Annotated in this window: 55 protein-coding genes and 1 pseudogene (2 of these 56 running past the window's edge); 26 read left to right on the top strand and 30 right to left on the bottom strand. The window is 69.8% G+C overall.

From position 1 onward, the window contains the following. From KUG38_RS12640 to KUG38_RS12620, 5 genes are all read right to left on the bottom strand, one after another. Positions 1–503, bottom strand: the 5' portion of a protein-coding gene (locus KUG38_RS12640; protein ID WP_216922226.1) for a hypothetical protein. It extends 421 nt beyond the left edge of the window; only the first 503 of its 924 coding nucleotides appear in the window; it begins with the start codon at positions 501–503; its stop codon lies off the left edge, out of view. A gap of 76 nt (positions 504–579) precedes the next feature. Then, positions 580–1,425, bottom strand: coding sequence for a hypothetical protein (locus tag KUG38_RS12635; RefSeq protein WP_502988700.1), 846 nt, complete (start codon positions 1,423–1,425; stop codon positions 580–582). Between the two features lie 93 nt (positions 1,426–1,518). Next, entirely contained in the window at positions 1,519–2,412 is an 894-nt protein-coding gene (locus tag KUG38_RS12630; protein ID WP_216922222.1) for a hypothetical protein, read from the bottom strand. 215 nt (positions 2,413–2,627) lie between these two features. Then, a complete protein-coding gene (locus KUG38_RS12625) occupies positions 2,628–3,524 on the bottom strand; it encodes a hypothetical protein (RefSeq protein ID WP_216922221.1) in 897 nt (298 codons plus the stop codon). Then, positions 3,521–4,390: a hypothetical protein gene (locus tag KUG38_RS12620; protein WP_216922219.1), complete on the bottom strand. Its 870-nt coding sequence runs from the start codon at positions 4,388–4,390 to the stop codon at positions 3,521–3,523. The genes KUG38_RS12625 and KUG38_RS12620 overlap by 4 nt, the downstream gene beginning before the upstream one ends. A 375-nt stretch (positions 4,391–4,765) precedes the next feature. Between KUG38_RS12620 and argS the strand changes: the two genes are divergently transcribed. The 6 genes from argS to KUG38_RS12590 all read left to right on the top strand — a co-directional run bounded on the left by argS (position 4,766) and on the right by KUG38_RS12590 (position 12,744). Next, positions 4,766–6,562, top strand: coding sequence for an arginine--tRNA ligase (gene argS, locus KUG38_RS12615; protein WP_216922218.1), 1,797 nt, complete (start codon positions 4,766–4,768; stop codon positions 6,560–6,562). 53 nt (positions 6,563–6,615) lie between these two features. Next, positions 6,616–8,775, top strand: coding sequence for an NAD(P)-binding protein (locus KUG38_RS12610; RefSeq protein WP_216922216.1), 2,160 nt, complete (start codon positions 6,616–6,618; stop codon positions 8,773–8,775). Between the two features lie 230 nt (positions 8,776–9,005). Then, positions 9,006–9,305, top strand: a complete 300-nt coding sequence (locus tag KUG38_RS12605) for a hypothetical protein (RefSeq protein WP_216922214.1) — start codon at positions 9,006–9,008, stop codon at positions 9,303–9,305. A gap of 33 nt (positions 9,306–9,338) precedes the next feature. Next, positions 9,339–10,361 carry a polyprenyl synthetase family protein gene (locus KUG38_RS12600; RefSeq protein ID WP_216922212.1) on the top strand — a complete coding sequence of 341 codons (1,023 nt, stop codon included), beginning with the start codon at positions 9,339–9,341 and terminating at the stop codon, positions 10,359–10,361. After that, positions 10,361–11,443 (top strand): saccharopine dehydrogenase family protein, encoded by a 1,083-nt coding sequence (locus KUG38_RS12595; protein ID WP_216922210.1) that lies wholly within the window; start codon positions 10,361–10,363, stop codon positions 11,441–11,443. Before KUG38_RS12600 ends, KUG38_RS12595 begins: the two co-directional genes overlap by 1 nt. Before the next feature lie 35 nt (positions 11,444–11,478). After that, a complete protein-coding gene (locus tag KUG38_RS12590) occupies positions 11,479–12,744 on the top strand; it encodes a hypothetical protein (protein ID WP_216922208.1) in 1,266 nt (421 codons plus the stop codon). A 14-nt stretch (positions 12,745–12,758) separates the two neighbouring features. Here KUG38_RS12590 and KUG38_RS12585 read toward each other — a convergent pair whose 3' ends face one another. The 3 genes and pseudogenes from KUG38_RS12585 to KUG38_RS17160 form a co-directional block, all read right to left on the bottom strand. After that, entirely contained in the window at positions 12,759–15,818 is a 3,060-nt protein-coding gene (locus tag KUG38_RS12585; RefSeq protein WP_286195988.1) for an adenylate/guanylate cyclase domain-containing protein, read from the bottom strand. A 163-nt stretch (positions 15,819–15,981) separates the two neighbouring features. Continuing rightward, the gene (locus KUG38_RS16975) at positions 15,982–16,233 is read right to left on the bottom strand and encodes a helix-turn-helix domain-containing protein (RefSeq protein ID WP_286195987.1); all 252 of its coding nucleotides are present in this window, start codon (positions 16,231–16,233) and stop codon (positions 15,982–15,984) included. A 145-nt stretch (positions 16,234–16,378) separates the two neighbouring features. Beyond that, positions 16,379–16,678, bottom strand: a pseudogene (locus tag KUG38_RS17160) (cyclic nucleotide-binding domain-containing protein); the annotation flags it as partial. 252 nt (positions 16,679–16,930) lie between these two features. On the opposite strand from KUG38_RS17160, the gene KUG38_RS12575 reads away from it, so the two are divergent. After that, entirely contained in the window at positions 16,931–20,470 is a 3,540-nt protein-coding gene (locus KUG38_RS12575) for a hypothetical protein (protein WP_216922197.1), read from the top strand. 277 nt (positions 20,471–20,747) lie between these two features. Then, positions 20,748–22,115, top strand: coding sequence for a vanadium-dependent haloperoxidase (locus tag KUG38_RS12570; protein WP_216922195.1), 1,368 nt, complete (start codon positions 20,748–20,750; stop codon positions 22,113–22,115). Between the two features lie 100 nt (positions 22,116–22,215). Here KUG38_RS12570 and speG read toward each other — a convergent pair whose 3' ends face one another. Next, on the bottom strand, positions 22,216–22,761 hold the full coding sequence (gene speG / locus KUG38_RS12565; RefSeq protein ID WP_216922193.1) for a spermidine N1-acetyltransferase: 546 nt from the start codon (positions 22,759–22,761) through the stop codon (positions 22,216–22,218). A gap of 77 nt (positions 22,762–22,838) precedes the next feature. On the opposite strand from speG, the gene KUG38_RS12560 reads away from it, so the two are divergent. Next, complete coding sequence (locus KUG38_RS12560; RefSeq protein ID WP_216922191.1) at positions 22,839–23,972, top strand: pyridoxal phosphate-dependent aminotransferase; 1,134 nt, start codon at positions 22,839–22,841, stop codon at positions 23,970–23,972. A 31-nt stretch (positions 23,973–24,003) separates the two neighbouring features. On the opposite strand, the gene KUG38_RS12555 is transcribed toward KUG38_RS12560, so the two are convergent. From KUG38_RS12555 to KUG38_RS12520, 8 genes are all read right to left on the bottom strand, one after another. Further along, positions 24,004–24,672, bottom strand: coding sequence for an MBL fold metallo-hydrolase (locus KUG38_RS12555; protein WP_286196000.1), 669 nt, complete (start codon positions 24,670–24,672; stop codon positions 24,004–24,006). Between the two features lie 169 nt (positions 24,673–24,841). Continuing rightward, complete coding sequence (locus KUG38_RS12550) at positions 24,842–25,438, bottom strand: anthranilate synthase component II (protein WP_190610441.1); 597 nt, start codon at positions 25,436–25,438, stop codon at positions 24,842–24,844. A gap of 9 nt (positions 25,439–25,447) precedes the next feature. Further along, on the bottom strand, positions 25,448–25,921 hold the full coding sequence (locus tag KUG38_RS12545) for a diacylglycerol kinase family protein (protein ID WP_216922242.1): 474 nt from the start codon (positions 25,919–25,921) through the stop codon (positions 25,448–25,450). Between the two features lie 68 nt (positions 25,922–25,989). Then, the gene (gene ybeY, locus KUG38_RS12540) at positions 25,990–26,526 is read right to left on the bottom strand and encodes an rRNA maturation RNase YbeY (RefSeq protein WP_216922174.1); all 537 of its coding nucleotides are present in this window, start codon (positions 26,524–26,526) and stop codon (positions 25,990–25,992) included. After that, positions 26,523–26,726, bottom strand: a complete 204-nt coding sequence (locus KUG38_RS12535; protein ID WP_216922167.1) for a DUF3285 domain-containing protein — start codon at positions 26,724–26,726, stop codon at positions 26,523–26,525. Before KUG38_RS12535 ends, ybeY begins: the two co-directional genes overlap by 4 nt. Positions 26,727–26,746: 20 nt before the next feature. Continuing rightward, positions 26,747–27,872, bottom strand: a protein-coding gene (gene prfB, locus KUG38_RS12530) for a peptide chain release factor 2 (protein ID WP_216922165.1) whose coding sequence is annotated in 2 segments (ribosomal slippage) — positions 26,747–27,796 and positions 27,798–27,872 — 1,125 coding nt in all. Because the reading frame shifts where the segments join, the coding sequence is not laid out codon by codon here. Positions 27,873–27,904: 32 nt separating this feature from the next. Beyond that, positions 27,905–28,900 carry an FUSC family protein gene (locus tag KUG38_RS12525; protein WP_216922163.1) on the bottom strand — a complete coding sequence of 332 codons (996 nt, stop codon included), beginning with the start codon at positions 28,898–28,900 and terminating at the stop codon, positions 27,905–27,907. Then, positions 28,897–29,691: an FUSC family protein gene (locus tag KUG38_RS12520; protein WP_216922160.1), complete on the bottom strand. Its 795-nt coding sequence runs from the start codon at positions 29,689–29,691 to the stop codon at positions 28,897–28,899. The genes KUG38_RS12525 and KUG38_RS12520 overlap by 4 nt, the downstream gene beginning before the upstream one ends. Before the next feature lie 132 nt (positions 29,692–29,823). Here KUG38_RS12520 and KUG38_RS12515 point away from each other — a divergent pair, with 132 nt between their 5' ends. Together KUG38_RS12515 and gshB are read left to right on the top strand one after the other, a co-directional pair. After that, entirely contained in the window at positions 29,824–30,147 is a 324-nt protein-coding gene (locus tag KUG38_RS12515) for a glutaredoxin domain-containing protein (protein ID WP_216922157.1), read from the top strand. Further along, the gene (gene gshB, locus KUG38_RS12510; RefSeq protein ID WP_216922154.1) at positions 30,144–31,133 is read left to right on the top strand and encodes a glutathione synthase; all 990 of its coding nucleotides are present in this window, start codon (positions 30,144–30,146) and stop codon (positions 31,131–31,133) included. Before KUG38_RS12515 ends, gshB begins: the two co-directional genes overlap by 4 nt. Positions 31,134–31,145: 12 nt before the next feature. On the opposite strand, the gene KUG38_RS12505 is transcribed toward gshB, so the two are convergent. After that, positions 31,146–32,534, bottom strand: a complete 1,389-nt coding sequence (locus KUG38_RS12505; protein WP_502988701.1) for an isochorismate synthase — start codon at positions 32,532–32,534, stop codon at positions 31,146–31,148. 74 nt (positions 32,535–32,608) lie between these two features. Between KUG38_RS12505 and menA the strand changes: the two genes are divergently transcribed. From menA to KUG38_RS12480, 5 genes are all read left to right on the top strand, one after another. Next, positions 32,609–33,598 carry a 2-carboxy-1,4-naphthoquinone phytyltransferase gene (gene menA, locus KUG38_RS12500; protein WP_216922146.1) on the top strand — a complete coding sequence of 330 codons (990 nt, stop codon included), beginning with the start codon at positions 32,609–32,611 and terminating at the stop codon, positions 33,596–33,598. 8 nt (positions 33,599–33,606) lie between these two features. Further along, positions 33,607–34,584: an o-succinylbenzoate synthase gene (locus KUG38_RS12495; protein WP_353617803.1), complete on the top strand. Its 978-nt coding sequence runs from the start codon at positions 33,607–33,609 to the stop codon at positions 34,582–34,584. Between the two features lie 84 nt (positions 34,585–34,668). Next, entirely contained in the window at positions 34,669–35,922 is a 1,254-nt protein-coding gene (locus KUG38_RS12490; RefSeq protein ID WP_216922144.1) for an AMP-binding protein, read from the top strand. Positions 35,923–35,937: 15 nt separating this feature from the next. Beyond that, complete coding sequence (locus KUG38_RS12485) at positions 35,938–36,204, top strand: TM2 domain-containing protein (protein ID WP_094587399.1); 267 nt, start codon at positions 35,938–35,940, stop codon at positions 36,202–36,204. Beyond that, the gene (locus tag KUG38_RS12480) at positions 36,204–36,395 is read left to right on the top strand and encodes a hypothetical protein (RefSeq protein ID WP_190610457.1); all 192 of its coding nucleotides are present in this window, start codon (positions 36,204–36,206) and stop codon (positions 36,393–36,395) included. Before KUG38_RS12485 ends, KUG38_RS12480 begins: the two co-directional genes overlap by 1 nt. On the opposite strand, the gene KUG38_RS12475 is transcribed toward KUG38_RS12480, so the two are convergent. After that, positions 36,392–36,886 (bottom strand): acyl-CoA thioesterase, encoded by a 495-nt coding sequence (locus KUG38_RS12475; protein WP_216922141.1) that lies wholly within the window; start codon positions 36,884–36,886, stop codon positions 36,392–36,394. The genes KUG38_RS12480 and KUG38_RS12475 overlap by 4 nt on opposite strands. Positions 36,887–37,013: 127 nt before the next feature. On the opposite strand from KUG38_RS12475, the gene KUG38_RS12470 reads away from it, so the two are divergent. Next, positions 37,014–37,745 (top strand): hypothetical protein, encoded by a 732-nt coding sequence (locus tag KUG38_RS12470; protein ID WP_216922138.1) that lies wholly within the window; start codon positions 37,014–37,016, stop codon positions 37,743–37,745. Between the two features lie 181 nt (positions 37,746–37,926). After that, on the top strand, positions 37,927–38,613 hold the full coding sequence (locus KUG38_RS12465) for a hypothetical protein (RefSeq protein WP_216922135.1): 687 nt from the start codon (positions 37,927–37,929) through the stop codon (positions 38,611–38,613). Here KUG38_RS12465 and KUG38_RS12460 read toward each other — a convergent pair. From KUG38_RS12460 to KUG38_RS12450, 3 genes are all read right to left on the bottom strand, one after another. Continuing rightward, a complete protein-coding gene (locus KUG38_RS12460; RefSeq protein ID WP_216922133.1) occupies positions 38,606–39,709 on the bottom strand; it encodes a fatty acid desaturase family protein in 1,104 nt (367 codons plus the stop codon). The two genes, KUG38_RS12465 and KUG38_RS12460, sit on opposite strands and share 8 nt — an antisense overlap. Before the next feature lie 118 nt (positions 39,710–39,827). Continuing rightward, positions 39,828–40,241: a DUF2752 domain-containing protein gene (locus tag KUG38_RS12455; protein ID WP_216922131.1), complete on the bottom strand. Its 414-nt coding sequence runs from the start codon at positions 40,239–40,241 to the stop codon at positions 39,828–39,830. Next, positions 40,238–41,422, bottom strand: coding sequence for an NAD(P)H-quinone oxidoreductase subunit H (locus KUG38_RS12450; protein WP_190610465.1), 1,185 nt, complete (start codon positions 41,420–41,422; stop codon positions 40,238–40,240). The genes KUG38_RS12455 and KUG38_RS12450 overlap by 4 nt, the downstream gene beginning before the upstream one ends. Before the next feature lie 43 nt (positions 41,423–41,465). On the opposite strand from KUG38_RS12450, the gene rsmH reads away from it, so the two are divergent. Next, the gene (rsmH, locus tag KUG38_RS12445) at positions 41,466–42,392 is read left to right on the top strand and encodes a 16S rRNA (cytosine(1402)-N(4))-methyltransferase RsmH (protein WP_216922128.1); all 927 of its coding nucleotides are present in this window, start codon (positions 41,466–41,468) and stop codon (positions 42,390–42,392) included. Positions 42,393–42,402: 10 nt separating this feature from the next. Next, positions 42,403–42,987 (top strand): DUF456 family protein, encoded by a 585-nt coding sequence (locus tag KUG38_RS12440; RefSeq protein WP_216922125.1) that lies wholly within the window; start codon positions 42,403–42,405, stop codon positions 42,985–42,987. Between the two features lie 6 nt (positions 42,988–42,993). On the opposite strand, the gene KUG38_RS12435 is transcribed toward KUG38_RS12440, so the two are convergent. Then, the gene (locus KUG38_RS12435; RefSeq protein ID WP_216922122.1) at positions 42,994–43,827 is read right to left on the bottom strand and encodes a hypothetical protein; all 834 of its coding nucleotides are present in this window, start codon (positions 43,825–43,827) and stop codon (positions 42,994–42,996) included. A 25-nt stretch (positions 43,828–43,852) separates the two neighbouring features. Continuing rightward, entirely contained in the window at positions 43,853–44,995 is a 1,143-nt protein-coding gene (locus KUG38_RS12430; protein WP_216922119.1) for a cysteine desulfurase family protein, read from the bottom strand. Positions 44,996–45,001: 6 nt separating this feature from the next. On the opposite strand from KUG38_RS12430, the gene KUG38_RS12425 reads away from it, so the two are divergent. Genes KUG38_RS12425 through KUG38_RS12415 form a run of 3 tightly spaced genes read left to right on the top strand, consistent with a single transcriptional unit; the run spans position 45,002 to position 47,480 of the window. Continuing rightward, positions 45,002–45,580, top strand: a complete 579-nt coding sequence (locus tag KUG38_RS12425) for a hypothetical protein (protein ID WP_216922118.1) — start codon at positions 45,002–45,004, stop codon at positions 45,578–45,580. Between the two features lie 9 nt (positions 45,581–45,589). Further along, positions 45,590–46,387, top strand: coding sequence for a response regulator transcription factor (locus KUG38_RS12420; protein WP_216922115.1), 798 nt, complete (start codon positions 45,590–45,592; stop codon positions 46,385–46,387). A 25-nt stretch (positions 46,388–46,412) separates the two neighbouring features. Further along, complete coding sequence (locus KUG38_RS12415) at positions 46,413–47,480, top strand: pseudouridine synthase (protein WP_216922112.1); 1,068 nt, start codon at positions 46,413–46,415, stop codon at positions 47,478–47,480. A 221-nt stretch (positions 47,481–47,701) separates the two neighbouring features. Here the strand turns inward: KUG38_RS12415 and bchM are convergent, their stop codons facing one another. Beyond that, positions 47,702–48,442 (bottom strand): magnesium protoporphyrin IX methyltransferase, encoded by a 741-nt coding sequence (gene bchM / locus KUG38_RS12410; RefSeq protein ID WP_216922109.1) that lies wholly within the window; start codon positions 48,440–48,442, stop codon positions 47,702–47,704. 31 nt (positions 48,443–48,473) lie between these two features. After that, on the bottom strand, positions 48,474–49,688 hold the full coding sequence (locus tag KUG38_RS12405) for an N-acetylglucosamine-6-phosphate deacetylase (RefSeq protein ID WP_216922106.1): 1,215 nt from the start codon (positions 49,686–49,688) through the stop codon (positions 48,474–48,476). Positions 49,689–49,736: 48 nt separating this feature from the next. Between KUG38_RS12405 and purE the strand changes: the two genes are divergently transcribed. Next, positions 49,737–50,294: a 5-(carboxyamino)imidazole ribonucleotide mutase gene (purE, locus tag KUG38_RS12400; RefSeq protein ID WP_216922103.1), complete on the top strand. Its 558-nt coding sequence runs from the start codon at positions 49,737–49,739 to the stop codon at positions 50,292–50,294. A 79-nt stretch (positions 50,295–50,373) separates the two neighbouring features. Continuing rightward, positions 50,374–51,459, top strand: a complete 1,086-nt coding sequence (locus KUG38_RS12395) for an AI-2E family transporter (protein ID WP_216922100.1) — start codon at positions 50,374–50,376, stop codon at positions 51,457–51,459. On the opposite strand, the gene cysC is transcribed toward KUG38_RS12395, so the two are convergent. The 3 genes from cysC to KUG38_RS12380 are packed head-to-tail and all read right to left on the bottom strand — an operon-like array spanning position 51,434 to position 53,431. Continuing rightward, positions 51,434–52,060: an adenylyl-sulfate kinase gene (gene cysC / locus KUG38_RS12390; protein ID WP_216922238.1), complete on the bottom strand. Its 627-nt coding sequence runs from the start codon at positions 52,058–52,060 to the stop codon at positions 51,434–51,436. The genes KUG38_RS12395 and cysC overlap by 26 nt on opposite strands. A gap of 44 nt (positions 52,061–52,104) precedes the next feature. After that, complete coding sequence (locus KUG38_RS12385) at positions 52,105–52,428, bottom strand: translation initiation factor (RefSeq protein ID WP_216922098.1); 324 nt, start codon at positions 52,426–52,428, stop codon at positions 52,105–52,107. Beyond that, positions 52,421–53,431, bottom strand: a complete 1,011-nt coding sequence (locus KUG38_RS12380) for a phytanoyl-CoA dioxygenase family protein (RefSeq protein ID WP_216922095.1) — start codon at positions 53,429–53,431, stop codon at positions 52,421–52,423. Before KUG38_RS12380 ends, KUG38_RS12385 begins: the two co-directional genes overlap by 8 nt. Positions 53,432–53,567: 136 nt before the next feature. On the opposite strand from KUG38_RS12380, the gene trpB reads away from it, so the two are divergent. After that, a complete protein-coding gene (trpB, locus tag KUG38_RS12375; RefSeq protein WP_216916225.1) occupies positions 53,568–54,827 on the top strand; it encodes a tryptophan synthase subunit beta in 1,260 nt (419 codons plus the stop codon). 4 nt (positions 54,828–54,831) lie between these two features. On the opposite strand, the gene KUG38_RS12370 is transcribed toward trpB, so the two are convergent. Then, positions 54,832–55,020: the end of a proteasome-type protease gene (locus KUG38_RS12370; RefSeq protein ID WP_094587418.1), read on the bottom strand. 597 nt of this gene lie beyond the right edge of the window; the window shows 189 of its 786 coding nt (coding positions 598–786); its start codon lies off the right edge, out of view; its stop codon occupies positions 54,832–54,834.

The raw sequence follows: 55,020 nt of genomic DNA, 5'->3' as shown, positions 1-55,020 counted from the left end.
TCAAAGTTGGAGAAGGGGGCGTAGGGCGCGGTGGCCGAGCCCGTGATTGTCAGCCATTCGTCTTCGTTGACGCGTACACCGCGGCTGCGTTGTTGCGAGGTGGTGTTGTTCACACCACCGAACACCCTGCCGAAGCCGGAATCCAGCGGGTTGTAGCTCAGCAGGGAGATCGCCTCGCTGCCGTTGCTGCGCAGGGGCTCGTTGAAGGCGAATCCCACCAGGGTGCCGGAGGAGGGGCCCGCCGCCGGGGAGGTGTTGGTGATGCCGAGGTCGAGGGTGTAGGTGTTGCCGTTGCCCGGGTCCTTGCGGAAGTCGAAGCTCATCCTGCCCTTGACGCCGGTGTTGTAGTAGCTGGTGCCGGCGATGCCGCTGTCGAACACCACATCGAAGGCGGTTCTGGCCATGGCGGGGCTGGCGAGGCCCACCGGCCCGACCAGGGCAGCGAGGCCCACTCCAATGAGGCCACCGAGCAGCCGGAGGGGGGTCTTGGCTGTGGCGCGCATGAACGCTTCCTTAATCCATGCTCACCTTAGCAGGGATTCTCTCACCCTGCTCACAGTTTTGGCTGTCCTCGGGCCTTCAGGGGGAGGCGGGCGGATCGTCCTCCGGCGGGGCGAGCTGGGCGAAATAGTCTTCCCCGATGGCACCGGGGGAGCCAGGACGGGGTGGTCGGCCCTGTCGCCGCAGGCTCCAGATCGTCAGCACCTCAACCAGCAGCGGCACCTCCTGGCCGCGGCGCTGGGCCGCGATCGCGAAGGCCAGCGCATAGACGACGCTGGTGGCCGTCACCCGCAGGGCGTTCGTCGCCACGTTTTCGATGGCCTCCGGTGGCGGCGCCTTGATCCTGGCCTTCACCTGCTCCTCGATTTCGTTGAGGCGGATCAGCATCTGGCGCTGGGTCTCCGGCAACGGCAGGCCCAGGTTCTCGAAGCGAATGCCCAGCTCCGGCGACTCCAGCGATTGCAGCCGCGCCTGGAGATCCTCCAGGCTGGTGGCGTCATTGATCGCCTCGCGGACCAGGGCGAAGTTCCTGTTGGCGATCGTCAGCTGGCTCGTCAGCCGGGCCCTGGCCGTGGTCACCGTGCTCCAGGAGGCGTAGGCCTGGACTGGGATCAGCAGCAGAAATCCCAGGACAGCGAGGATCGCCCAGCGGGCCAGGGCATCCCGGCGTTGTTCCAGGGCGGCATTGGCGGGATCCAGGTAGGCCGCCAGATGCAGCAAGGCGAGGCCCAGCAGCGGAATGGCGGCGGCGCTGATCAGCGCGGAACTGACGTTGAGCTGCCAGAGGGTGTCGAGCGGCCGCACGGGAAAGGCTGTGGCGACGACCCTGACGCCATAGATGACGAAGAGCGCGACCGCCAAGACCGAGAGCCGATCCGCCAGGACGGCAGCCCCACGGGGGCTGGCAGGGGAATCAGTCACCATGCGCGATGGCTGCCCATGGCATGGTTTCTCCCATCAATGGCAGAGGCTCTGCGGGACAGGTTAGGGCCCGAGGACCGGAAACTTCAGAGCGGCTCAGGCCGCAGGCTGGTTGCGGAGTTGCGCCGTGGTGATCCTGCGGCGCAGCCGGCGGCTGAAGGCGAAGGCAGTGGCAGCACCGAGCACGGGAAGGGGGCCGGGGACTGGATCGCCGGGGCTCCTGGGCGGCCTCCTCGGAACACCCGCCACCTTGTCGCTCTTGCCTCTGGCACCACTGGTGGTGGTCACGTTCTGGAAGCGGAGGGCCACCTGGGCGTTCTTGAAATCGCCGTCATTGGTGAAGGTCCGGGAATTGAAGAGGTCGAAGAACGACTGGGCGACGAGAGTGGCGCTGTTGATGGATGATCTGTTGGAGGCCAGGGTGAACCGGACAGCGGCCGACTGACCATCCGTCAGGCCCGTGCCGTTCTGGGAGCCGCCGTGGCAGCTGTTGCCGGTGTCCCGGGCGCAGAAGGTGAAGCTACCGAAGGGTGCGTAGGCAGCCCTGCTTGGCGTTGCCGTAGGGAAGTTGAGGATCTGATTATTGCTGACGTTACGCTCTGCACCACTTGTTGATGCGCCCCAGACATCTCCGAAATTGGAAGCCAAAGGGTTGTAGGTCAGCAGCTTGAAATCAGGAGATGATGTAGTGCCCGGAACGTTGAAGGCAAAGGCTGTCAGCGTTCCTGAGGGATTGCTGCCAATTGGAGATGTGTTCTGGATGTTCAGATCCAGCGTGTAGCGATTATCTGCAACGTCTGCTGGGTTCAGCTTGGTGAAGCTGAACGTCATCTTGCCGGAAACACCGGTGGCTTCTGCGCTTGTTTTCTTATTGGCCGCGCTGAAATCGACGTCAAACGACGTGAACGCCATCGCAGGGGCGGCCCCCCCGACGAGGAGACCAGCCAGGCAGCCGACCGACAGAAGCTGGTTGCGGCGGGCCGAGGCCAACATTGCGACAGCATGAAAGTCCCCTCACCATACCACAGGTTTTGTCACCCAGCATCAAGGCGCTTTAGCCAATCCTTAAGCTGAAGGGCGGTTGTGGGCCCGCGCCACGGTTTCTGGCCCGGAGCCCTTGCGGTGACTGGGGTGGGAGGGCGCCAGCGCGGTGCTGGCTTTCCGGCCCAGGGCCGCTCCTCCACGTTGGTTTCCTGACGTGCCTTTCAGGCGGCGGGGTGCTGGCCCCCGTCCTCTGGAGGGGCCAGGGATTCAAAGAACTCCGCTTCCCGCGCAGCGGCCGAGCGGCGCAGCGCCATGCCGCCGTTCCCCCGGCCGGTGCGGGCCCGCCGCCACAGCGCCAGGGGGTTCAGGTGGGCCAGCAGGGACGGCCACTCCACCAGGAAGGGCACCAGCTGACCCTTGCGCTGGGCGCAGGCGGCGAAGCCGGCCGCGAAGGCGATCGACGAGACGATGACCCGGAGGCTTTCGCGCGTGATGCGATCGGCCGTGGCGGGATCGACGGGCGCGAACCTCGCCTTGACCTGCCCCTCCGCCAGATCGAGCTGGCTGAGCAGCTGCCGCTTCAGGACCGGCAGGGGGATGGTTGGAAAGCGCGAGGGATCCAGCTGGATGCGCAGATCCGGCCGCTGCAGCGCCAGAAGCCGCCGTTGCAGGTCCTCCGGGCTGGTGGCCTGCTCGATGGCGAGCCTGACCCTGTCTGCCCGCTCGCTGGTGCTGGCCTGCTGCTGGTCGGAGACGGCATTGGCCAGCTGATAGGACCGCCAGACGGCCTGGCCCTGCAGGGGCACGATCAGCAGAAACGCCAGGGAGACGGGAACGGCCAGCCGGGCCAGGGCTTCCCGCCGCCGCTGCAGCGGCAGGTTGGCCGGGCTGAGATAGGCGGCCAGGTGCACCAGGGCCAGCCCCAGCAGCGGAATCGGGGCCGCTTCCACGGTGATCCTGGTGCTGCTGAGTTGCCAGAGGGGATCCAGCAGCCGGGGCGGAAGGATGGAGGCCAGCACCGCGGCCCCGTAGACCGCGAACAGCGCCAGGGCCACCAGGGCCAGCCGGTCGGCGACGATCGCCGTCTCCAGGCCCCTGTTCTGAGGGGTCTCGCTCATGGGGTCGGCGTGTGGGCCCCGATCCGGCGACGCAGCTTGCGGCTGGTGCCGAAGGCCGCTGCGGCGCCCAGGAGGGGCACCGGGCCCGGCACCTCATCGCCAGGGGCTTGCCCACCACCACCGATGGTCCCGGCGAGGAGCTTGTCGCTGCGGCCGCCTGGCTGGATCGCCTTGAACCTGGCCGCAATCGGGCCGATGTAGGCCGGATCACCCGTGGGCGGAATCAACGGCTGGTAGAAGTTGAAGAAGGCCTGGCGGAAGGCGAGGGCGCCGCTGACATCAGCGGCCGACAGCCGGAAGGTGCCCGCAGCGGAAGCAAGCGTCGCATTGTTGAGGCCGTTGCCGGGGTTGCCACCGCCGGTGCAGCCATCGCCGTTGCCGGCGGTGATGCACAGGGAGTAGGGCGTCAGCGGCGGCCTTGGGGCGGTGGAGTCAAAGGGGGGCAACGCCGCATTGGCCACGGCGATGTCGAACAGGGAGCCGTTCGATGGTGTGTAGCCGAGGTCGGCATTGGCGCCCGCTCCGAGATCGACCGTGCTGATGTTGCTGGGCAGCTGGAACGCCAGGGCGACGAATTCCGAGGCCGTCGGTTGGGAGATCAGGGGCGGGGGGGTGGTGCCCGTGAGATTCGACAGCGTGACCGTCATGTCCACGAAGCTGCCGGCGTCGACAAAGCTGAAGGTCGCCGCCGCCCTGACGCCCGTCGCTTCGGTGGATTGGTCCGGTCCGAACGTGACCGTGAAGAACGGGTCGACCGCCCAGGCCGGCGTGGCGGCGGACAGCAGGCCCACCATCCCGGCGGCCGCCATGGCGCCGGTGGCTCGGGCCAGGGCCCGGGTGGGGGTGCGCCGGGGGGAGGGATTCATTCAGACAGGACTCAACTGATCGCAAGTTATCGGGTTTTGTTATGTCCGAATTTTCAGGCTGTAACCGGCCCTTGAACGGATCTTGGTTGCTGCGCAGCCTGCAGCGCCGTCGGGCAGTCAGCGGAGGATGGCCTGAACGCCCTTGTTCTCACTGGGTTTCCCCTGATCGAGGGGTTTTCACTTCTGCGGCAATGACCGCGGAGTGGTGTGAATCGGACCAGAAACTGGCAGATGCTGAATCCTCTGATCTGCTGCAGAGGCGATGCGGATGGTCGGCGGTGTCTGTGACGGCCTCCTCCACCGGCCCGGCCGGCCCCGCCGGTCCGCCGGGGAGGATGATCGAGCCCCCGCCTGCCGTTTGACCGGCTTCGCTCCATGCTGCGCATCGCCCACGCCCTGAACAGCCAGCTGCTGGGGGCCCTGGAGAGCGCGTTCCCTGAGGCGTGCGCCGCCGCCCGTGCGGCCGGCGCACCGCTGGATCCCCAGCTCGGGCCCGCCAGCAAGCCCGAGTTCGGTGATTTCCAGGCCAATGGCGCCCTGGCCCTGGCCCGCCCTTTGCGCCTGGCCCCTCGGGCGGTTGCCACGGCGATCGTGGACCGGCTGACGGCCGACCCGGACTTTGGGGCCCTCTGTCTGCCGCCGGAGATCGCCGGGCCGGGCTTCATCAACCTCACCCTGAGGCCCGAGGTGCTGGCCGCCGAGGTGGGGCGCCGGATGGCCGATCCTCGCCTGGGGGTGGAGCCCGTGCCCCCCGGCGGCGCCCCGGTGGTGGTGGATTTCTCCAGCCCCAACATCGCCAAGGAGATGCACGTGGGGCACCTGCGCTCCACGATCATCGGCGACGCCCTGGCCCGGGTGCTGGAGTTCCGCGGCCATCCGGTGCTGCGGCTCAACCACGTCGGTGACTGGGGCACCCAGTTCGGCATGCTCATCACCCACCTCAAGCAGGTGGCGCCCGAAGCGCTCGACACCGCCGACGCCGTCGACCTGGGCGACCTGGTGGCCTTCTACCGCCAGGCCAAGGCCCGCTTCGACAGCGATGAAACCTTCCAGACCACCTCCCGCGAGGAGGTGGTGAAGCTGCAGAGCGGCGATCCGGTGTCCCGCCGGGCCTGGCAGCTGCTGTGCGACCAGTCGCGCCGCGAGTTCCAGCGTCTCTACGACCGCCTCGACATCCGCCTCGACGAGCGCGGCGAATCCTTCTACAACCCCTACCTGGAGGCGGTGGTGGCCGATCTGGCCGCCGCCGGCCTGCTGGTCAGCGATGGGGGCGCCCAGTGCGTGTTCCTCGAGGCGGAGGACGGCACGGCGAGCCAGGCGCCGCCGGTGATCGTGCGCAAGAGCGACGGCGGCTTCAACTACGCCACCACGGATCTCGCGGCCATCCGCTACCGCTTCGCGGCCCCCCCCGCCGGCGACGGCGCCCGCCGGGTGATCTACGTCACCGACGCCGGCCAGGCCAGCCATTTCGCCGGGGTGTTCCAGGTGGCCCGCCGCGCCGGCTGGATCCCCGAGGGCGGGCGGCTGGAGCACGTGCCCTTCGGGCTGGTGCAGGGGGAGGACGGCAAGAAGCTCAAGACCCGCGCCGGCGACACGGTGCGGCTCAGGGAGCTGCTGGATGAGGCGGTGGAGCGCTGCGAAGCCGACCTGCGCCGCCGCCTGGCGGAGGAGGAGCGCCGGGAGGAGGAGACCTTCATCAGCGAGGTCGCCACAACGGTGGGCCTGGCGGCGGTGAAGTACGCCGACCTGAGCACCAACCGGATCACCAACTACCAGTTCAGCTTCGATCGCATGCTGGCCCTCAGCGGCAACACCGCCCCCTATCTGCTCTATGCGGTGGTGCGGATCGCCGGGATCGCCCGCAAGGGCGGCGGCGATGGCGCGGTGCCGGCGGTGCTGGGCTTCAGCGAGCCCCAGGAGTGGGCGCTGGTGCGCCAGCTGCTGCAGTTCGACGCCGTCATCCAGGAGGTGGAGGAGGAGCTGCTGCCCAACCGGCTGTGCAGCTACCTGTTTGAGCTCTGCCAGCTGTTCAACCGCTTCTACGACCAGGTGCCGGTGCTCAGGGCCGAGGAGCCGGCCCGCGGATCACGGCTGGCGCTCTGCCGCCTCAGCGCCGATACCCTCAAACAGGGCCTGGGCCTGCTGGGCATTCCCACCCTGGAGCGGATGTGAGGCCACGGGAAAGGTCCGGTAGCGTTTGCCGGCACGGCGGCTGATGGATCCGGATGGTCGTGGGAGAGCCGGTCAGAGGAGAGCCGGTCAGAGTTGTCATCATCGGCGGTGGCTGCGGTGCCATGACCGCGGCCTACGAACTCTCCAGACCTGAGCACAACGGCCGCTACGCCGTCACTGTTTACCAGCAGGGATGGAGGCTGGGGGGCAAGGGGGCGTCGGGCCGTGGTCCGTCCGCTCGGGTCGAGGAGCACGGACTGCATGTGTGGCTGGGCTTCTATGAGAATTCCTTCCGGATGATGCGGGAGTGCTATTCCGCCCTGGAGGCGTCGCCGGAGGGGTCACCGTTCGGCCCCTGGCAGGAGGCCTTTCTGCCGGAAATGGATGTGGGCCTGTTCTCCAGGGCAGGATCGGCTGACTGGCAGAAGTGGACGGCGCAGTTCCCACCCAGGCCGGGCCTGCCGGGGGACCCCCTGGAGCCCGGCGCCGTCTATTCCATGGCGGGATATCTGCAGCAGGCCATTGCCATGCTGCGCACCCTGATCCTGGATGTGGAGGTGAGCACGCCGACGGAGCCCCGCGATGGGGACCAGCCCGGGGACCTTCTGGAAGCCATGGCCGGCTGGGTGGCGGGGGGCACGTTCACCGGCGCGGCCCTGATCGTGGAGGGGCTCGGTCTGCTGAGCAGTGCCCTGCGGATCCTGCCGCTCCCGGTGGAAGCCCCCCTGATCCGCTTCGTTGAGGAGCTGAACACCGCCATCCGATCCTGGCTGGAGGAGCGATGGCTCTCGGATCATCCCAAGCGCTACATCTGGGAGATCGTCGACCTCGTGCTGGCGATCATCGTGGGCAGTCTTCGATTCAATCTGCTCCGTGACCCCAGGGGACTGGATGCGATCGACCACTACGAATGCAGGGAATGGCTCCGCCTGAATGGGGCTACGGAGCGGGCCGTACGCTCCCCTTTCGTGGTCGGTCTTTATGACCTTGCCCTGGCCTACGAGGACGGTGATTCCAGCAAGCCGGCCCTCGCGGCCGGACAGGCGATCCGGGGTTCCCTGCGCATGTTCTTCGGCTATCGAGGCTCCCTGTTCTGGCGCCTGCGGGCTGGCATGGGTGATGTGGTGTTTGCACCCCTGTATGCCTTGCTGCGTCGCCGGGGGGTGCGTTTCCAGTTCTTCCACAAGCTCACCGATGTTCAGATCCCTGCAGGGCCACCGATCCAGCCCGGCGATCGCAGCCATGTGGAAGCCCTCGAGTTTGAGGTTCAGGCCGAGATTCACGGGAGCCGCGACTACGACCCCTTGATCAACGTGGGCCATCGCCCCTGCTGGCCATCGCAGCCCGATTTCAACCAGCTGGTCGACGGTGACCGCCTCCGTGTCGAACAGCGGGATTTCGAGTCGCACTGGGATCGCTCGTTCGCCTCCAGACGCCGCCTCGAAGTGAAGCGTGACTTCGATGCCGTGGTTCTGGGTGTCAGCATCGGTGCCGTCCCCCATGTCTGTTCCCAGATCCTGGCCAGGGATCAGCGCTGGGCCACCATGGTGGAGAAGGTGAAGACCACGGCGACCCAGGCCTTTCAGCTGTGGCTGCAGGAGGACCTGTCCCAGCTGGGATGGCAGGGTCCTCCCTACATCGTCTCGGCCTTCGATAAACCCTTCGACACCTGGTGTGACATGGCCCATGTCATTCCTGAAGAGGCGTGGGCGCGGCCTCCCGCCACCGCCATCTACTTCTGCGGCGTGCTCCGGGATCCGCCTGTGCCGCCGCCAGATGCCGACAGCCACTATCCACTGCGGCGAGCGGAGGAGGTCAGGGAAAACGCCGTGACCTTTCTGCGCAACGCCGGCTCGGCCCTGTGGCCCCTGGCCTATGACGCCGCGGGAGCCTTCCGCTGGGAGCTGCTGGTCGATCCAGATCCGCCGGAGGGTGCCGGAGAGCTCCAGGGTGAGCAGCGATTCCTGAGCCAGTACTGGCGGGCGAACGTCAACCCGAGTGACCGCTATGTGCTGGCGCTGCCAGGAAGTCTGAAGCATCGGATTTCTCCGCTGGATCCCACCTACGACAACCTGACCATCGCCGGAGACTGGACTGACTGTGGGTTCAATGAGGGATGCACCGAAGCCGCCGTGATCTCCGGGCGGCTGGCGGCCCACGCCCTGTCTGCTTCACCGCCATTGGCTGAGATTCACGGATACGATCATCCTTGAATCTTTCGGTATACAATCTCCGCTAACGTACGAGCGTATCAATGTCAGATTCCCAGCCGCCAGATTCCCAGCCGCCCGGTTCCCAGCAACCAGATACTCAGCCGGGAATGGAGCAGGAGGCAAGCCCGGAGGGCCGTTGGCAACGTCCCCCGCTCGAGCGTGAGACGCCCTTCCGGAGCGGCTGGTCAGAGGGAGGTCCTCACCTGGGGGGGCGCCGCATCACCGACACGGTGGAAGACACCATCCGAACGGCCTATCAGGTCATTGGCGAGAACTTTCGCCAGGGTCATGACGCCGCCGAGCGCTACAGCCAGCAGACACCCCGCGGCGCTGCCGATGCCTCCCGCGACCTGGGCGCCCTGACCAGCCGCATGATCCAGTTGGGACGGGACATGGCCAACACCTATTTTGATGCCATGGATATCCTCTTGCAGGAGGTTGATCAGCGTCGCGCTGAGCGTGAACGCCCGCAGGAGCGGCGGGATTCTGCTGCGGGCACTGGAGTTGATGATGGCGGCGAGCCCCGTTAATGCAGGCCGTGGTTCTTGTGGTGCGTGGGGTCCATGACCAGAACGATCCAGCCACTGCTTGAGTCCTATGGGACGCTGATTCGCGAGTATGTGGATCGCTATCTCACGAGCCAGCCCCGGGCTCCCTATCTCCATGACCTCCTGGCCGATTATCCGAGCCGTGGCGGCAAGATGATGCGGCCGTGCATCTGCATGGCCAATGCGCGGGCCTTCGGAGGACGGCTGGAAGACGCCATCCCCTTCGCCGGTGCGGTGGAGATTCTCCACAATGCCCTGCTCATTCATGACGACATCCAGGATGAAAGTGTGGAGCGACGAGGCCTCCCCACCTTGCATGCCCTGCATGGTGTGCCGCTGGCGATCAACGCCGGTGATGCCATGTTGCTGATGGCCTTCGGCCCCCTGCTCGACCATGTCGGCAGTCGCGGTGGCCTGTTTGCCCGCAGGATTCTTGACGTGACGCGCCGGATGGCCAGGGAAACGGCGGAAGGGCAGGCGCTGGATATCGGCTGGAGACAGGACCATCGCCATGACATCACCACGGCTGACTATCTCACCATGGTTCTGAAGAAGACGGCATGGATGGCCACCATCTGGCCGGCCCAGGTGGGGATGCTGCTGGGAACCCATGGCCTTGTGGACCCGGATTCCGTTGTCCGCTTCGGTTTCTTTCTCGGTGCCACCTTCCAGATCCAGGATGATCTGCTGAACTTCTCTTCCGAACCCTCCTACGGGAAAGAGCCGCGGGGCGATCTGTTTGAAGCGAAGCACACCCTGCTCTTGATTCATGCCCGTGACCAGTGCAATGCGAGTGAACGCCAACAGCTCGACCACTTCATGAATCTGCGTCGCGAGGAGCGCACCGCTGAAGCCGTGGCTTGGCTTGCGGATCTCATGGTCAGCAAGGGTTCCCTGGACTATGCACGCATGGTGGCGGAGTCCCTGGCGGGTGCCGCGCGCCACGAATTCACCAGGGCCTATGGCCACCTGCCGGAGTCGCAGGATAAGGATTTCATCGAGGACCTGGTCCCCTGGGTGTTCAATCGGACGACCTGATGCCTGAATCTTCCGGTAACGGTTTCCTCCATCCTTCCGGTCGCGTCCTGCTCTACGGCGCCACCGGGTTCAGCGGTCGCCTGCTGACCCGGTGCCTTCAGGAGCAGGGGATCGATGTGGTGCTGGCGGGCCGGAATGCAGCCAGGCTGGCGGAGTTGGCTCGCCGATGGAAGCTGGATTTCCGTGTGTTTTCCCTCGATGATCCTGCGCAGGTCGAGGCTTCCCTCGACACGATTCAGGTGGTGCTGCATGCGGCTGGCCCCTTTCAGCGCACGGGCCTGCCGATGATCTCGGCCTGCATTCGCACCGGCACCCATTATCTCGATCTGGCCGGGGAATGGCCCGTGTTTCAGCAGGCGATGGATCAGGGTGATCGGGCCGCTGCCAACGGCGTGATGCTGATGCCGGGGATCGGCTTTTCGGTCGTGGCGTCGGACTGTCTCCTGGCGATGGCCCGGGCCAGGTTCCCTGAGGCGGTCGCTCTGCGTCTGGCCCTTTCCGCCCCTGATGTGATGTCACGGGGCACGTTCCGCAGCCTGATGGGACTCACCAGCTCCACCGTGATGGTGCGCAGGAACGGGACGCCCACCTGCCTGCCTGCGGGGTCGCTGTCGCGCTGCTTCGACTTCGGCGCTGGCTTGCGGCAGGCGGTCGCCGTCACCTGGCCGGATGTCTTCATCAGCCAGGTCACCCATGGCATCGCCACCCTGGAGGTGTATGCCCAGGCGGATTGGCCCGTTCAGTTCGCCTACCGGGCCGGCTCCCGCTTGGCCCCTCTCCACCAGTCGGCCCTGGGCCAGCGGCTGCTGGATCTTCTCAGTCAGGGCTGGCCCGATGCCCCCTCCGCAATGCAACGGCAGCGCTCCGGCTTCACCCTTGTGGTGGAAGCGGAGGATCGCTGGCGACGCTGCCGCTCCCTCCGCATCCAGACGCCGGATGGCTATACCGTCACCGGTGCGACGGCAACGGCGATCGTCGGGCGTGTCCTCAAGGGCCATGTGGCTCCGGGTTTTCAGTCGCCCGCGCATCTCTACGGAGGTTCGCTGCTGGAGGACGTGGGTTGTGTTCTGCCAGTAGGGTGAGCCAACGCGTATCGGGACCAGTCGCACCTGCATTCGTGAACGATCTTCCCTATCTCGACAATCCACTGGATGGCCAGCAGGAGGCCCCCCCTTACCTGTTCACGGGCATTCAGTCGCACTACTTCAAGCTCAAGGCCCAGGCCGGCGCCCTGGAGAGCTTCTGCGCACGCTATCTCAACCCAGCATCCAACTCTTTCACCTACTGGCCGCTGTCCTCCCTGCCGCTGGTGGGTGCCGGCTTTGGACAGCCTTTCGTTGTCCTTGGGGTCCTCTTCTATCCAGACATGCGGTCTGGCAGCTTCCACCCTGAGCGCTCCACCCGGCAGCACGAGGTCTTTTTCTCCTTCCCCGTTCTGCGCTTCAACAATGGATTCCCAGACAAGATCTGCTGGGTCTACCCATTCATCTGTGTCGACAACATCCGTTCAGCGATCACGGGTCGAGAAGTGATCGGGCTGTCCAAGCTTGTGGGCCGATTCGATTGCCTGGATTCCCGCCCATCCGGTTCGTCACACCCCCCGTCCCGCGATTCCCTGTCCGGAGAGCTGTTCGGTGAGGATACGGATTCGTTGGGGATCAGTGTCCCCACCTACATGCGCTATGGCCGTGACAGCCATGAGCATATGCTCCCCATCATCCGCATCCAGGCGGACCCCAAGTTCCAGCCTGAGGGCCTGCTCGGCGACACGGCGTCTGACCTGCAGGACTCTCCGGTCCTTGACCGCACCGCAGCCGAGGCACGGGCTGGCTTCGGACTGCCCTGGCCCACCCCTGACGCGGCCAGCGCGGCAGCTTTCCTGAGCCGAATCGAAGAGTTGGTCCATGGATTCACCTTCCTGACTCCGAAGCTGGCCATCAACAGCCTCAAGCAGACGAGGAGCAGTGTTGATCCCGCCTATTCAGACCATCAGGCCCTGCTGGAGACGGTCTGGCAGTCGGAGAACGTTCGCCAACTCCGATTCTGGGAACTCGGCCACTTCCGAATCCAGATCTTCAACTATGCTGGCCTGCCCCTGGCTAACCAGCTCGGCCTGGGGGAATACAAGCGAGATGGTGATTTCATTGAACTGGAAGGGCTGGGCTCCAGCTATTCCCTGAGCACCGATCTGCGGATGGTGAGCTCCTCCGTTCTGGCGGAAGCGAATGGGGCTGCGCCTACGGCTGGCAGCACCCTGCTCCGTGATCTCACCAACATCCCCATCGCCTGCCTGTCCCTGACAGCCGACGTTGCGGATGCCTATTTCCAGTGGGGTGGCTTGTCCGTTTCGCTGGCGCGACAGGCGCTCGGCCTGAAACCCTGAGTCAGCGCCTCCGGTTACAGCGCGGACCCGCCGATCCGTTCCCGGGCGTAGAGCTGTTTCTTCTCCTTGATCATGGTCTCGAAGCTTGTGGCCCCCTGGGTCCTGGCCAGGGCCAGGGCCTGATCCAGGGCCTCCATCACGGCGGGCTCGTCATGGCCCATGGCTCTGGCGATCACGTCCGCTTTGCGGACATGGACCAGGGGCATGAAGTAGGCCTCACCTGAGCGTCTGACCGCCTCCTCCGCTGCCTGAATCGTCGCGAAGGCCTCGGGCGCCGAGCCAGCCAGGGAGTGGAGCGTCGCAATTTCCGCCAGTCGATATCCCTCCAGTGTCATCACACCCAGGCGCTGCTGTTCTCGCATGCCTTCCATCGCGATCGCCAGGGCCTCGCCCCCCGGCTCGGCCTGGCCTGCCTGTGCCAGGGCGACCCCTTTGTACACCTTGGCTATGGCGCGCCAGGTCAGGTAGCCATAGGCGTCGGAGATCCTCAGGATGGCATCGCTGAGGGCGATGGCCTCGAGGTAGCGACCTTGCAGCACATGAATCAGCAGTTCATGGCTCATCGTGTAGACCGTTTCGTAGTTCCTGCCCAGGCGTGCGGCGTGTCGCCGCGCCTGTTCGAGGGTGGCGGCCACCTGGTCCGGGTCCGCGCAGGCCTGCTCCACCATGGCGAGGGCCGTGAGCGAGCCGGTCATCGGATCATGGGTGGAGGGAAAGCTGAGATCCCAGCCCTCGTGCAGATGGTAAAGATCAATGCTTTCGCTCAGATGCTGGCGCGCCAGGGCCATCGATCCCTTGACGTAATGGACGTAGCCGATGGAGAAATGGGCTTCGATGCCATGGATGGGATCCCTGCCCTGGTTCCATAGCTGGATGCACTGGCCGGCCGAGCGCTCGGCGTTGTCCAGATCGCAGGAGACGATGTGGAAATTGCAGATTCCCCGCAGGATCGCAAAGGACGACTGGCTGTCCTCCAGACGCTCTGCCAACGATCGGGACTCCTCCAGAATCTGGCCCACTTCGGGCGCCGAGTAGCTGCGGGATCCCGCCAGGCTCATGGCCAGGCCCAGCAGCAGCATCAGCTCCAGGGAAGCGGGCAGACCCTCCGGACGGCAGGCGTCGTTGCGCAGCAGATCCAGGGCCGTCTGGAAATGCTGCACGGCTTCTTCATGGGAGGCCATTTCAGCGGACCGACGCCCCGCACTGATCCAGTGGGGGATGGCCTGCTCAAAGGACCCGGCGCGGGTGAAGTGATGGGCCAGCAGCTGGGGTTCTGCATCGATGAGCTCATGAAACTGAGCCGAGAGTGTCTCGGCGATCTGTTCGTGAAGGCTCTGCCGCTCCCGCTTCAGCATCGTTTCGTAGGCCGTATCACGAATCAGCGCATGTTTGAACTCATAGGCCTCACCGGCGGTCTGATCAGAGAACTGCAGCAGCCCGGAAATCAGCAGATCATCCATCTGCTCACGCAGCACCGCCTCCGGCTCGCTGGAGACGGCCTCCAGCAGTTCGTAGGTGAAGCTTCTGCCGATGACCGCCGCGATACTGGCCAGCCTTCGGGCCGGCCCGAGTCGATCGAGGCGGGCGGCCAGGGAGTCCTGCAGCGTTTCCGGGATGGGGTCGGTGCCATCACCGCCGCTGGAGCCGTTGGCACGAAGCTGCTCGAGCATCGATTTCGTCGTTTCCTCCACGAACAGGGGAATCCCATCGCAGCGTTCGACGATGCGCCTGGTCAGCTGGGGAGAGAGGGCTTCATCGGCGTTCAGGCAGGAGCAGATCAGTTCGGAGGCGGCGCGGTCCAGTCGCTTGAGGTTGAGATGGACGCCGCTGTCGCCCGATGGCCAGGGCGGCTTGAATTCGGGCCTCGCCGTGGCCAGAACCATCAAGGGCTGCTGATGGGCTGCGGTGATCAGACGATCGAGCAGCTCCAGGGTTGTGGGATCGATCCAGTGGAGATCTTCCACGACGATCAGGCTCGGCTGACCATCGCTCCAGGCCTGGATCATCGCCAGCAGGGTGTCCAGTCGAATCTGGCGCTTCTTCTCGGGGGTCAGTCCGTCCAGCGCAGATCGGTCCCCACCGCGCAGACCGATGAGATCGGCCAGAACCTCCAGGCTGCTGGCTTCCGTGGCGCCATAGCGCTCCATCATGCGGGCCAGCTTCTCGTGGCGGCTCTCATCGGGTTCGCCCTTCTCGAAGCCGGCGGCCTTGTTGATCTGCTCGGCGATGGGATGCAGGGTGCTTTCCCTCGTGTTCGGGCCGCAGTACCAGCTCATCTGACGATGGCCCTGATCCAGCAGGGATCGCTTCAGTTCACCGACGAGGTGGGACTTGCCGATGCCGGCTTCCCCCTGAAGCAGCACCAGCTGGCCCTGCCCTTCAGAGGCGGTCTGCCATGTCTTCATCAGCAGCTCCATCTCCTGCTGGCGGCCGATCAACGGCAGATCGCTCGTTTTCCAGCGGGCCTGGGAACGGCAGGAGACGTCGGTTTCCTCCAGCACCGCATAGACCTGCATGGCTTGATTGAAGCCCTTCAGTTCCTTTGAGCCCAGGCTCTGGTGATGGAACAACTCCCGTGTGATCCGATGGGTGCTCTCCGACACCAGGATCTGGTTGGGCCCGGCTTCCGATTGCAGCCTGGCGGCCAGATTCGGGGTTTTCCCCATCATCAGCCCGGCCTTGTGTGGCGTTTCGATGTCGCGGATGCTGGTGGCCACCACGGATCCCGTGGCGATGCCGATGCGGCAGCGCAGCGGGTCGCAGGTGGGCGATGGGAGGCGCCGGATCGCTTCCCGCAGCCGCAGACCGGCCCTGACGGCATTGGGGGCCGCCTCTTCCGAGGCGTCGGGATAGCCGAAGTACGCCAGAATGCCATCACCCAGATACTGGGCCATGTAGCCACTGTGTGAGGACACAATGTCATCACAAATGGCATAGTAAGACTCGACCAACTCCATCAGCTCCTCGGGGTCGAGTTGCTCCGCCAGGGTTGTGGAGTTGACCAGGTCACAGAACAGCACGGTGACCTGACGCCGTTCCGGTGGACGCTTGACAGGTTTCACGCTTGTGCCCATCGCTGGTTCATCGCCGATTCATTGAAGATTCGTCGCCGTGCCCGGGCCTGCGGCCAACGCTGAAACGTGCCGATTACTGGGGGGGATCTTAGCCTTCGTGAACTTTTTCCGTGGGCGTTCTGTCTTTTCCGGCCACCCGGAATCGGGCGTCACCACGGGTTCGTCAAGGTTCCAGCAGCCCCCTCCGCCGCAGCGGTTCGAGATTCGCCAGTCGCAGCCCCTCGGCCGTCTGGACGATGGTTCCCCGGGAGCGGAACTGGGTGAGGATCCGGGAGGTGGTGCCCCGGGCCAGGCCGGCGATGGTGGCGATCTCCGTCTGCTTCAGGTCGGGAATCGGGGCGAGCGGATCGTTTCCATAGCCGCTGCAGAAGGCCAGCTCCAGCAGGGTGGCCAGGACACGGACGGGTGGAGGCATCCTCGCCTCGCAGGCTGAAGCGTCGTCCCAGGCTGAGCAGTCGTCTTCCCTGCAGGCGGGCCATCTCAAGGGCGAAGTCCGTTGAGCGATCCAGTTCGTCCTGGACCGTTTTCCAGCGCAGTTTCACCACCTCAAGCGGGGTGAGAGCCACCACATCGGCGGAGCGTCGACTGTTCCCGAGCAGCATCGCCAGCTCTCCGAACATCTCCCCGGCCCCCATCAGCGCAATCACCACCTCCTCCCCCGGCAGGGTGAAGCGCCGGACCTTCACCACCCCGGAGCGGATCAGGAACAAGCCATCGTTCCAGTCACCCTCGAAGACCAGCTGATGCTGCGCCGGCACCAGCAGCGTCCTGTGCTCGCAGAGAAGACTCTCCAGCTGCTTGATCTCGAGGCCCGCGAACAGTGGGAAGGACCTCAACTCACTGGCCTCGAAGTCCCCCATCACCCTCCGACGGCGAGGCCACCATCCCATGGTTTGCCTGGGTTGTCATCCAGGTGACAGCTGGGTGGCACCGATCTCCCGCCTGGAGGCAATGGGGATCAACACACGCCTGGCGCGATCCCCGGACAGTGGCGCCATTGTGTTGGCTCACCTGTCATGACCTCCACCGTCCTCCATGCGCGGCGTCGGTGGCCCGTGCCAGCTGGGACGCCTGGGTGGGTCGGTTGCTGCTGGCCGGAACTGCTCGCCCTGGTGGTCGCCGGGTCGTCGGGCCAGGTCACCGCGTGGTGGCTTCTGCTGCCCTCCCTGATCCGGCTGAGCTGGTGTTCGGCGGAGCTCCTCCACGGGGCCGGCCATGGGCTGCTGCGGGCCATGGTCGACAGCGACGGCGCCGCCCTGGCCGTGGTCAACGTCCTGGAGCATCGCTCCTTTGGGGAGGTCTTCCGGACCCTGGCGCCCCTGGGGCCGATCGGTCCGGCCGACGGCGGGGTGCGAACGCTGCCCTGGGTGGCCGCCGGTGACCCGACGCCCTGGCGGGTGCGACTGAAGGCCAGCGGCGGTCTGCTGTTCAACCTGCTGGCCCTCGCCCTGGCCTGGGGCGGCCTGCTGGCCTTGCCCGCCGATGATTCCGCCCCGGTTCGGGCCCTGCTGGTCAGCGTGGCGGCGGCCAACGGCGCGCTGCTGCTGGCCTCACGCACCGACTGGCAGGCCATCGGGCGCGGCCGTGCCGCCTGCTTCCACTGCGGCCATTTCGGCTTCATCAGTGCGGACGATCCGGCGGCACGGGGCGAGCTGTTGTCGCCGCCTGCCATCGACCGCTTCCGGGCCATGGGCCTGGAGATGGAAACCCGGGGAGCCCCCGCGGGAGCCGGTCTGGTGTTGGTGCGGGATCGGAAGGGCCGGATCGGCTTCGTCGGGCACGGGATGGCCAACGGCAAGCGCGGCCACCTCACCCGATCCCTGGAGCGCGGCCTTCGCCGTGCCGGACACCGGGCCCTGCGGACGGGTCGACGAACGCTGCCCTCCGGGCTGATCGCGGCCTGGCATTACGGCTCCGGCTCCAGCGGCGCCCCCGGCAACCTGGCGTCCCACTGGCACCAGTGGTCCCCGCCCCAGCGCCGCCGTCTCTGGTCCAGGCTGCAGGGACGCTGGGTGAGTGACTGGCAGGCGGTGCAGCACCGCATCGCCCACGACGGCAGCTTTGAAGGCTTCACCCTGTTCGGCACCGAGGCGGACGTCAACGAACTGGGGGCCTGGCTGGCGGTTGCCCTCCGCTGCGGCCATCCGGCGGCCGGCGCTTCACCGACGATGGCCGGATTGATGGATCTGCTGATCTGCAAGGGCGACTGGTTCGCCTCCGTGCGGCTGGCTTCCCTCCGCCTTCTGGCGGAGCCCGCCACCGCCCCGGCCACCGACGCGTTCGGGCCCTGGGCCACCGGTTTCGAAGCCGCCTTCCAGGATCAGATCGCCTCCCGCCCGGATGCCGGCCTTGATCACCCCGGGGTGCTCGAGGAGCTGACCCTGCGGATCCAGCAGCGGCTGGAGGCCGATCCCCGGCTGCGGCGTTACAGCTCTGCGCGGACGCAACGCTGGATCCGCGCGGCCATCGGCGCGTTCCTGCATAACGACCCCTTCGCCGCGGCCCGCCAGTTCATGGCCTGCGGTCGGGGCCGCTTCGGGCTGGTCGTGATCTCCTCGACCTGGCCCGACCGGCTTGTGCTCTGCAGCCAGGGGCAGCCCATCAGCATCGGTTTCGATGGACCGGGCGCCACGGCCCTCTACGCCTCCGAGCCGGCCGCGGTGGAGGCGGTGCTGGCGGGCCGGCCCGGCTGCCATCGCATCGATCTGGATCCCATCGCCGGCGAGATCGCCCTTCTGTCCCCCACGGACCTCACCATCCACTCGCTCTCCCAGGAGCGTGAGCTGACCCTGGAGGAGATCCGTCGCCGCCGCCAACTCTCCAGCGACGGCCCCGGACCAGCGGGGGCCCCATCCAGGCACGGCCGCCTGCGCCTGGACCCGGTCGGCGCCGACCTGGCGGCCATCCCCGGCCTGCTGTCCAGGATCCAGGACGACTGGATCAATCCCCGCTCGGCCAATCGCGCCAGCGCCAAGGCCCTGGCCCGGTTGCTGATCGGCACGGCGACGCGACGGCAGGAAAAGCAGGCATCGCTCGGCCATGTGGACCTGCTGGTCACGGGCGTCGAGAACAACCTCTGGCTGGGTGCCCACTTCGCACGGGACCTGGAACGGCTCATGCCCATGCTGCATGTGAGCACGCTCTCCGCCAGCTGCGTGCTCCAGCACCTGCACCGCGACCCATCGTCCCTGAATCTGTCCCGCCGGTCGATCGTGCTGGTGCTCAGCGATTCCGGCCATAGCCCCCCCTGCCGGCAGGTGCTGGACGCCTGCGATCGGCTGGTGAGCGAGGCCGTGATCCAGGACGTGTTCCTGGTCATCGGCGATCCGGCCAGCCTTCCGGGGTCTCCGTCGCTGGCCCCTGAAGCCCCCGACGGCCCCGGCAGCCCCGAGGCTCCCGACCAGGCCTTCCGCCATCGCCTGTTCACCACGGCCGCGGGACGCCGCACCTCCGAGGCGGCCACCGCCACGGTGGCGGCCATGCACCAGACCCTCACCGAGCTGCTGTTCTGCCTCTGCCGCCAGGTCCAGCAGGCCTTCCCGGAGCAGCGCCCCCTGGGACTGCGGCTGCGACCCGAGGCCCTGCTGGCCCTGGAGACCATGGAGGACCAGCTCCTGGTCAACGATGTCCGCGAGATCATCGGTGCCGACGAAGGGGGGCAGCCCCACACCAGCGCCGTCTCCCGTCAGCTGGTGCAGGAGGGACGGCAATGGGCCTGGCAGGTCCTGGAGACCCCGACCGCCTGGCTGATCCACGCGCTCTACGTCCTGGGCAGCCTGGGCTGGGGGATGCCGCTGTTCCGGGGCGTCACCCTGGCCCTGTTGCCACTGCTCGGCCTTGCCGAAGGCCACGGGACGGGGGCTCTTTTGCTGGCCCTGAGCCTGCCCGCCGACGTGGCCCTCTACGTCCTGGGTCCCTGGTGCTGGACCCTGGGCCTGAGGTTCCTGCAGGGGCGCCAGCTCCTGGCCCGTACCGGCCGGCGCTCCCTGGTGATCGGGGAGGCCGAGGGGCTGCACCAGTTGCTCAGCCACTACGTCAGCAAGCTCTTTGCCCTGAGCCATCGCCTCACGGCCCTCGATGTGGAGGGCATCGATCCGATCGATTCCCTGCTGCACGGCTATGCCCATCGGCTGGTGCGCGGCACCCTGCTGTTCCTGGGCGTCCCGGACGGCCGCTGCAGCCAAAGGCAGCGTGCCCACGCCGATGCGGTGATCCAGGCGGCACGGCAGGCCGATGGCCACCGCCACCTGGGCGCCGGCCCCGACATCGTCGCCCTGAGTTCTGATCCCTGCATCACCGCCGAGCACTTTCATGCGGCCCTGGTGATCCCCAGCCCGATCCATGGGGGCTGCGGCAACGGCATCCGCCTCCCCAGCGACGATGGCATCGAAGCGATCCGGGAATCCCGCTTCGGATCCCTCCGGCGGCTGCTGGCCGCCTATGTGTTCTTCCATGCCATGGCCCGCCGGGTGGCCGTGTTCCCGGGGCTGGGCTTCGACTGGTGGACCTCCCAGAGCCGTTCGAAGCCGTCGACGGCCACCCCGCCGAAGGACTGCGCGGCTGGGCATGCCCGGGCTGGGTCGGTGGCGGCTGCGTCGGTGGCGATCGCGTCACCTGGGCGCGCCAGGCTGGTCCATCAGCACCGCCGCTGATGACTCACGAGCGTGTGAATGGCCTGGCCAACTGCCTGTCACCTTGATGACAGCCAGCCACCATCAACATGACGGGAGAGCGTGATCGCGGGTCCAGGCCCTTGGGATCGCCCTCTTCACACTCAGTGGGCCCTTCACGGAAAGGACCATGACGGCAGGTGGCATCAGAACACGGTTCTGGATTGACATGAGCCTGGAGTGTGTTCGCAGGGATCACACCAATTCCCTGTCCTCCGGTGACCAGAGGGGCCCCTTCCTCACGGCTCGGGCGCTCGGGATGGCCCTGGCGGCTCTGCATGACGTCAGGTCCGTCGTCGCTGGCTCCGCCACGACGCTGCTCAGCCTTCCGATCCCCGCCGGCCTGCTCCCGTTCCCCAGCCTGAAGGAGAGGGACCTGGCCGCTGCGGCCGCCTGTCACCAGGTGCTCCGGCTGCGCTATCCCAACCAGGCCTCCATGCTGGAGCCGGCCTGGCGCAACTGGCTCGACTACTTCGAGATGGGTCCTGCCAGGACGTCGGTGGAGATCGCCGGCAGGGCCTACGGCACGGCCGTCCATCAGTTCGGCATGGACGATAGGAACAAGGCGCGCGCCGCTTACACGCCAGACGGCTCGCCCTACAACCACAAGGCGCCACCCACCCAGCCGACCCAGGGTTTTCTGGGTGGCGTCTGGGGCAGCGCCACACCCCTGGCCGCGGCCAGGGTGATGGACTTTCCGCCGCCGCCCGGTCGCCTCGGCGCCGACACCGTCACCTCCACCCAGCACTATCGCGATGACTTCGGCCGAGTTGCGGCCAAGGGTGAGATCAACCGCGCCCCCGGCGACCCGGCCTTCCGGACCCTCGCCGAAGAGGTCATCGGCATCGCCTGGGGGTACGACGGCCCCCAGGAGCTCGGAACCCCACCCCGCCTCTACCTGCAGGTGGTGCTGACCGTTCTTGACTCCATCGAGGAACGCAATCCCGGCCAGCTCGAGGAGCTGGATGAACTGGGTGTGATCGCTGGCGCGGCCGTGGCCATGGCCGATGCGGGCATCGATGCCTGGCACTACAAGTACGCTCCGACCCACATGATGTGGCGCCCGGCGGTGGGGATCCGCGAGGCCGTTGCCGGGAACGGGGTCGCCGACCCCAACTGGCTGCCCCTGGGGCGCCCGGACACCAACGGCGCCGGCACGGGTCTGACACCCGATTTTCCCGCCTACCCCTCCGGCCATGCCACCTTCGGGGCGGCGGCCTTCCAGCTGCTGCGGCTGTTCCTGGTGGCCAGGGGGGTCAGCAGCTTCGATGCAGCCGGCAGCGGCCTGGATGATGTGCGCTTCGAATTCGTCTCCGATGAGTTCGATGGTCGCAATATGGATCCCCGCACGCAGCGTCCGCGGGAACTTCTCACCCTGAGTTACGACAGCCTGTGGCAGGCGATGGTGGATAACTCGGTGAGCCGGGTGTACCTGGGGGTGCACTGGCAATTCGATGGCATCACCACCCGCCGTCCGGGCACCGACGACGACGTCTTTGGTGTTCCTGCCACGCCCCGTGAGCTGGGCCACACCGGTGGTGTGTGGCTTGGTGCCAAGGTCGCCAATCAGATCGCTCAGAAACTCAATATCCCGCTCGCCACGATCGCCGCCTCTGGGATCCTCTGACCTCCACCAGGCGCCGGAGGCTGCCGTTCCAGCCCTCCCCGGTCCCGTTCTGCCACCAGGGCTGTCCGGGTCGCCCAGGGCCGCTGCGTCGCCTCGGGCTTCAGCCCTTGGGCGCTCTGGCCAGATAATCCTCCTGAAGGATGTACATGCGTTTGACGTCCCGGTACTGGCCTTCGATGAAGAACTCGCCCACCAGATGGCCCTCTTCGACGAAGCCGCACTGCTGATAGAGGTGCAGAGCCTTTTCGTTGTCGACGGCAACGGACAGGTAGATCTTGTGGAGATTCAGGATGGTGAAGGAGTAGTCGAGGGCCTTGTGGATGCAGAACCTGGCGTAGCCCTTGCCCTGGTGCGCCGGGGCGATGATGATCTGGAATTCCGCCCGGCGGTGGATGTAGTCGATCTCGATCAGCTCCACCAGGCCGATCAGCTCCCTGGCCCCGTTCTCCACGCCCCGCTTCTCGACGACAAAGCGGCGCTCGGCATTGTCGTGGATGTGGCGGTTGTAGAGCTCCTCAAGCTCATCGAACGACTCGTAGGGCTCTTCGAACCAGTAGGCCATCACGCTGCGGTTGTTGACCTGGTCGTGGATGAACCGCAGATCCCCCCGCTCCAGGGCCCGCAGGGTCAGCTCCGCTCTCGCCACCGGATTCCAGATCGTCCTGCACAGACGGTAGGGCTGCGCTGCAGGATGGCAGTCGCAGCGATCTGAGCTCCGCCGCCGTGACCAGCCCCACCCCAGGCGAGAGCCCGGCCGTTCCCCCCTGCCCCCGGGCCCGGCCGGAGGTGGAGACCCTCACCGCCTACAGCGCCCCCCTGGAGGGGCGCCGCGGCCTGCTGCGGCTTGACTTCAATGAGAACACCGTCGGGCCCAGCCCCCGGGTGGTGGAGGCGATCCGCGCCATCCCGGCCGATCATTACGCCATCTATCCGGAGTACGACGGCCTGCGGGAGGCGGTGGTGCGCTCCCTCGGGGGCCGGGGCCTGACGCCGGCCCACATCGGCCTGTTCAACGGCGTGGACGCGGCCATCCATGCCGTCTTCCAGGCCTTCGGCTCGCCGGGCGACCGGTTGCTGACCACCAGCCCCACCTTCGGCTACTACACGCCCTGTGCCCGCATGCAGGGCATGGCGATCGAGGCGATTCCCTACCGCCTGCCGGATTTCGGCTTCCCGCTCGAGGCGATCCGGGCGGCTCTGGAGGCCCCGGACGCGGCGGCGGGCGCCCCAAGGATCCTGCTGATCTGCAACCCCAACAACCCCACCGGCACCCGGCTGGCGCCCGAGCGGATCCTGGAGCTGGCGGCGGCGGCGCCGGACACCCTGGTGGTGGTCGATGAGCTCTACGAGGCCTTCACGGGTGACAGCGTGCTGCCCGTCGCCGATTTCGCAGCGGCCCCCAACCTGCTGGTGCTGCGCTCCCTGGCCAAGACGGCCGGCCTGGCGGGCCTGCGCATCGGCTTCGCCATCGGCGCGCCGGCGCTGGTGGAGCGGGTGGGCCGGGTCTGCGGGCCCTACGACATCAACAGCTTCGCGGTCACCGCCGCCCATGCTGCCCTGGCCGACCAGGCCTATGTGGACGCCTATGTGGCCGAGGTGCTGCGGGCCCGCGACCAGCTCCTGAGCCAGCTGCGCCAGGCCGGTGTGCGCCACCATGCCGCCGGCGGTAACTACCTGCTGCTCTGGCCCCGCCGCTCCGCGGAGACGGTGGAGGCCGACCTGCGCCAGGCCGGCATCCTCGTGCGCTCGATGGCCGGCAAGCCGCTGATCGACGGCTCCCTGCGGGTCAGCCTCGGCACCGGCACCCAGATGGAGCGCTTCTGGGAGGCCTATCGGGCCATCGAGCAGCTCAGCTGACCCTGGCGGCCGGCGTGGCCGTGGGCCGGCCTCAGCGCATCACCTCCACCACCACCCCATCCCCCAGAGGCGGCACCACGGAGATGGTGCGGCCGCTGCGGCGCACCGTGGCCCCCACCATCGCCTTCAGGAACGGCTCCACCGACCCCTGGTCGCAGCCGGCGGGGGGGGTGCCGGTGGTGTACTGCACCGGAATCACCCGACGGGCCTGCAGCTCCCGGGCCACCTCGGCCGCTTCCTGGCCGGTGTAGACCTTGCCGCCGCCGCCCACGCCGATGATCAGCACATCGGGGCGCCCCAGCAGCACCCGGTCGGCGGGGCCGAGGCGGCCGGCGGTGCCGCCGAGGTGGGCGATGTCCAGGCCGCCCTGGCGCCAGCGCCAGAGGGTGGCGTTGCCGAAGCGGCGACCGCCCACCCGGTCGTGGGGGGCGGCGATGCCCTCGATCTGCAGGCCGGCCAGCCGGTAGGAGCCCGGTTTCACCAGGAACTTGCCGCTGGCCACCTGGGCGCCCTCATCCTTGAGCAGGCTGCTGGCCAGGATCACATCGGCGCTGACGCGGGGCACGGGCAGGCCGGCGGCGCACCCCACGGCCTGGAACGGGTTGACCAGCACCCGGGCGCCACCCCCCTGGATCAGCAGGGCGCTGTGGCCCAGGTGGGTGATCGAGACGCCGCCGCCCTTCTGGGCCAGGGCCGGCATCGGCAGGGTGAGTCCGGCCGCCAGGGCCAGACCCGCACCCAGACGCAGGGCCGTGGTGGTGGTGCTACGCAACGCTGTCGCGGATCCGGTCAGCGCTGTCGCGGACCGGCGGGTGGGGTCAACCATGGAGTCGCGTCTGGCCCCACCGGGCCCGGGATGTGGCGCGAAACTAGCAGTGGGAGGCCAGGCGCAGGAAATTGGCCAGCAGCTGGTGACCGGCCTGGGTGAGCACGCTCTCCGGGTGGAACTGCACCCCCTGCAGGTGGTGGTGCTCCCGGTGCTGCAGGCCCATGATCGTGCCGTCCTCCAGCCAGGCGGTGATCTCCAGGCAGTCGGGCAGGGTCTCCCGCTCGGCGATCAGGCTGTGGTAGCGGGTGGCGGTGAGGGGCTCGGGCAGGCCTTCGAACACCCCGGCGCCCCGGTGGTGCACCGGTGAGGTCTTGCCGTGCATCAGCTCGCCGGCCCGCACCACCCGCCCGCCGAACACCTGGGCCAGGCACTGGTGACCCAGGCACACGCCCAGCACCGGCACGGTGGGTCCCAGGTCCCGCAGCACCTCCAGGCAGACCCCGGCCTGGTCAGGATCGCCGGGCCCGGGGGAGATGAGAATCGCCGCCGGGTCGAGGGCCCGGATCTGCTCCAGGTCGAGGGCGTCGTTGCGTTCCACCCGCACCGTGGCGGCAAGGGGGTGGTCGGCGGCCAGTTCACCCAGGTACTGGACCAGGTTGAAGGTGAAGCTGTCGTAGTTGTCGAGGACCAGGAGCATGGGGACGGTCTAGACGCCGAGGCGGATCAGCAGGGGGGGCACGAGCAGCAGCAGGGCGATCAGCAGCGACGAGAGGGCGGCGACGAGCACGGCGGCGGCGGCGCAGTCCTTGGCGATGCGGGCCAGAGGGTGGAACTGGCGGCCGATGGCGAGGTCCACCACCGCCTCGGTGGCGGTGTTGAGCAGCTCCAGCACCAGCACCGCCGCCACCGTGAGCACCAGCACCGCCAGGCGGTCGGCGGCCAGGCGCAGCCACAGCCCCAGGCCGAACACCACGGCGCCCGTGAACACATGGATGCGGAAGTTGCGCTGGCTGGCGAAGCCGTAGGCCAGCCCCTGGGCGGCGTAGCGGAAGCTCGCCGGCAGGTCGCCCGCCACCTTCCACGCCCCCACCCGCAGGCGCCTGCCGCGGCGGTGCACGTCGTTGGCCACGTCGCTGGTCACTTGGCGGAGGGCCGGCGGATGTTCCTCGGGAACGAGCATCGGCATCGCACCGCCGTTGGAGGGACAAGCGGCACCCTACCGCCGATGGCCGCTGGGAACAGCCCCTGTCAGGAGGGGGACGCCTCCAGCAGCGCCGTCTGGCGCTCCAGCATCGCGGCCAGGCTGTCGTCATCCGGGTGATCCCAGCCCAGAAGGTGCAGCAGCCCGTGGGTGGCCAGGAACAGAAGCTCCTCCTCCAGGCCGTGGCCGGCCGCCTCGGCCTGCCGCCGGGCCGTGTCGAGGGAGATGACGATGTCGCCCAGCTCCAGCCAGTCCGGCTCCGCTCCGGCGGGGGCCGGCGGTGCCTCCTCCTGGGCTGCGAAGGCCAGCACGTCGGTGGGGCCGCTGTGCTGGCGCCAGGCCTGGTTGAGCTCGGCGATCGTGGCGTCGTCCGTGAGCTCCAGCCCCAGGCTGTAGCCCTCGGCGCGCAGGGGGGCCGGCAGCTCCGGCAGCAGCTGGGCCAGCCAGGCGCCGAGGTGGGAGCACCAGAGCGCCTCAGCCACGGCGGGATCCGCCAGGGGCTCCGGGAGCGTGGCGCCTGCGGCGGGCCCGGGCTCCAGGCTGAAGGCCAGGTCGATCTCCGGCGCCGCCCCTGGGCTGGTCATCCGGGCAGGCTGGGGCGCCCCAGCCAGGCGATCAGCAACAGGAAGCCGCTCAGCCCCAGGGCGGTGAGGCCGAAATGCAGCAGGCTCTGGCGGCCCTTGCGCACCATGTTGCGCATGGCGAGCTTCACGAAGCTCGGGTTCTCGCCCCCGGCGGCAGGGGCGGCGGCCGGAGTGGGCTGGGGGCTGGGGCGCTCGGGCATGGGGGGCGCTGCGGTGGGGATCAGGCGGCCGCGTCGGCGGCGATCTCCACACCCTGGCGCAGCAGCGACTGGATGAAGGGGTCCAGATCCCCGTCCATCACCCCCTGCACGTCGGTGGTCTCCTGGGCGGTGCGCAGGTCCTTGACCATCTGGTACGGGTGGAACACGTAGTTGCGGATCTGGTTGCCCCAGGCCGCCTCGACGATGTCGCCGCGGATGTCGGCGATCTCGGCCGCCCGCTGCTCCTGGGCGATCACCAGCAGCTTGGCCATCAGCAGGGCCATGGCCTTCTCCTTGTTCTGGAGCTGGGAGCGCTCCTGGGTGCAGCGCACCGCCAGGCCCGTGGGGATGTGCAGGATCCGCACGGCCGTCTCCACCTTGTTGACGTTCTGGCCGCCGGCGCCGCCGGAGCGGGAGGTGGTGACCTCCAGGTCCTTCTCGGGGATGTCGAGCTTGACGTCCTCCTCGAGCTTGGGCATCACCTCCACGCCGGCGAAGCTGGTCTGGCGCTTGTCGTTGGCGTTGAAGGGGGAGATCCGCACCAGCCGGTGGGTGCCCTTCTCGTTGCGCAGGTAGCCGTAGGCGTAGCGGCCGTCGATCTCGATCGTGCAGCTCTTGATGCCCGCCTCCTCCCCCTCGGAGAGCTCGTCCACGGTCACCTTCATGCCGTGGTCCTCGGCCCAGCGGGTGTACATCCGCATCAGCATCAGGGCCCAGTCCTGGGCGTCGGTGCCGCCGGCACCGGCATTGATCGAGATCACCGCCCCCTCCTTGTCGTAGGGGCCGCTCAGCAGGCGCTCCAGCTCCCAGCGGTCGAGGGCCCCCTTGAGGCTCTGCAGGCCGCCGTTGGCCTCGCCGAGGAGCTCCTCATCGGGCTCGAGGTCGTACAGCTCCAGGGTGGCGCGGGCGTCGTCGATCGCCGCCTGCCACTGCAGCAGCTGCTCCAGCTGGGCCTTCACCTCATCCAGGTGGCGCATCTGCTTCTGGGCCTGCTGCTGGTCGTCCCAGAAGCCGGGCTGGGAAGCCAGCTGCTCCAGGTCCCGCTGACGGGCTTTCAGGGCCGGTACGTCAAAGACAGTCCTGGGCATGGCCCAGGCGGTCGGTGAGCTCGGAGAGGTCGCGCTTGAAGTCGGTGAGATCCAGCAAGGGGAAGCGAATCCGGCGATGGATCGACCCTATCAGCGCCCCGCCTCCGGCCTCTCCAGGCGCTGCGGGGACCGGGGCAGCCGGATCAGGGCGTCCGCGAGCAGCAGCAGCCGACTGGCGATCAGCAGCTGGCTACGGCCCTCCTGGGGCGGCAGCGCCGCGCTCAGCTGGTCCCGGCAGCGGCCCAGGTCCGCCATCGCGTCCGGGGCGTCCCGTCCCTCGATGAGTGCCTCGATCCGGGTCCGGCCGCCGTCCAGCAGCCGCGGGATCAGCCCGGATGGCACCCAGGCCGCCGGGGCCTCCTCCTTGAGCAGCAGGCAGAGATCCCGCGCCGCGCTCATCACCGTGCTGCCGTGCTGCAGCTGCTGCTGGGCCCGCAGCACCGCCTCGTCCGGCTGGCCGTGGATCAGCGTCCGTTCGGCGGCCAGCTGGGGCAGCCGGCGGCGCAGGCCGTTGCGGCGCTCCCGCAGGGCCGCGAACGCCTCCTCCGGCTCGGGACTGTCCGGCAGTCGCTCCAGCAAGCGGGACAGATCGAGCAGCCAGCCGTCACAGGAGGCCTGCCAGGCGCTGGAGGCCCGCTGGCTGTAGATCTGCCGCGACACCAGCACCCCCAGGATCACGCCCAGGATCGTCATCACCGTGCGCCAGAACCCGTAGTGCCACCAGGCATCGCCGTGGTTCATCAGGCTGCCCGCGACCACATGCCCGCCCACCACGAAGCCGCTGGTCAGACCGGCGGCGAACCCGAACAGCCGCACCAGGGTCAGTCCCACGAACACGCCGAGGGCGCTGGACAGGCCGCCCAGGATCCCCGCACCGATCACCACGGCGAGCAGTCCCAGCAGGGTGCCGATGATCCGCTCCCGTCCGGCCAGCACGCCGCCGCCGAGGTCGGTCTCGAGGATCGTGAGCACCGCCAGGGCCAGGAACAGGCCCTCCGGCAGCGCCAGATGGTTGCAGGCGGCCACCACCAGCGCCAGGACCGCCCCGTTGCGCACGATCACGGCCGACCGTCCCGGCGCTGTCATGGCGCTGCCTCCAGGCTGCGCAGCCGCAGCAGGGCCTCGCGGCAGGCGTCGGCGTCGATGGAGCGCAGCACGGCCGGCACCCGGACCATGGCGACCGCGTGGCGCAGCGCCTGCTCGAGTGCCTCGTGCCGCTGCTGCATCCCTTCACTCGCCAGGCCGTGGGCCTGGGGGCTGCGCAGCACGGCGGCGCGCACGGCGCAGTGGGCGCCGTAGGCGCTGATCAGTTCCTCCTCCCCGTCGTGGGAGGTTCCAGCGAGCAGGGCTTCGATCCGGCCCAGCAGACCCCGCTCGCTGTCCTCCAGGCGTTGCAGCGGTGAGCGGAACCAGAACAGACGTTCGACGGCCATGCCCAGCAGCAGCCCGAGCAGGTGCCAGCCGGTCCTGGCGACGACGTACCCGGCCCCCATCCGCTCGTGGGCGGGAACCGCCAGGATCAGGACGGTCATGATCACCGCGTTCATCAACGTGGCCGGACTCAGCCCCAGCCGGCGTCCGAGCAGCTGGATGAGGACGTAGCCGATCCCGATGGCGAGCCAGTTGTGCAGGACCTGGGTGAGCAGCACCACCACGGCGCCCCCGAACACGGTGCCCACGATCCGCGCCCAGGCCGCCTCCCGCGACGCTTCCGGTGTGGGCAGCAGGCTGCGGGCGGCGCCATAGACCACATAGAACCCGTCGATCGCGTTGACGTCAGGTCCGGCCGCCGCGTGGATCCCGGCCGCCAGGAACCCGGCGAACCCCACCTGCAGGGCGTTGCGGATCTGCTGGGGCGAAGGGGGACGGGGGAGCATCGAGCCGACGGACCAGGTGCCGCCGGGAGATCAGGCCCCAGGATGCCGGGCCTGCGCGGATCGGCACGGGCGGGTCTGGTGGGGCATGGCCGATCCCCTTAAGCTGCGCCACAACGCCCTACGAGTGACCGGATGGAGATCCCAGGAGTCCCCCCAGAGGAATCCGGGCAGGACGCCGTGGAGGTGAAGCCGCCGGCCAAGGTGGAGATCTACTCCTATCGCTTCTCCCCCGACTGCATCCGGGCCAAGGGTCTGCTGGACAGGCTCGGGGTCACCTACAACGAATTCATCATCGACGACGACGAGATCAACAAGGAAGTGATGATGAAGCGCTCCGGCGGCCGCACCAGCGTTCCCCAGATCTTCATCGACGGCATCGCCATCGGCGGCTACGTCGAGCTCGCCAAGCTCAACACGTCCGGTGAGCTGGGCCCCATCCTGCGTCTGAGCGCGTGAGCCGCGATCGGGAGGCCCAGCTGTTCGTGGTCGATCCGATCACGCGCCTGCGGCCGGCCAAGGATTCCAGCGTGGCCCTGATGCAGGCGGCCCAGCGGGCCGGGCTGGCGGTGTGGGTCTGCACCCAGGCCGATCTTTCCAGTGCCGCTTCTGACGATGGCCGCCACCGGCCCCGGGCCTGGGCCCAGCCGGTGCGGCTGGCGGAGATGGCCGCCACCGCGGAGGGCTGGAGCGTGCCCGATCCCTGGGTCGAGGCCGACGAGCCCCGCGACATGCCGCTGGATCACTTCCGCTGGATCTGGATGCGCAAGGATCCGCCGGTCGACGAGGCCTATCTCTACGCCACCCAGTTGCTGGAGCTGGCCGAGCCTTTCGGGGTACGGGTGCTCAACAGCCCGGCGGCCCTGCGGTCCTGGAACGAGAAGCTGGGCGCCCTGCGCTTCAGCCATCTGATGGCCCCGTCGCTGGTCAGCGCCCGGGTGGAGCAGCTGGCCGCCTTCGCCGCCGGCCACCAGGAGGTGGTGCTCAAGCCCCTGGCGGGGCGGGCCGGCCAGGGGGTGGTGCGGACCGCGGCGGCGTCCCCCGGGCTGCGGTCCCTGCTGGAGCTGGTCACCCTCCAGGAGACGCTGCCCGTGATGGTCCAGGCCTTTCTGCCCGCGGTCACCGCCGGCGACAAGCGGATCCTGCTGGTGGACGGGGAGCCCCTCGGCGCCGTGAACCGGGTGCCGAAGGCGGGGGACTTCCGCAGCAACCTGGCCCTGGGCGGCGCCCCCGTCGCCGCCGACCTGACCGACGCCGAGCGGCGCATCTGTGATGCGCTGGCGCCGGTGCTGCGGGCCGAGGGGCTGTTCTTCGTCGGTATCGACGTCATCGACGGCCGGCTCAGCGAGATCAACGTCACCAGCCCCACCGGCGTGCGGGAAGTGGAACGGCTGGGCCGCAAGCCCCTGGCCGATCAGGTGATCGAGCGCCTGATGGCCGGCTGAGGGCGGCCCGGCTCAGCCGAAGCCGGCCGCCAGCGGCAGGTTGAGCTGCTGCTGCAGCACCCCGAGCTTGAGCGCCACCTCCTGCAGCTCCCGCTCGGGGTGGGAGCCCCGCACCAGCCCCGCCCCGGCGGTGAGCTCCAGCTGCCGCCCCCGCAGGGTGCCGCTGCGGATCGCCACCCGCAGGTCCGTGTCGCCTTCGGTGTCGATCCAGCCGATCGGGGCGGCGTAGTGCCCCCGCTCGAACGGCTCCAGGCTGCGCAGCCAGGCCATCGCCTCACGCCGGGGCAGGCCCGCCACCGCCGGGGTGGGGTGGAGGGCTTCGGCCAGGGTGAGCGGGGCCTGACCCCGCAGCGACGCCGTGATCGGGGTGTGCAGATGGACCAGGGAGCCGTGGCGGGCCAGCCGCGGCCGCCGCGGCCGCCGTGGATCGAGGCCCGCCTTCTGCAGCACGGCGGTGATCGTCTCCACCACCAGCTCGTGTTCGTGGCGGTCCTTGCGCGACTGGAGCAGAAGATCGGCCGGCTCCCCCAGGGGCGCGGTGCCGGCCAGGGCATCGCTGCGCAGCTGGCCCTGCCGCAGGGTGAGCAGCCGTTCCGGCGAGGCCCCCACCAGCGCTTCCCGCTCCGAGCGCTGCCAGAGGAAGCGGCAGCTGCCGGGCTGGCTGCGGCGCAGGTGCGACAGCAGGCTGAGGGGATCGAGGGGACCATCGAGCAACAGGTGCTGGCGCACCGCCAGCACCAGCTTCTGCAGCTCGCCCCGCTCCACCAGCTCCAGGGCCCGGTCAAGGGCGGAGCGGTAGCCCGCGTGCCAGTGGGAGCCATGGGCGATGCCCACCGGGGTGCCCCGGCCCGCCACGGAAGGACTGCCCACGGCCAGGGCCTCGAGCCGCTGGCGGGTGTCCCAGAGTTCCTCGGCGAGGCTGCGGGCCGTGACGTCGCCCCCCAGGCTGCGCTGCAGCCGCAGCCAGCAGTGGCGGCCCTGGCGGCTCAGCTGCCAGGTGGGCAGGACCGCCTGCACCCCCGCGGCTCCGGTGCCGGGATGCAGGGGGCTCTCGAAGAAGGCGAAGGCCAGCAGCACCCGGGGTCGGGCCAGGGCCGGGCAGGGGCCCGGTTCCCGGGCCAGGCGGCTGAGGCTGAGGCTGCTGAAGCGCTGGGCCAGCTCGAAGCGCCGCGGACCGCTCAGCTCCAGGCTGTTGCACTGGCCGGCGGCGGCGAGGCTGAGCCCCGGGGCACCGTCCCAGAGGAAGCGGAAGTCGCCACCCGTGCCCAGGTGGGTCAGGGCCACGAGGGGGTCAAGGGCGGCCATCGGCAGGGCCAGGCTGAGCACTCCCTCCTCCTCCAGACGCCGGCTGGCGGCGGTGGCTGCCGAGAGCAGCGCGGAGAAGGTGGCAGGGGCCTGCACCAAGGGGCCGCGGGACCGGGGCGGAAGGCTGCTCAAATGTATGGGCCTTTCCCCGCCCAACGCCCGCGGCCCCCATGTCTGAGCCACAGGTCGTCGCAAGCCGTTACGCCGCGGGGGGTGGGGCCGCCTCTGGGGCCTCTTCTCGCGGCCGCCTCTGGCGGGCGGCGGTGAAGTGGCCCATGTACGCCGTGGCGGTGATGCCGGTGCTGCTGGCGGCGGGCTGGCGGCTGGGCCAGGGTCTGGGCCTGCGGCCCGAGCAGCTGCTGCTGTTCCTGCTGGCCGCCGTGCTGCTGCTGGCCTGGGAGAACCTCGCCAACGATGTCTTCGATGCCGACACCGGCGTCGACACCCACGGCAAGCCCCATTCGGTGGTCAACCTCACCGGCCGGCGCGACCGGGTGCTTTGGCTGGCCAATGGTTGCCTGGTGGTGGGGCTGGCCCTGATGGCCCTGGTGGCCCTCCGCAGCAGCGCCGTGGTGCTGCTGCTGGTGCTGCTCTGTTGCGGCCTGGGCTACCTCTACCAGGGGCCCCCGTTCCGCCTCGGCTACCGGGGCCTGGGGGAACCCCTCTGCTGGCTGGCCTTCGGCCCCTGCGCCACCGCCGCCGCCCTGCTGGCCCTGGCCCCGGCCGGTGAGGGGGCGGGCGGGGTGCCCTGGGGGGCCGCCCTCCTGCTGGGCAGCGGACCGGCCCTGGCCACCACCCTGGTGCTGTTCTGCTCCCATTTCCACCAGGTGGAGGAGGACGCCGCCCATGGCAAGCGCTCGCCGGTGGTGCGCCTCGGCACCCGGCGCGCCGCCGGCCTGGTGCCCTGGTTCGTGGCCGCGGCCCTGGCGCTGCAGTGGGCGCCGGTGCTGCTGGGCTGGTGGCCCCTCACGGCCCTGCTGGGGGCCATCGGCCTGCCGCCGGCCCGGGCCCTGATCCGGCTCCTCGGCGAGGAGCACCACCAGCCCGAGCGCATCATCGGCAGCAAGTTCCTGGCCCTGCGCTTCCAGGCCCTCAACGGCCTGGGGCTCGCCTGCGGCCTGGCCCTGGGCCCCTGGCTGACGGCGCTGGCGGGCCGGTGAGCGCGGGCGTGGCCATCGGGGGCCCTGGGGGTCGGCTGGCCCTGCAGATCCGGCCCTTCGGCTTCCAGCTGCCCACGCCGCTGCAGACGGCCACCGGCGCGGTGGCGGCGAAACGGGGCTGGCTGCTGCGGCTGCAGACTCCCGACGGCGCCGTCGGCTGGGGCGAGGCGGCCCCGCTCGACCCGGGGGAGACGGTCGCGGTGGCCGCAGCCCTGGAGGGCCTCGGCCCCGACCTGGAACGGAACGATCTGGAGCGGCGTCTGCCCGCCCTGCCGCCCAGCCTGGCCTTCGGCCTGGGGGGCGCCCTGGCCGAGGTCGACGGTGAGGTGGGGGCGGCCGCCGGTGGCTGGCTGGCCGCTCCCCCATCGGCCTGGCTGCTCCCCGCCGGCGAGGCGATGCTCGACGGCCTGGAGCGGGGGCTCACCGGCGCAGGCCCGCCCACCTTCAAGTGGAAGGTGGCGGCGGCGGCCGATGGCCTGGAGCGGCGCCTGCTGGAGTGGTTGCTGGAGCGCCTGCCGGCCCACGGCCGCCTGCGGCTCGATGCCAACGGCGGCTGGGACCGGGCCACCGCCGCCGCCTGGGCGGAGCGGCTGGGGCAGGAGCCGCGGCTGGAGTGGCTGGAGCAGCCCCTGGCTGCCGGCGACCAGGAGGGCCTCGAGGCGCTGGCCCTGGGGATTCCGGTGGCCCTGGATGAATCCCTGCGGCAGTGGCCCCAGCTCCGGCAGCGCTGGGCGGGCTGGCAGGTGCGGCGTCCGTCCCAGGACGGGGATCCCCGGCCCCTGCTGGCCCAGCTGGGCCTGGGGGTGCCCCGGCTGATGGTCAGCACCGGCTTCGAGACCGGCATCGGTGCCCGCTGGACGGCCCACCTGGCGGCCCTGCAGTGGCGGGGCCCGACGCCGGTGGCCCCGGGCCTGGCGCCGGACTGGGCGCCCGCCTGCCCCCTGTTCGATCCGGACCCCGAGCGGGTCTGGGCGGCGGCGGCCTGAGCCGGGGCCGGCGCTGGCGCCCCTCACCAGCCCTACCGTGCCCCCACAGCGCCGCCTGCCCGTGGCGCTCCGCCGAGACCCCGCGTGGCCGATCCCCCCTGGGCGCCCCTGCTGCTCGATGCCGCCCGGGCCGACCCCGAGGCGGCGGCGGCCCGCCTGGAGCAGGCCTGGGGGCAGCAACGGCTGGTGGCCCTGGCGGGGCCCGGGCAGCAGGGGGATCTGGCGGCGGCCCTCGGCGGCGCACCGGGGGAGCTGGCGGACCTGGCCCGGTTCGGGCCCGCCGTGGTGGTGGGCAGCGGCGGCAGCAGCGGCGGCCGCCACTGGTGTCTGCAGCCCCTGGCCCACCTGCAGGCTTCCGCTGACGCCACCGCCGCCTGGCTGGAGGGCCTGGGCCTGGAGCCGGCGTCCTGCCTCCATCTCGACCCTTTGCCCCTGCACCACGTCAGCGGCCTGCTGCCGCTGGTGCGCGCCCGCCGCTGGGGGGGGGAGCTGCGCTGGCTGGCCCCGGCGCTGCTGCGCAGTCCGGAGCTCCTGCCCGAGGCCTGTCCCCTGCCCGCGGGGCGGCCCGTGCTGCTCTCCCTGGTGCCCACCCAGCTGGCCCGGCTGATGGCCAGCCCCGAGGCCACGGCCTGGCTGGCCGGCTGCGCCGTCATCTGGGTCGGCGGGGCGGGGCTGCCGGCGCCTCTGGCGGCCGCCGCCCGCCGGGCTCGCCTGCCCCTGGCCCCCTGCTACGGCGCCACAGAGACCGCCGCCATGGTGTGCTCCCTGCCGCCGCAGCGCTTCCTGGCCGGCGTGCCGGGATGTGGCGCGCCGCTGGCGGACGTGGCCCTGCGCCTCGATGGCGCCACCGGGGCCGTGGAGGTGCGCTGCGCCCGCCTCAGCCCCGGCCGGCTGGTGGGGGGGCGCCTGCAGCCCCTGCCGCTGCAGCCGGACGGCTGGTGGCGCAGCGGTGACGGCGGCCGGCTCGGGCCCGAGGGGCTGGAGCTGCTCGGCCGCCTCGATGGGGCCCTGCACAGCGGCGGGGAGACGGTCTTCCCGGAGCGGCTGGAGGAACGGCTGCAGGAGCAGGCGGCCCGCGCCGGAGCTGGTGTGGAGGCCCTGCTGCTGCTGGCCCGCCCCGATCCGGAATGGGGGGAACGGCTGGTGGCCCTGGTGCGGCCACGGCGGCAGGCGGAAGGGGCCGAGCTGCTGGCTCTTCTGCAGGCCATCACGGCCGCCTGGGCCCCCGCCGAGCGGCCCCGGAGCTGGCACCTCTGCCCCTCGCTGGCGCCCTCCGCCGCAGGCAAATGGGAACGGGGACGTTGGCAGCGGTGGCTGGACTCGCTAGAAGCCTTCTGAACCGCCCCTGCCGCCATGACCGAAAGTCAACAGGTCGAGACCAGCAACAAGAAGCTGGCGGCAGGGCTGCTGGCCATCTTCCTGGGATCGCTGGGCATCCACAAGTTCGTCCTCGGCTACAGCAAAGCCGGGCTGATCATGTTGCTGGTCACGGTGCTCACCTGCGGCTTCGGTGCTTCGGTGATGGGGATCATCGGGGTGATCGAAGGCGTCATTTATCTCACCAAGTCCACCGACGAGTTCCAGGCCCAGTACATCGACGCCACCCGGGAGTGGTTCTGATGCCCGTGCTCCGGCCGGCCGGGGCAAAGCCACGTCGGCTGGCCCTCGCCTTGGTGGCGGGAGGTGGGCTGGTCAGTTTCCTGGCCCTGGCGGCCACGCCCCATGACGGCCTGCACCCCCTGGCCCTGATGGCGGCGCTGCTGCCGCTCCAGCTGGCCGCCCTGGCCTGGGCCGGGATGCATCGCCGCTAGGGGCCCGTCCGGCTGGCCTCCAGCCACTGCGCGACGCTGGCGGGCAGGGCCGTCCGCCGGCGGCCAGCGGCCTCTATGGCCAAGTGTCGGGTCAGCACGGTGGCCGCCTCCAGGCCGTCGTGGAGGAAGCGGTAGCGAATCTCGAAGCTGCCGCCGTCGAGCTGCAGGGGCCGCAGCTCGATCGCCAGGGGATCGCCGCAGGCCAGCGGGCGCCGGTAGTCGGCGCTGACATGCACGATCGGCAGGGCCACGGCCGGCGTCCGGCCCGGCCCGGGGAAGATCTCGCCGGCCACCACGCCAAACCGCTCCAGGCTTTCCTCGTAGGCCACATGGCACCAGCGCAGCAGCTGGTGGAAATGCATCACCCCGGCGGCATCGGTGTCACCGAAGCGCACCGTGCGGCAGAGCAGCAACCAGTCCGCCGGCGAGGCTGAGGGCGAGGGGAGCTGTCCGGCGAGCGGTGGCTGGTCCGGCGGGTCTGAAGGGGGCATCGAACCTGGTGGCGCTGCCGTGGCGCTGCCTCCCATGGTGGCACCGGCTCCGCTGGAACCTCCGCCCACGGCCCGTTGCTGGCCTCCGGTAACCCCCTTAGGTTCCGCGTAGCACGAACCGTTTCCCTTGGCCGCCGCGATCGCCTACGAGCCGCCCACCATTCCAAAGGCCTGGGCCGCCTTTGTCGCCCACATCCCCACGATCCTGCTGATCTGGGTGGTGTTGATTCTCATCGGTGCCCTCGGCGTCGCGGCCTCGGAGGCCCTGATCAACGTGGTGGTTGGTCTCTCGAAAGGTTGGGTGGGTGAAGAGGCCGCAACCGCCTTTTCGACGGCCCTCATCGGCTTTGAGCAGCTACCCGGCACGATCCTCTCCAGTCTGGTGGGGCTGCTGCTTGTGGCCATCCCGGCAATGCATTACGCGACTGGCAAAACGATCGGTCCCAAGTCGGTCCTCAATGTGCTGATGCAACGGCCGGTCCGCTACCTGCTGGCGGGCGCCCTTGTCACGATCGTGGCCGCGATCGGTTTCCTGCTCTGCATCCTGCCGGGTGTCGCGGTCGCCCTGGTGATTCCGGTGTACGTCAACAAGATCTTCCTCACCGACAGTCCCATCCTCGACGCTTTCTCGGCTTCCTTCCAGGCCGTGTACGGCTCGTCCCAGGGGGGGACCTTTGCCGGCGTTGAACTCATCGCCTTGCTGCTGATGCAGGGGGTGTCGTTTCTGGGAACTATTGTGGCGCTCTACATCTTTTTCTACCTGGGCTTGCTGGTGATTTTGGGCGGCTTGCTTGTGGGGGTGCCGGTGGCCTTCTTCTACATCCAGAACACCGCTTATCACCGCGGGGTGCTGATCTGAGCGCTCAGCCCAGCGCTGCCGGGGCCGGGCTGAGGCGACAGGACCGGAACATCGAACCTGGGGGGCGCAGCCGTGGCGCTTCCGCCCATGCTGGCACTGGCTCCAGTGGAACCTCTGCCCCCGAAGCCGTTGCTGGCCTGCCGGAACGCCCCTAGGTTCCGCCCAGTACGCAACCTTCCCCTTGGCCGCCGCGATCGCCTACGAGCCGCCCAGCATCTCCAAGGCCTGGGATGCCTTCCTGGCCCACATCCCCACCATCCTGCTGATCTGGGTGGTCACGATCGTCATCGGCGTCATCGGCTTCGTGGCCTCCCTGGCGCTCACCACCCTGGGGGTGGGTCTGTCCAGCGGCGCCGCCGGGGCAGACAGTGCCGCCGGCCTCGCGGCGGTGCTCGGCAACCTGGTGCAGCTGCCCTTCACCATCCTCTCGAACCTGGTGGGGGTGCTGTTTGTGGCGGTTCCAGCGATGCATTACGCCAGTGGCGAAACGATCGACGCCGAAGCCGCCCTGCGGGTGCTGATGCACCGGCCGGTGCGCTACATCCTGGCCGGCGCGCTGTTCACGGTCGTCGCCGCGATCGGCTTCGTCCTCTGCATCCTGCCGGGCCTGGCGGTCACTCTGGTGATGCCGGTGTACGTCAACAAGGTGTTCCTCACCGACAGCCCCATCCTCGAGGCCTTCTCCTCATCGTTCCAGGCCGTCTATGGATCCCCCCAGGGCCGCATCTTCGCCGGCATCGAGCTACTGGCCTGGCTGCTGGTGCTGGTGGTATCGGTCTTCACGTGCTTTCTTGGCTCGCTGGTGGCGGTGCCGGTGGCCACGTTCTACATCCAGAACGCGGCCTACCACCGGGGGGTGCTCAGCTGAGGGGGCAGGGCCGGGTGATGGTGCCGCAACTGCTGGCGAAGGTGGTGGCATCCACGTAATGCCTTGGGGTCCCCATCAGCAGCTGCCAGGCGGCGAGGGGGGGCAGGAGATTGAAGCGGTCGGGATAGTGCTTCAGCAGCAGGGCCCTCACCTGGGGGTAGTACGCCGGATTCATGCCCGGAAAGATGTGGTGTTCCGTGTGATAGGAGAAGTTAAGGTGCAACGTGTCGAAGAAGGCTGGCATCTTCAGTGAGATGCTGTTGATCAGCGGATCGTTCGTCTCGGTGAGCTGGCAGGCCATGTGATTGGTATAGATGTAGGCAATCACGACGCTGTAGCCGATCCAGATCGGCAGGAAGTAGCCGAGTAGCAGCGGGAGCGGCCGCAGTCCGATGAAGCCGATGATGGCCAGGTGGACCATCACCACGGCGGCCAGTTCGATGGCGATCCGCCGCCGCTCCCGGCGGCTCACCTGAAAGGAGAACACGGGGTAACGGGTGGATCCGTTGTTGAACAGCAGCACGGAGGTCAGGTTGCGGAAGGCATGCACACCCCAGGCTGAGGTCATCCCCACCCACAGCCAGAAGGGGTGAACTTCCAGCGAGGGAACGAAGAGGTTCTGGATCGACTTGCCCCAGCTGGGCGGTTGCTGGAGGGTGTAGTTGCGATCCGGATCCTGTTCGGAATTGGTCTTGCCGTGATGCTCTCTGTTGTGAACGGCTTTCCACAGGGTGGGGGGCATCCACAGCAGCGCCAGACCGAGCACCTGAACGGCCTGGCGCAGCTGGGGCTGGCGGATCGCCTTGCTGTGCATCAGGTCGTGGGTGGCGAAGAGCAGCACCACCACGGCATTGCCCATCACCAGGGCGAAGGGCAGAAAGATCAGCAGGCCTTGCCAGTGGCTGGCATCCAACTGGCGGGCCATGGCCCAGCCCAGCAGCAGGATTGCCCCATTGAGGCCGAGAATGATGGGGGTGGCCCGATCGGGCGTGAAGGCTTCGTCCGGCAACAGGGGGCGAAGCTGTTTGGCGTAGTCGGGCTGGGCAATCAGGTTCTGGGGATCAACGGGGGCGACGGTGCCGGACGGGTGGGGCAAGCAATTCCTTGGGCGGCCCGGAGAGCAAGGAGGGAGGGCCGACCGGGCTGCAGGCTAGGGGGCCCGATCGCCCCACTGCGCTTCCGGGGCCTGCCGCAGGGACAGCGGCCGGCGTGGCTCAGCTGAGCGGAAACGCCTGCCGGCCGATGCCGTAGGTCAGCCCCATCCGCCCGGCCCAGTAGAGCAGCAGCAGCACCCCCATGGCCGCCAGATGCCAGCCCCGCAGCACCCTGGGCACCAGCCGGCCTGTGCCCAGGGCCAGCAGCGACCAGACCACCAGGCCGACGGCCACCACGGGCCCGAAGGCGTGCAGGGCCAAGGCGTCATCGAAGCGACCCACCAGGCTCGCCGCCGTGGCCCGGGTCAGGTAGCAGGTGGGGCACGGGATGCCGGTGAGGGCCCGCAGGGGGCAGCTGAAGCCGGGCAGGCCCGGATGCAGCCCCTTGAGCACCAGAAAGCCGGTAGCCCCCAGCGGCAGCAGGGGGCCGCAGCGTGCCAGCCGGCGGATCCAGCGCCGGCCGGCCGTGCTCACCGATCCACCGATCCCATGATCACGTCGATCGAACCCAGGATGGCCATGATGTCGGCGACTTTCGCCCCCTTGAGGATGTGGGGCAGGATCTGGAGGTTGTTGAAATCGGCGGCGCGGATCTTCCAGCGCCAGGGGGTGACGTCGTTGTTGCCCATGATGAACACGCCCAGTTCACCCTTGCCCGATTCCACCCGGCAGTAGAGCTCGCCATCGGGGATCTTGAAGGTGGGCGCCACCTTCTTGGCGACGTACTGGTAGTCGAAGCCGTACCACTCGCTCTTCTTGCCTTCGGCCATCCGCCGGGCCTCCAGATTCTCGGTGGGGCCGCCGGGAATCATGGCGATGGCCTGGCGCAGGATCTTCAGGGACTGGCGCATCTCCTCGATCCGCACCCGGTAGCGGGCATAGCAGTCGCCCTCCTTCTCCCAGGCCACCGACCACTCGAAATCGTCGTAGCACTCGTAGTGATCCACCTTGCGCAGATCCCAGGGCACGCCGGAGGCGCGCAGCATCGGACCGGAGAGGCTCCAGTTGATCGCCTGCTCCCTGCCGATCACACCGAGCCCCTCGATCCGCTTGCGGAAGATGGGGTTGTTGGTGATGAGTTTCTCGTACTCGTCGATCTTGGGGCCGAACCAGTCACAGAAATCGGCGCACTTCTCGAGCCAGCCATAGGGCAGATCGACGGCCACCCCGCCGATGCGGAAGTAGTTGTTGTTGATCAGCCGCTGGCCGGTGGCCGCCTCCCACAGGTCGTAGATCATCTCCCGCTCCCGGAAGATGTAGAAGAAGGGCGTCTGGGCGCCCACGTCGGCGAGGAAGGGGCCAAGCCAGAGCAGGTGGTTGGCGATGCGGTTGAGCTCCAGCATCAGCACCCGGATGTAGCTGGCGCGCTTGGGCACCGGCACATCGGCCAGCTTCTCCGGGGCATTCACCGTGATCGCCTCGTTGAACATGCCCGCCGCGTAGTCCCAGCGGCTCACGTAGGGCACGAACATCACGTTGGTGCGGTTCTCGGCGATCTTCTCCATGCCGCGATGGAGGTAGCCGATCACCGGCTCGCAGTCGATCACGTCCTCGCCGTCGAGGGTCACCACGAGCCGCAGCACCCCATGCATCGACGGGTGGTGGGGGCCGAAATTGACCACCATCGGCTCGGTGCGGGTCTCGAGCTGGGTCATGCCCTTCGCAAGGAACGGAGTGCCGGGATCTTAGGAAGGTGAGATGGCCGTTTCGTTCGCCCATCTCCCGGTTCTGGCCGATTCGGTGCTTGAGGCCTTCTCCGGGTTGCCTGGACAACCAGCCGGCGCCGCCGACGGTGCTGCTGACGGGACTGCCGATGCCGGGGAGGCGCTGCTGCTCGACTGCACCCTCGGCGGGGGCGGCCACAGTGCCCAGCTGCTGGCGGCCCACCCCGGCCTGCGGCTGATCGGCCTCGACCGGGACCCCGCCGCCCGCGCCGCAGCCGCCGAGCGGCTGGCCCCCTTCGGCGATCGGGCCGTGATCCAGGCCGCCAACTTCGCCGACTTCACCCCGCCCGCCCCCCTGGTGGGGGTGCTGGCCGACCTCGGGGTCAGCAGTCCCCAGCTGGACGAGCCCAGCCGGGGCTTCAGCTTCCGCGCCCCCGGTCCCCTGGACATGCGCATGGATCCCGACGCCGGCGAGACCGCCGCCGAGCTGATCGACCGGCTGGAGGAGTCGGCCCTGGCGGACCTGATCCACGGCTACGGCGAGGAGCGGCTGTCACGCCGCATCGCCCGGCGCCTGGTGGCCGAACGCCCCTGGTCCGGCAGCGGCCGCACCACGGCCGATCTGGCCTATGCCGTGGCCGGCTGCTTCCCCCCCAAGGCGCGCCACGGCCGGATCCACCCGGCCACCCGCACCTTCCAGGCCCTGCGGATCGCGGTCAACGACGAGCTGGGCGCCCTTGACCGGCTGCTGGAGCGGGCCCCCGACTGGCTGGTGCCCGGCGGTCTGCTGGCGGTGATCAGCTTCCACTCCCTCGAGGACCGGCGCGTCAAGACGGCCTTCCTCAGCGATCCGCGCCTGGAGCGGCTCACCCGCAAGCCGCTGGTGGCCAGCGAGGAGGAGGAGCAGGCCAACCCCCGCAGCCGCTCCGCCAAGCTGAGGGTGGCCCGCCGTCTGGCCTGACCCCGCCGCCATGTCCCTGGCCAGCCTGCCCAGCCTTGACCGCGCCGATCTGCTCTGGTGGATCGCCCTGCTGATCCAGTCGCTGGCGATTCCAGGCACCGTCCTGCCGGTGGCGCCCGGCCTGACCCTGCTGCCTGTGGGTGCCCTGGTCTGGTGCTTGGCCGTCGGCTGGGCCGCCGGCTGGCCGGCCCTGGCGCTGGCGGTGGTGCTGCTGCTCCTGGGCTGGGGGGCCGAGGCCCTGGGCCTGCTGCTCGGCCCGGCCCGGCTGCAGGCCACCCGCTGGAGCTACGTCGGTGCCGGCATCGGACTGGTGGTGGGTCTGCTGGGGTTGCTGCCGGCCCTGCCGGTGGGCGGGCCCCTGCTGGGTGCCCTGGTGGGTCCGCTGCTGGGCGCCAGCCTGGGTGAGCTGATCACCGCTCCGCCGTCCCTCGGCACGCCCGGCCTGGGCCGGCTGCGCCGCTCCCTGCTGGTGGGCCTGGCGGTGGTGGCCGGGATGCTCGTCAGCCGGGTGGCCCAGCTGCTGCTGGCCCTGGTGGGGGTCCTGGGCTTCGTGCTGCTGACGGTGGGCCCCTTCGCCCCCGGCCCCGCCGGCTGAGCTCCCTCAGCGGCCGGGGAGGGGCGGCAGGGGATCGGGGCCGCCGCCGGCCAGCGCCAGCTGCCGGTAGGCGGCGGTGGCGATGCAGACCACCAGGGGCCAGGCCACGAAGGCCCCCACCAGGCAGGCCAGCAGACCCAGCAGCACCAGCAGACCGCCGATCAGGGTGAGCAGCAGCACCATCAGCCAGCTGGGATCCACCAGGGCCCGCCCGCGCTGGATGGCGGTCCGCGAGCCGGCGCGCTCGAACAGCACGATCTGGGTGAGGAAGCTCTGGTTGATCGCCAGGTAGATCACGCCCAGCAGCAGCACCCCCAGGAGCAGGGCGAACACCACAGCCAGGCTCAGACCCAGCACCTCCACCAGGGTGCGGCTGAAGGGCACGAGCTGGTCGGCGTAGAAGCTGAGCAGGGCCAGGGGGCCGCCCACCAGCAGCAGCAGGCCGATCAGGGGCACGGCCACCACCGCCCCCAGCAGCAGCCAGGCCCGCAGCAGCCGCCCGAACACCTCCCCGTCCCAGCGCATCAGCTGCCCCAGGGAGGGATGGCCGCCCTGGAGGGCGCTGCCGGCGCCGCGCACCAGCCCGATGGCGCACCAGAGATTCAGCAGCAGGTTCGCCGTCAGCCCGATCAGGTACAGCACCCAGTCGAGGGGGTCGCTGGAGGCCACGCCGCCGTTGCTGATGCGGCTCTGCAGGGGCTGGATCAGGAACTGGAGGGCCACCACCACCAGCGGGAAGCCCACGAAGGGCCCCGGGCTGCGGCTGAAGGCCCGCCAGCCCTCCTGGAGCGCATCACCGAAGTTGAGCCGGGGCCCCTGTCGACCGCCGGGTGTGCTCATCCATGCCAGGCCATAGACCCGAAAGCTAGACAGGCACTCGCAGCTCCGCCACCGCCTCGCCCACGGCGGCCACGGCGACGTCGATGTCCGCCGCCGTGGTGCCCCGTCCCAGGCCGAAGCGGATCGCGGCGCCGGCGGCGCGGCGGTCGAGGCCGAGGGCGGCCAGCACGTGGGAGGGGCTGCCCTGGCTGCAGGCCGAACCGCTGCTCACCGCCAGGATCCGGCGCAGCTGGCGGTGCAGGCGGGTGCCGTCCACCCCCTCGACGCTGACATTGAGGCTGTGGGGCAGGCACAGGCGCGGATGGCCGTTGCGGCGCACCCCGCCCAGGGTCGCCAGCTCCTCCCACAGCCGGTCCCTGAGGGCTCCGAGCCGTGCGGCCCGTTCCTCCCGGTCGGCCAGGGCGCCCGCGACGGCGGCGCCAAGGCCCACGATCAGGGGCACCGGCAGGGTGCCGCCCCGCAGCCCGCCCTCCTGGCCACCGCCGAGCTGCTGGGGGGCCAGGGGCACCCCAGGGCGCCGCAGCAGGGCGCCGATGCCTTTGGGGCCGTAGAGCTTGTGGCCGCTGAGGCTCAGCAGGTCGATGCCGAGGTCGGCCATGGCGAGGGGGATGTGGCCCACCGCCTGGGCGGCGTCGCAGTGGAACAGCACGCCGCGCTCGCGGCAGAGGGCGCCGATGGCGGCCAAGGGCTGCAGCACGCCGATCTCGTTGTTCGCCGCCATCACCGACAGCAGCAGGGTGTCGGGCCCCAGGGCCGCCGCCAGGCGCTCCTGGTCCACCAGGCCATCGGCCCCCACCGGCAACACCGTGAGGGGAAAGCCATGGCGCTCCAGCCAGGCCAGCGGCTCCAGCACGGCCCGATGTTCGGTGGCCAGGGTCACCAGCCGGCGGCGGGGTTCCCCCCGCTCCAGGGCCGCTTCGGCCACCCCGCGCAACGCCAGGTTGTTGGCCTCGGTGGCGCCGCTGGTGAAGATCACCGTGTCGTCGGCCATGCCCAGCGCCCCGGCCACCCGGCTGCGGGCGATGTCCACCGCCGCGCCCGCCTCCAGGGATGGCCGGTGCAGCCGGCTGGAGGGGTTGGCGGCGTTCGCCGTCCACCAGGGCGCCATGGCCGCCACCACCGCCGGATCGCACGGGGTGCTCGCGTGGTGGTCCAGGTACGTCAGCATGGGGTCATGCTGATCCGTCCCCGCTCCTTCGGTGTCCCCCCCCTGCGGCTGGGGTCGGCCTTCCCGATGGCCCCACTGGCGGCGTTCACCCTGGCGGCGGTTGCGCTGACGGCGGCCTGGCCCCTGGCCCTGCCCCGTCCGGCGGCCGCCCAGGGCGAGTCCCGCAGCAACGAGGAGAGCCGGCCCAAGGGCTTCCGGGTGCTGCTGGACAGGGTCACCCACCGGGGCCGGGAGGTGGTGGGCATCTACGGCCTGGTGGCCGAGCCCGCCCAGCCGGGCATGTGGCGCGTGCAGGTCTGGGAGGAGCTCGACGACCGGGTGACCGTCGCCACCGACAAGATCGGCTGCAGCGTCACCGCCCCCCTGCGGATCACCGGCAGTTCCCGCCGGCTGGTCATCCGCGAGCTCAATCCTGGCGGGGTGATCAACCCGTCCAACCGTCTCGATCACCTGATGTGGTGGGCCGTCTGCTTCCCCGAGCAGGCCGGCAGGGATCCCGCCAGCCTCGGTTCGGTGGCCCGCCAGCTGGGCTACAGCGGCCTCCTGCCCGAACGGGAACAGGTGGTGCTCGGTCCCGGTCGATAGATTTCCCCCATGAGCCAGGAAACCTCCACCGCCGCCGGCCCCACCCCCGAGCCGTCCGGGCCGCCGGAGGGGGACGAAGCCGCCGTCAGCACCCCGGTGCGGCTGCTGCTGGTCGATGACGAACCCGGACTGCGTACGGCGGTCAAGGCCTACCTGGAGGACGAGGGATTCGCCGTCACCACCGCCAATGACGGCGAGGAGGGCTGGACGGCCGCCCAGGCCCAGATGCCCGACGTCGTCATCACCGACGTGATGATGCCCCGCTGCGACGGCTACGGCCTGCTGAAGCGTCTGCGGGCCGACGAGCGGCTCGGCGGCACGCCGGTGATCTTCCTCACCGCCAAGGGCATGACGGCCGATCGCATCGCCGGCTTCCAGGCCGGCGCTGACGACTACATCCCCAAGCCGTTCGATCCGGACGAACTGGTGGCTCGGGTGCGCAACGTGGTGCGGCGCCAGGAGCGGCTGCTGGCGGAGGCGGCCCGCTTCGCCGATGCGGACATCGGCGCCATGGCCCGCCAGATCACCGAGATCCGCTCGATGCTGGGCGGCGGCGGTGGCCCCGGCACCGGCAGCGGCGGCAGCACCCGCAAGCCCGTCGGCGACGTCAAGCTCGACTTCACCCCCCGCGAGGCGAGCGTGCTGCAGCTGGTGGCCGAGGGGATGATGAACAAGGAGATCGCCCGCCGGCTGGAGACGTCGATCCGCATCGTCGAGAAGTACGTGAGCCGGCTGTTCATCAAGACCGGCACCGCCAGCCGCACCGAGCTGGTGCGCTTTGCCCTCGAGCACGGGCTGGTGGATTGATGCTCCCCCATCCCCACCCCTGACCTTGCCGCCGGGCTGGCTGCCTTCCCGCCCCAACGGCGGCTGGGCCTACCGCGACCGCATCCCCCCCGCGGCAGCCGGCATGGGGGTGGTCGCCTTCTACGCCGGGCGCTACGGCCACACCAGCGCGGCGGCCTGGGAACGGCGTCTGGCGGACGGCGAGATCAGCCGCAACGGGATGCCGCTGCGGGCCGATGCGGTCCTGGTCGGCGGGGATCGGCTCGTCTGGCAGCGTCCCCCCTGGCCGGAGCCCGCCGTCCCGGCCCACTGGGAGGTGATCCACGACGACGGCGATCTGCTGGTGATCGACAAGCCCAGCGGCCTGCCCGTGCTGGCGGCGGGCGGCTTCCTGGAGCACACCGTGCTGCGGCTGCTGGAGCGCCGCCATGGCGACGACCCCGCCGGCGTGCCGCGGCCGGTGCACCGGCTGGGGCGCTTCACCTCCGGCCTGCTGGTGTGCGCTCGCCGGCCCGCTACCCGCGCCTGGCTGAGCGCCCAGCTGCGGGAGAGCACGGGTTCACGGGCCAGCGGCGCCAGTGGGGGCGTGGTTGGCGGCGTCGGTGGCGGGGTCCCGCCCTGCCGCAAGCTCTACCGGGCCCTGCTGGTGCCGGGCCGGCTGGCGCTGGCGGCCGGCGACAGCCTGGCGATCACCACGCCGATCGGCCGGCGCCCCCACCCGCCGCTTGGGGAGATCTGGTGCGCGGCCGAGGCCGGCGACCCTGCCGCCCTGGCGGCCCACAGCCAGCTCACCCTGCTGGAGAGCGGCGGCGAGGCCGATCTGGTCGAGGTGGCGATCCTCACCGGCCGTCCCCACCAGATCCGCATCCACTGCGCCGCCGTCGGAGCGCCGCTGCTGGGGGATCCGCTGTATCGGCCGGGCGGGTGGGCCCGCCCCGGGGGACTGCCGGGCGAGGGTGGCTACCGGCTCCAGGCCCGCTGGCTGCGGCTGCACCGCCCTGAAGGATCGGCTCTGGAGCTGGAAGCCCCAGCGGCGGAAGGCCTGGGCACGACGGCGGAGGGTCCGGCCGCCCAGGATCACACCGACCGCTGCAGCGGCGGGCCAAAGGGCTGATCGGTGCCGTGCCGTGCCGCTGGCCCTCGGACCTGGGTGGCGCCTGCATGGCCGTTCGCGCCTGCTTGGCTGTTCGATGGTTCCCTTCAGACCCTGTACAGGCTGTACAGAATCGGGAATGGCCAGGGGCGACCGGCCTGGCCGATCTCCATGGGAACACCCACCAGCAGCGCCCCTGCGCCTGGATCTCCGGCGCCACCCGGGCGATCGCTGGGGGCTGATCAGGCCGGGTCGCGCTCGAAGGCGATCAGGCGGGAGAAGTAGAACGGCGCCTGGTTGAGGCTGCGGTGGACGGGGCGGAAGCCCGCGGCCGCGGCCGCCGCCACGATGCCGTCCTCCCGCAGGGTGTAGGCGCGGGTGGTCTTGCTCGGTCCGGGGAACAGCTGGCCGATCTGCTTGAGCACCGCCAGCAGCGGCGTGTAGGGGGCGAAGCTGACGATCAGCTGCCGCTCGGCCATCGCCGCCAGGTGCCGCACCATCGCTTCGGCGGCCGCCTGGGGGTAGTGGATGAAGACGTCCAGGCAGATCACCGTGTCGTAGCGGCCCTGGAGGCTCTCCAGGTCGGAGGCGGTGAAGCTGAGCCGCTCCGAGGCCAGGCCGGCCTCGCTGGCCCGGCGGCTGGCCTCGGCCACCATGGCGGCGGACAGATCGCTGGCGGCGATCGAGCCGGCCCCGAGGGCGGCCAGGGGCAGGCTGAGGCTGCCGACACCGCAGCCGGCATCGCAGAAGCTGCGGCTCCCCAGGTCGCCCTGCTGCTGCAGCCAGGCCAGCACCGCGTCCACGGTCTTCTGGTGGCCGATGCGGATGTTGCGCTGGACCCGGTTCACCTCCTCGCTGTCGCTGTAGATGCGGTTCCAGCGCTCGAAGCCGGTGCTCTCGAAGTAGGCCTGCACCTCGGCCTTCTCGGCCTGCGTCTCAGCCTGTGCCTCGGAGGGCGCGGGGGGTTGCAGTTCCGGGGGCATGGGGCGGAGGGCCGTTCGGGTGGGCCGGATCCTAGGGAGCGGGGGCCAGGGGCACCGCCGCGGATCCGCCGGCCACCGTCGCGGGGCGCCGCCAGTCCAGGCGCCCGTCGGCCGCCGTGCTCCAGCGCAGGGTGTCCGCCAGGGGCCGCCCCAGCAGCAGCTGCTCCAGTGGCTGCCGCTCCCCCAGCAGGCGCCGCGGGGCCAGGGTGGCTGCGGCGATCGACGCCGGCACCAGGCCGCCCCAGCCGGCCAGCCGCCGCACCCCCTCCAGCAGCGGCAGGGTGACCCCGGCCAGGGTGCCGTCCTCCAGCCGGCAGCTGCCGTCCTCCACCAGCAGGACGCGCTCGTCCCAGCGGTGGCGGCCGTCGGCCAGTCCGTAGGGGGCCAGGGCATCACTGACGATCACCACCTGGCGGGGCGCCAGCCGCTGCAGCAGCACCGCCATGGTGGGGTCCACGTGGACGCCGTCAGCGATCAGCCCCAGGGCCACCTCCCCCTGGAGCAGGGCCTCTCCGACCGGTCCCGGGGCGCGGTGGTGCAGCCCGGCCATGGCATTGAAGCTGTGGGTGAGCATGCCCACCCCCTGGTTGAAGGCCCGGCGGGCCTGCACCGCATCGGCGCCGCTGTGGCCCAGGCTCACCACCACGCCGGCGGCCCGCAGCGCCGCGATCACCTCGGCGGCCCCCTCCAGCTCCGGGGCCAGGGTCACCAGGGCGACATCGGCCTCCGGGCCGCCCTGGAAGCCGGCGATCAGACGCTCAAGGGCGGCCCGGCTGGGGGCCTGCAGGTGCTGGGCCGGATGGGCGCCCCGGCGCTCCGGCGCCAGGAACGGCCCCTCCAGGTGGGCGCCCAGCAGACGGCAGCGGCCGGGCCGATGGTGGCGACGGGCCTCGGCCAGCACCGCCAGGGCCCGGCGAAGGGCCTCCGGGGCACAGGTCACCAGGGTGGGACAGATGGCATCCACCCCATCCCTCCACAGCAGCTCCAGCAGGGCCTGCAGGCGGGGCAGATCGTCCAGGCTCAGTTCGGGGAAGGCCAGCCCCAGGCCACCGTTGATCTGCAGGTCCACCCCCCCCGGGGACAGCCAGTCGCCGCCCCAGTCCTCCCCACCGGCCCGGCTGCCCGGCGGCGTGGGCCGCACCCGGGCGATCCGCCCCTCGCCGTCGACCCCGACCCGCCAGCGCCAGCCCGCCTCGGCCAGGGCAGGGTCATCGCCCGCCAGTCGCAGGTTGGTCAGCCAGCGCATCCGGGCAGCGGCGGGACGGGACAATGCCATCCTCGCCGCCACCGCCCCATGGATCCCGAACCCGCCCCGTCCGCCAGCACACCAGTCCCCCGGGTGGCGATCGTCATGGGAAGCGATTCCGACCTGCCGACGCTGGAGCCGGCCGTGCGGATCCTGGAGCAGCTGGGGGTGGCCAGCGAGGTGCGGGTGCTCTCGGCCCACCGCACGCCGCGGGAGATGGCGGAGTTCGCCGAGGCTGCCGCGTCCCGGGGCCTGCGGGTGATCATCGCCGGGGCCGGCGGCGCCGCCCACCTGCCCGGCATGGTGGCGGCGTTCTCCATGCTCCCGGTGATCGGCGTGCCGGTCCGCAGCCAGGCCCTCTCCGGGGTGGACTCCCTCCATTCGATCGTGCAGATGCCGGCGGGGATCCCCGTCGCCACGGTGGCGATCGGCGGCGGGCTCAACGCCGGCCTGCTGGCGGCCTCGATGCTGGCGATCGCCGATGCCCGGCTGGCGGAGGCCCTGGAGGCCTACCGCCGGGGTCTGCACGATCAGGTGGTGGCCAAGGATGCGCGCCTGCAGGCCCTCGGCAGTGCCGCCTACCTGGCGACGATGGGCCAGGGATGAGACGCTCGCCGTCGCCGGCCCGGCAGGCCAAGCTGGTCGGCGATCGTCGATCCTCCGGGGCCAGGCCCCGCTCCCGCTGATGCTTGAGCGGCTGGTCCTGCCCCCCTGGCTGCGGTTCTCCCTGGCCCTGCCCCTGCTGGTGCTCAACCTCTGGGTGCTGCGCCAGCTGCTGGTGCCCCTGGCGCCGTTCCCGGCCCTGTTCCTGACGGCCGCCCTGCTGGCCTTCCTGCTCGACATCCCCAGCCGCTGGCTGATCCGGCGGGGGCTGCCGCGGGCCCTGGCCCTGCTGCTGGTGCTGGGGCTGAGCCTCTCGGCGGTGGTGCTGGCGGCCCTGGTGCTGGTGCCGCGCCTGGTGGAGCAGCTCGGCGACCTGGTGCTCGCCCTTCCGGGCTGGCTGGCGGAGGGGGAGACCCTGCTGGGGCAGTTGCAGAGCTGGGCCACCGAGCGGGGGCTGCCCACCGATTTCGGCGGGCTGAGCAGCGATCTGATCACCCGCACCAGCAAGATCGCCTCCCAGCTCAGCCAGCAGGTGCTGGGGATCCTGGGGGCCACCGTCAGCATCACCGTCAACACGGTGATCGTGCTGGTGCTGGCGGTGTTCCTGCTGCTGGGGGGCGAAGGCATCGCCAGGGGATTGGCGGAATGGCTTCCCTCCGGCACCCGCGCCCTGGTGCTCAGCACCCTCGACCGCACTTTCCGGGGCTACTTCGCCGGCCAGGTGGTGCTGGCCCTGATCCTCAGCGGCGCCCAGAGCCTGGTGTTCACCCTGCTGGGGATTCCCTACGGCGTGCTGTTCGCCGTGGCGATCGGCTTCACCACCCTGATCCCCTACGCCAGTGCCCTCACCATCGTGGGGGTGAGCGTGCTGCTGGCGCTCGAGGATCCACGCACCGGCCTCGAGGTGCTGGCGGTGGCGATCAGTGTCGGCCAGGTGGTCGACCAGGTGATCCAGCCGCGGCTGATGGGCTCGATCGTGGGGCTTCAGCCGGCCTGGCTGCTGATCAGCCTGCCGATCGGTGCCCGGCTGGGGGCACTGATGGGGCTGGGGGAGCTGCTGGGCCTGCTGCTGGCGGTGCCGGTCGCCAGCTGTTCCAAGACCTTCCTCGATGCCTGGGCCCTGCGCCTGCGCGCCGAACCGCTCAGGCTTCCGCCGGAGCCGGAATGATGCCGCGACGCTCCAGTTCGGCCATCACCTGGGCGACCGAATCCTCCAGGCTCTGCTCCCCGGTGGCCACCCGCAGCTCGGGGGCCTCGGGGGCCTCGTAGGGGCTGGAGATGCCGGTGAACTCCTTGATCTCCCCCGCCCGGGCCTTGGCGTAGAGCCCCTTGGTGTCCCGCTGCTCGCAGACCGCCAGGTCGGCGGCGCAGTGGATCTCGAGGAAATCGCCGTCCTCCACCAGCGCGCGGGCCCGCTGGCGGTCGGCCTGGAAGGGGGAGACGAAGGCGGTGAGCACCACGACGCCCGCATCCAGGAACAGCTTGGCCACCTCACCGATCCGGCGGATGTTCTCTTCCCGGTCGGCGTCGGAGAAGCCCAGATCGCTGCACAGCCCATGGCGCACGTTGTCGCCATCGAGCACGTAGCAGGCCAGTCCCTGCTCGAACAGGGCCGAATTCACCGCATTGGCCAGGGTGCTCTTGCCCGCCCCGGAGAGCCCCGTGAACCAGAGGATGGCGCTGCGGTGGCCCCGCTGGTGGGCCCGGGCGGCGCGGGTCACGGTGGAGTGGTGCCAGACGATGTTGGTGGCCTTGGCAGGCGAGGTCATCTCGGACACGGAAACGGGGCGGGGGCTTCGGGCCGCATTCTCCCCTACCCCCCCGCCTGCTTTGGCCGGTAGCCGTCCTTCTCCAGGGCGGCCAGGGCCGCCGCGACGTGGTCCCCCTGCAGTTCGATCACCCCGTCCTTGAGGGTGCCGCCGGTGCCGGCGGTGGCCTTGAGCTGCTTGAGCAGCTGGCGCGCCTCGGCCTCGGGAGCCTCCAGCCCCGTGATGGTGGTGACCAGCTTCCCCCCCTTGCCGGCCCGGGTGCGCTGCACCCGCACCTTCTGGAGCCCCCTGGGCGTCGGCGCCGACGCGGCCTCGGGCCGCTGCAGGCTGTCCGGCCCGCTGAACTCCCGCCAGACCCCCTTAGGCACGGTTGGGCCCTCCAGCGATCAGTCGCTTGAGGCGGCGGCCGGCGGCGGCGACCAGCCGGGTGGGCAGGGACCTGGGGCGCATCGTCTCGGGCAGGGTGGGGGGTTCGGAGAAGTCGTAGCCGTCACCGACGCGGTGCCGGGCCATGGCCTTGTGGTTGGCGGCGGCCGTGTAGTGACAGACGTAGGAGCGGCGGGTGAGGGCGGGGTCCCCCATCGGGGTGCCGCCGTGGATCAGGGCCCCGTGCCAGATCAGCACATCGCCGCGCCGCGGCAGGTAGATGCTCGGGGTCCAGCCCTGGGCTTCGATCAGGGCCTCCAGGTAAGGGCCGTAACCCGCCGCCGTCCGGGGGTCGCCGTCGCGACTGGCCAGGATCCCCCCCCCGCCCCAGTCGTAGAACTGATCGTTCGTCAACAGATGGGATCCCTTGTAGTAGACGAGCGGTCCGGCCTGATCGCTGATGTCCTCCAGGGGGATCCAGGCGGCGGCCAGGTGGCCCAGCCGGCTGTGGTGATGCACGTAGGAGAAGTCCTGGTGTAGGGACTGCTCGCTGCTCTTCCAGAAGGTGAGCGACTGGATCAGCCCCGGCGCCGATCCGAACAGCTCATCGAGGAACTGGATGATGGGATCGGCGAAGGCCAGCGAGCGGGCCGCCTCGAAGTAGCGGTGCAGGTCGTTGAGCTTCAGCCCCGGGGGGGCCTCACGGAGATCGGTGATGCCGAGCCGGGGCAGATTGCGCAGAACCCGGGCGTCGTAATGCTCCTCCTTGCCATCGATGCCGATCATGCCGTGCAGCAGTGATGTGCGGGCCAGACCCGGCAGGGCCTCGAGGTCGCGGTCCATCCGATCGAGGAGCTCAGGGCCCAGTGCCTGAGGAAAGATCACCACCCCATCCCGCAGGAAATCGAGCACAGGCCCGGAATAGATCCGGCCGGCCAGATCGGGCTGCTGTCGATACAGGCGTTCCGCCAGAGGCAGGGAAGTCAGGTAGTCGGCGGGAAGCATCTCTGACGTTCGTGGGCGACGCGGTCGGCAGCAGTTCGGGCGGATGGTTCTCCGGTGGCAACCGGATCTCCGCTCCGCCGCTGCCGCCCTGGGTGGCGGCTCCCTAAGGTGAATTATCTCCCCTCGCGCAGCGCCGGTGACCAGCACCGCCCCAACCCGCAGCGCCGATCCTGCCGAGCTGCAGCCGTCGGTCCGCCCGGATGGACTGGGCCGTTTCGGCCCCTTCGGCGGGCAGTACGTCCCGGAAACGCTGATGCCCGCCCTGGCGGAGCTGGAGGCGGCCGCGGCCGAAGCCTGGGCCGATCCCGCCTTCACCGCCCGGCTGAATCACCTGCTGCGAACCTACGTGGGCCGGCCCACCCCCCTCTATGAGGCCGAGCGGCTCACGGCCCACTACGCCCGCCCGGAGGGCGGTCCGCGCCTGTGGCTGAAGCGCGAGGACCTCAACCACACCGGCGCCCACAAGATCAACAACGCCCTGGGCCAGGCCCTGCTGGCGCTGCGCATGGGCAAGAAGCGGATCATCGCCGAAACCGGCGCCGGCCAGCACGGGGTGGCCACGGCCACGGTCTGCGCCCGCTTCGGGCTGGAGTGCGTCATCTACATGGGCGCCGAGGACATGCGCCGCCAGGCCCTGAACGTGTTCCGGATGCGGCTGCTGGGGGCCACGGTCCAGCCCGTCACCGCCGGCACCGCCACCCTCAAGGACGCCACCAGCGAAGCCATCCGCGACTGGGTCACCAACGTGGAGAGCACCCACTACATCCTCGGTTCGGTGGCCGGCCCGCACCCCTACCCGATGTTGGTGCGGGATTTCCATGCCGTGATCGGCCAGGAGGCCCGGACCCAGTGCCTGGAGGCCTTCGGCCGGCTACCGGATGTGCTGATCGCCTGTGTGGGCGGCGGCTCCAATGCCATGGGCCTGTTCCATCCCTTCGTCCAGGACACCTCCGTGCGTCTGATCGGGGTGGAGGCGGCCGGGGAGGGCGTGGCCACCGGTCGCCATGCCGCCACCATCACCGAAGGCCGGGTGGGGGTGCTGCACGGCGCCATGAGCCTGCTGCTGCAGGACGACGAAGGCCAGGTGCAGGAGGCCCATTCGATCAGCGCCGGCCTCGACTACCCGGGCGTGGGCCCGGAGCACAGCTATCTGCGCCAGATCGGCCGGGCCGAGTACGCCGCCGTCACCGATGCCCAGGCCCTCGAGGCCCTGCAGCGGGTGAGCGAACTGGAGGGCATCATCCCGGCGCTGGAGACGGCCCATGCCTTCGCCTGGCTGGAGTCCCTCTGTCCCACCCTCGCCCCCGGCACCGAAGTGGTGCTCAATCTCTCGGGCCGCGGCGACAAGGATGTCAACACCGTGGCGGAGAAGCTGGGCGACGGCCTGGCGGGCTAGGCCCTCAGAGGGGGTCGTGCTCCCAGGGGAAGCGGGGCAGCTTGTGGAGCCCCTCCTGCATGTGGCGGGCCCACACGTCCATGGTGTGCTGGATCTCCGGTGCCTCCTTCTCGAGCTTCAGGTGCCGGCTCACCTTGAAGGCGTCGCGGGGGACCATGGCGATCTCGAAGGGTGGCCCCACGGTCAGATTGGA

The sequence above is a fragment of the Synechococcus sp. CCAP 1479/9 genome (assembly GCF_019038535.1).
GTDB lineage: Bacteria > Cyanobacteriota > Cyanobacteriia > PCC-6307 > Cyanobiaceae > Cyanobium.
The sequence above is the reverse complement of the archived record's forward strand: the minus strand, read 5'-3'. Positions and strand labels throughout refer to the sequence as shown.

Excerpts from the sequence above, each read along its gene's own strand:
- KUG38_RS12635 (WP_502988700.1), bottom strand. The coding sequence starts at position 1,425 with ATGGTGACTGATTCCCCTGCCAGCCCCCGTGGGGCTGCCGTCCTGGCG.
- KUG38_RS12625 (WP_216922221.1), bottom strand. The coding sequence starts at position 3,524 with ATGAGCGAGACCCCTCAGAACAGGGGCCTGGAGACGGCGATCGTCGCC.
- KUG38_RS12620 (WP_216922219.1), bottom strand. The coding sequence starts at position 4,390 with ATGAATCCCTCCCCCCGGCGCACCCCCACCCGGGCCCTGGCCCGAGCC.
- argS (WP_216922218.1), top strand. The coding sequence starts at position 4,766 with ATGCTGCGCATCGCCCACGCCCTGAACAGCCAGCTGCTGGGGGCCCTG.
- KUG38_RS12610 (WP_216922216.1), top strand. The coding sequence starts at position 6,616 with ATGGTCGTGGGAGAGCCGGTCAGAGGAGAGCCGGTCAGAGTTGTCATC.
- KUG38_RS12600 (WP_216922212.1), top strand. The coding sequence starts at position 9,339 with ATGACCAGAACGATCCAGCCACTGCTTGAGTCCTATGGGACGCTGATT.
- KUG38_RS12595 (WP_216922210.1), top strand. The coding sequence starts at position 10,361 with ATGCCTGAATCTTCCGGTAACGGTTTCCTCCATCCTTCCGGTCGCGTC.
- KUG38_RS12585 (WP_286195988.1), bottom strand. The coding sequence starts at position 15,818 with ATGGGCACAAGCGTGAAACCTGTCAAGCGTCCACCGGAACGGCGTCAG.
- KUG38_RS16975 (WP_286195987.1), bottom strand. The coding sequence starts at position 16,233 with ATGCCTCCACCCGTCCGTGTCCTGGCCACCCTGCTGGAGCTGGCCTTC.
- KUG38_RS12570 (WP_216922195.1), top strand. The coding sequence starts at position 20,748 with ATGGCCCTGGCGGCTCTGCATGACGTCAGGTCCGTCGTCGCTGGCTCC.
- KUG38_RS12555 (WP_286196000.1), bottom strand. The coding sequence starts at position 24,672 with ATGCCGGCCCTGGCCCAGAAGGGCGGCGGCGTCTCGATCACCCACCTG.
- KUG38_RS12550 (WP_190610441.1), bottom strand. The coding sequence starts at position 25,438 with ATGCTCCTGGTCCTCGACAACTACGACAGCTTCACCTTCAACCTGGTC.
- KUG38_RS12545 (WP_216922242.1), bottom strand. The coding sequence starts at position 25,921 with ATGCTCGTTCCCGAGGAACATCCGCCGGCCCTCCGCCAAGTGACCAGC.
- ybeY (WP_216922174.1), bottom strand. The coding sequence starts at position 26,526 with ATGACCAGCCCAGGGGCGGCGCCGGAGATCGACCTGGCCTTCAGCCTG.
- KUG38_RS12535 (WP_216922167.1), bottom strand. The coding sequence starts at position 26,726 with ATGCCCGAGCGCCCCAGCCCCCAGCCCACTCCGGCCGCCGCCCCTGCC.
- KUG38_RS12525 (WP_216922163.1), bottom strand. The coding sequence starts at position 28,900 with ATGACAGCGCCGGGACGGTCGGCCGTGATCGTGCGCAACGGGGCGGTC.
- KUG38_RS12520 (WP_216922160.1), bottom strand. The coding sequence starts at position 29,691 with ATGCTCCCCCGTCCCCCTTCGCCCCAGCAGATCCGCAACGCCCTGCAG.
- KUG38_RS12515 (WP_216922157.1), top strand. The coding sequence starts at position 29,824 with ATGGAGATCCCAGGAGTCCCCCCAGAGGAATCCGGGCAGGACGCCGTG.
- menA (WP_216922146.1), top strand. The coding sequence starts at position 32,609 with ATGTCTGAGCCACAGGTCGTCGCAAGCCGTTACGCCGCGGGGGGTGGG.
- KUG38_RS12485 (WP_094587399.1), top strand. The coding sequence starts at position 35,938 with ATGACCGAAAGTCAACAGGTCGAGACCAGCAACAAGAAGCTGGCGGCA.
- KUG38_RS12480 (WP_190610457.1), top strand. The coding sequence starts at position 36,204 with ATGCCCGTGCTCCGGCCGGCCGGGGCAAAGCCACGTCGGCTGGCCCTC.
- KUG38_RS12475 (WP_216922141.1), bottom strand. The coding sequence starts at position 36,886 with ATGCCCCCTTCAGACCCGCCGGACCAGCCACCGCTCGCCGGACAGCTC.
- KUG38_RS12450 (WP_190610465.1), bottom strand. The coding sequence starts at position 41,422 with ATGACCCAGCTCGAGACCCGCACCGAGCCGATGGTGGTCAATTTCGGC.
- rsmH (WP_216922128.1), top strand. The coding sequence starts at position 41,466 with ATGGCCGTTTCGTTCGCCCATCTCCCGGTTCTGGCCGATTCGGTGCTT.
- KUG38_RS12440 (WP_216922125.1), top strand. The coding sequence starts at position 42,403 with ATGTCCCTGGCCAGCCTGCCCAGCCTTGACCGCGCCGATCTGCTCTGG.
- KUG38_RS12435 (WP_216922122.1), bottom strand. The coding sequence starts at position 43,827 with ATGAGCACACCCGGCGGTCGACAGGGGCCCCGGCTCAACTTCGGTGAT.
- KUG38_RS12430 (WP_216922119.1), bottom strand. The coding sequence starts at position 44,995 with ATGCTGACGTACCTGGACCACCACGCGAGCACCCCGTGCGATCCGGCG.
- KUG38_RS12425 (WP_216922118.1), top strand. The coding sequence starts at position 45,002 with ATGCTGATCCGTCCCCGCTCCTTCGGTGTCCCCCCCCTGCGGCTGGGG.
- KUG38_RS12420 (WP_216922115.1), top strand. The coding sequence starts at position 45,590 with ATGAGCCAGGAAACCTCCACCGCCGCCGGCCCCACCCCCGAGCCGTCC.
- bchM (WP_216922109.1), bottom strand. The coding sequence starts at position 48,442 with ATGCCCCCGGAACTGCAACCCCCCGCGCCCTCCGAGGCACAGGCTGAG.
- KUG38_RS12405 (WP_216922106.1), bottom strand. The coding sequence starts at position 49,688 with ATGCGCTGGCTGACCAACCTGCGACTGGCGGGCGATGACCCTGCCCTG.
- purE (WP_216922103.1), top strand. The coding sequence starts at position 49,737 with ATGGATCCCGAACCCGCCCCGTCCGCCAGCACACCAGTCCCCCGGGTG.
- KUG38_RS12395 (WP_216922100.1), top strand. The coding sequence starts at position 50,374 with ATGCTTGAGCGGCTGGTCCTGCCCCCCTGGCTGCGGTTCTCCCTGGCC.
- cysC (WP_216922238.1), bottom strand. The coding sequence starts at position 52,060 with ATGACCTCGCCTGCCAAGGCCACCAACATCGTCTGGCACCACTCCACC.
- KUG38_RS12380 (WP_216922095.1), bottom strand. The coding sequence starts at position 53,431 with ATGCTTCCCGCCGACTACCTGACTTCCCTGCCTCTGGCGGAACGCCTG.